Origin of the sequence: Clostridium sp. CF012, assembly GCF_018861755.1 — a bacterium.
Taxonomy (GTDB): Bacteria; Bacillota; Clostridia; order Clostridiales; family Clostridiaceae; genus Clostridium_AD.
This window is the reverse complement of sequence record NZ_JAHLEF010000023.1, coordinates 1-57,671: the sequence shown is the minus strand read 5'-3', so window position 1 is coordinate 57,671 and position 57,671 is coordinate 1. Positions and strand designations below refer to the sequence as shown.

At 32.8% G+C, this 57,671-nt stretch carries 49 protein-coding genes and 1 pseudogene (1 of these 50 running past the window's edge); 8 read left to right on the top strand and 42 right to left on the bottom strand.

The features are described from left to right. Positions 1-843 carry the 5' portion of an NTP transferase domain-containing protein gene (locus tag KPL50_RS17815; protein WP_216299897.1) on the bottom strand. The gene continues 96 nt to the left of window position 1, outside the view, so 843 of the gene's 939 nt are visible here — the first part of the coding sequence; its start codon is at positions 841-843; its stop codon lies off the left edge, out of view. 357 nt (positions 844-1,200) lie between these two features. Between KPL50_RS17815 and KPL50_RS17810 the strand changes: the two genes are divergently transcribed. After that, positions 1,201-2,430 carry a VanW family protein gene (locus KPL50_RS17810; RefSeq protein ID WP_253200689.1) on the top strand — a complete coding sequence of 410 codons (1,230 nt, stop codon included), beginning with the start codon at positions 1,201-1,203 and terminating at the stop codon, positions 2,428-2,430. A gap of 136 nt (positions 2,431-2,566) precedes the next feature. Here KPL50_RS17810 and yyaC read toward each other — a convergent pair whose 3' ends face one another. The 16 genes from yyaC to KPL50_RS17730 all read right to left on the bottom strand — a co-directional run bounded on the left by yyaC (position 2,567) and on the right by KPL50_RS17730 (position 23,271). Beyond that, a complete protein-coding gene (gene yyaC / locus KPL50_RS17805) occupies positions 2,567-3,334 on the bottom strand; it encodes a spore protease YyaC (RefSeq protein ID WP_216299896.1) in 768 nt (255 codons plus the stop codon). A gap of 293 nt (positions 3,335-3,627) precedes the next feature. After that, positions 3,628-4,695, bottom strand: coding sequence for an FAD-binding protein (locus tag KPL50_RS17800; protein WP_216299895.1), 1,068 nt, complete (start codon positions 4,693-4,695; stop codon positions 3,628-3,630). A 417-nt stretch (positions 4,696-5,112) separates the two neighbouring features. Further along, complete coding sequence (locus KPL50_RS17795; protein ID WP_375372941.1) at positions 5,113-5,733, bottom strand: transposase; 621 nt, start codon at positions 5,731-5,733, stop codon at positions 5,113-5,115. A 70-nt stretch (positions 5,734-5,803) separates the two neighbouring features. Beyond that, positions 5,804-5,998, bottom strand: coding sequence for a hypothetical protein (locus tag KPL50_RS17790; protein ID WP_216299918.1), 195 nt, complete (start codon positions 5,996-5,998; stop codon positions 5,804-5,806). Between the two features lie 211 nt (positions 5,999-6,209). Beyond that, entirely contained in the window at positions 6,210-6,551 is a 342-nt protein-coding gene (locus KPL50_RS17785) for a PqqD family protein (RefSeq protein ID WP_216299894.1), read from the bottom strand. Next, positions 6,541-8,460 carry an OPT family oligopeptide transporter gene (locus KPL50_RS17780; protein ID WP_216299893.1) on the bottom strand — a complete coding sequence of 640 codons (1,920 nt, stop codon included), beginning with the start codon at positions 8,458-8,460 and terminating at the stop codon, positions 6,541-6,543. Before KPL50_RS17780 ends, KPL50_RS17785 begins: the two co-directional genes overlap by 11 nt. A 728-nt stretch (positions 8,461-9,188) precedes the next feature. Continuing rightward, on the bottom strand, positions 9,189-10,613 hold the full coding sequence (locus KPL50_RS17775; protein WP_216299892.1) for a serine/threonine-protein kinase: 1,425 nt from the start codon (positions 10,611-10,613) through the stop codon (positions 9,189-9,191). Between the two features lie 404 nt (positions 10,614-11,017). Next, on the bottom strand, positions 11,018-12,715 hold the full coding sequence (locus KPL50_RS17770; RefSeq protein ID WP_216299891.1) for a methyl-accepting chemotaxis protein: 1,698 nt from the start codon (positions 12,713-12,715) through the stop codon (positions 11,018-11,020). A gap of 311 nt (positions 12,716-13,026) precedes the next feature. Then, positions 13,027-14,394 (bottom strand): GntP family permease, encoded by a 1,368-nt coding sequence (locus KPL50_RS17765; RefSeq protein ID WP_216299890.1) that lies wholly within the window; start codon positions 14,392-14,394, stop codon positions 13,027-13,029. Positions 14,395-14,579: 185 nt separating this feature from the next. Beyond that, the gene (ilvD, locus tag KPL50_RS17760) at positions 14,580-16,298 is read right to left on the bottom strand and encodes a dihydroxy-acid dehydratase (RefSeq protein WP_216299889.1); all 1,719 of its coding nucleotides are present in this window, start codon (positions 16,296-16,298) and stop codon (positions 14,580-14,582) included. A gap of 323 nt (positions 16,299-16,621) precedes the next feature. Beyond that, positions 16,622-17,644, bottom strand: a complete 1,023-nt coding sequence (locus KPL50_RS17755; protein ID WP_216299887.1) for a sugar kinase — start codon at positions 17,642-17,644, stop codon at positions 16,622-16,624. Positions 17,645-17,703: 59 nt separating this feature from the next. Next, a complete protein-coding gene (locus tag KPL50_RS17750; protein WP_216299886.1) occupies positions 17,704-18,348 on the bottom strand; it encodes a bifunctional 4-hydroxy-2-oxoglutarate aldolase/2-dehydro-3-deoxy-phosphogluconate aldolase in 645 nt (214 codons plus the stop codon). 228 nt (positions 18,349-18,576) lie between these two features. Next, a complete protein-coding gene (locus KPL50_RS17745; RefSeq protein ID WP_216299885.1) occupies positions 18,577-19,251 on the bottom strand; it encodes a FadR/GntR family transcriptional regulator in 675 nt (224 codons plus the stop codon). Between the two features lie 165 nt (positions 19,252-19,416). Beyond that, positions 19,417-20,745 (bottom strand): 6-phospho-alpha-glucosidase, encoded by a 1,329-nt coding sequence (locus KPL50_RS17740; protein WP_216299884.1) that lies wholly within the window; start codon positions 20,743-20,745, stop codon positions 19,417-19,419. A 16-nt stretch (positions 20,746-20,761) separates the two neighbouring features. Then, positions 20,762-22,354: a PTS transporter subunit EIIC gene (locus KPL50_RS17735; protein ID WP_216299883.1), complete on the bottom strand. Its 1,593-nt coding sequence runs from the start codon at positions 22,352-22,354 to the stop codon at positions 20,762-20,764. Positions 22,355-22,545: 191 nt separating this feature from the next. Next, a complete protein-coding gene (locus tag KPL50_RS17730; RefSeq protein ID WP_216299882.1) occupies positions 22,546-23,271 on the bottom strand; it encodes a MurR/RpiR family transcriptional regulator in 726 nt (241 codons plus the stop codon). Positions 23,272-23,820: 549 nt separating this feature from the next. Here KPL50_RS17730 and KPL50_RS27975 point away from each other — a divergent pair. Both KPL50_RS27975 and KPL50_RS17725 read left to right on the top strand, forming a co-directional pair. Further along, on the top strand, positions 23,821-23,925 hold the full coding sequence (locus tag KPL50_RS27975; protein WP_375372942.1) for a hypothetical protein: 105 nt from the start codon (positions 23,821-23,823) through the stop codon (positions 23,923-23,925). Positions 23,926-23,967: 42 nt separating this feature from the next. Then, positions 23,968-24,549, top strand: coding sequence for a MepB family protein (locus tag KPL50_RS17725; RefSeq protein WP_216299881.1), 582 nt, complete (start codon positions 23,968-23,970; stop codon positions 24,547-24,549). A 238-nt stretch (positions 24,550-24,787) separates the two neighbouring features. Here KPL50_RS17725 and KPL50_RS17720 read toward each other — a convergent pair whose 3' ends face one another. After that, positions 24,788-25,228, bottom strand: coding sequence for a PfkB family carbohydrate kinase (locus tag KPL50_RS17720; RefSeq protein WP_216299880.1), 441 nt, complete (start codon positions 25,226-25,228; stop codon positions 24,788-24,790). Between the two features lie 83 nt (positions 25,229-25,311). Further along, the gene (locus KPL50_RS17715) at positions 25,312-25,542 is read right to left on the bottom strand and encodes a M20/M25/M40 family metallo-hydrolase (protein WP_290443251.1); all 231 of its coding nucleotides are present in this window, start codon (positions 25,540-25,542) and stop codon (positions 25,312-25,314) included. Positions 25,543-25,817: 275 nt separating this feature from the next. Between KPL50_RS17715 and pepI the strand changes: the two genes are divergently transcribed. After that, positions 25,818-26,699 carry a proline iminopeptidase gene (gene pepI / locus KPL50_RS17710; RefSeq protein ID WP_216299877.1) on the top strand — a complete coding sequence of 294 codons (882 nt, stop codon included), beginning with the start codon at positions 25,818-25,820 and terminating at the stop codon, positions 26,697-26,699. A gap of 102 nt (positions 26,700-26,801) precedes the next feature. On the opposite strand, the gene KPL50_RS17705 is transcribed toward pepI, so the two are convergent. From KPL50_RS17705 to KPL50_RS17680, 6 genes are all read right to left on the bottom strand, one after another. Then, a complete protein-coding gene (locus tag KPL50_RS17705) occupies positions 26,802-28,187 on the bottom strand; it encodes a sigma-54-dependent Fis family transcriptional regulator (RefSeq protein ID WP_216299876.1) in 1,386 nt (461 codons plus the stop codon). A gap of 63 nt (positions 28,188-28,250) precedes the next feature. Further along, on the bottom strand, positions 28,251-29,537 hold the full coding sequence (locus tag KPL50_RS17700) for an MFS transporter (RefSeq protein ID WP_216299875.1): 1,287 nt from the start codon (positions 29,535-29,537) through the stop codon (positions 28,251-28,253). 86 nt (positions 29,538-29,623) lie between these two features. Next, a complete protein-coding gene (locus KPL50_RS17695; protein ID WP_216299874.1) occupies positions 29,624-30,952 on the bottom strand; it encodes an acetyl-CoA hydrolase/transferase family protein in 1,329 nt (442 codons plus the stop codon). A gap of 179 nt (positions 30,953-31,131) precedes the next feature. Next, complete coding sequence (locus KPL50_RS17690; protein ID WP_216299873.1) at positions 31,132-32,274, bottom strand: acyl-CoA dehydrogenase family protein; 1,143 nt, start codon at positions 32,272-32,274, stop codon at positions 31,132-31,134. Between the two features lie 52 nt (positions 32,275-32,326). Then, on the bottom strand, positions 32,327-32,986 hold the full coding sequence (locus tag KPL50_RS17685; protein WP_216299872.1) for a 3-oxoacid CoA-transferase subunit B: 660 nt from the start codon (positions 32,984-32,986) through the stop codon (positions 32,327-32,329). 30 nt (positions 32,987-33,016) lie between these two features. Next, the gene (locus KPL50_RS17680) at positions 33,017-33,757 is read right to left on the bottom strand and encodes a CoA transferase subunit A (protein ID WP_216299871.1); all 741 of its coding nucleotides are present in this window, start codon (positions 33,755-33,757) and stop codon (positions 33,017-33,019) included. A 944-nt stretch (positions 33,758-34,701) separates the two neighbouring features. Between KPL50_RS17680 and KPL50_RS17675 the strand changes: the two genes are divergently transcribed. Beyond that, positions 34,702-35,268 (top strand): MepB family protein, encoded by a 567-nt coding sequence (locus tag KPL50_RS17675; protein ID WP_216299870.1) that lies wholly within the window; start codon positions 34,702-34,704, stop codon positions 35,266-35,268. Positions 35,269-36,037: 769 nt separating this feature from the next. Then, positions 36,038-36,646, top strand: coding sequence for a hypothetical protein (locus KPL50_RS17670; protein WP_216299869.1), 609 nt, complete (start codon positions 36,038-36,040; stop codon positions 36,644-36,646). A gap of 265 nt (positions 36,647-36,911) precedes the next feature. On the opposite strand, the gene KPL50_RS17665 is transcribed toward KPL50_RS17670, so the two are convergent. Further along, a complete protein-coding gene (locus KPL50_RS17665; protein ID WP_216299868.1) occupies positions 36,912-38,867 on the bottom strand; it encodes an SEC-C metal-binding domain-containing protein in 1,956 nt (651 codons plus the stop codon). Positions 38,868-39,243: 376 nt separating this feature from the next. On the opposite strand from KPL50_RS17665, the gene KPL50_RS17660 reads away from it, so the two are divergent. After that, a complete protein-coding gene (locus KPL50_RS17660; protein ID WP_216299867.1) occupies positions 39,244-39,729 on the top strand; it encodes a hypothetical protein in 486 nt (161 codons plus the stop codon). A gap of 187 nt (positions 39,730-39,916) precedes the next feature. On the opposite strand, the gene KPL50_RS17655 is transcribed toward KPL50_RS17660, so the two are convergent. The 7 genes from KPL50_RS17655 to KPL50_RS17625 all read right to left on the bottom strand — a co-directional run bounded on the left by KPL50_RS17655 (position 39,917) and on the right by KPL50_RS17625 (position 48,029). Beyond that, positions 39,917-41,656: an ABC-F family ATP-binding cassette domain-containing protein gene (locus KPL50_RS17655; RefSeq protein ID WP_216299866.1), complete on the bottom strand. Its 1,740-nt coding sequence runs from the start codon at positions 41,654-41,656 to the stop codon at positions 39,917-39,919. A gap of 263 nt (positions 41,657-41,919) precedes the next feature. After that, positions 41,920-42,270 carry a hypothetical protein gene (locus tag KPL50_RS17650; protein ID WP_216299865.1) on the bottom strand — a complete coding sequence of 117 codons (351 nt, stop codon included), beginning with the start codon at positions 42,268-42,270 and terminating at the stop codon, positions 41,920-41,922. A gap of 64 nt (positions 42,271-42,334) precedes the next feature. After that, positions 42,335-43,303, bottom strand: coding sequence for an ABC transporter ATP-binding protein (locus KPL50_RS17645; RefSeq protein ID WP_216299864.1), 969 nt, complete (start codon positions 43,301-43,303; stop codon positions 42,335-42,337). Then, the gene (locus KPL50_RS17640; RefSeq protein WP_216299863.1) at positions 43,303-44,325 is read right to left on the bottom strand and encodes an ABC transporter ATP-binding protein; all 1,023 of its coding nucleotides are present in this window, start codon (positions 44,323-44,325) and stop codon (positions 43,303-43,305) included. The genes KPL50_RS17645 and KPL50_RS17640 overlap by 1 nt, the downstream gene beginning before the upstream one ends. Positions 44,326-44,338: 13 nt before the next feature. Then, entirely contained in the window at positions 44,339-45,256 is a 918-nt protein-coding gene (locus KPL50_RS17635) for an ABC transporter permease (protein ID WP_216299862.1), read from the bottom strand. A 15-nt stretch (positions 45,257-45,271) separates the two neighbouring features. Beyond that, a complete protein-coding gene (locus tag KPL50_RS17630) occupies positions 45,272-46,228 on the bottom strand; it encodes an ABC transporter permease (RefSeq protein WP_216299861.1) in 957 nt (318 codons plus the stop codon). A 70-nt stretch (positions 46,229-46,298) separates the two neighbouring features. After that, positions 46,299-48,029: a peptide ABC transporter substrate-binding protein gene (locus KPL50_RS17625; RefSeq protein ID WP_216299859.1), complete on the bottom strand. Its 1,731-nt coding sequence runs from the start codon at positions 48,027-48,029 to the stop codon at positions 46,299-46,301. A gap of 820 nt (positions 48,030-48,849) precedes the next feature. On the opposite strand from KPL50_RS17625, the gene KPL50_RS17620 reads away from it, so the two are divergent. Further along, positions 48,850-49,089: a hypothetical protein gene (locus tag KPL50_RS17620; protein ID WP_216299858.1), complete on the top strand. Its 240-nt coding sequence runs from the start codon at positions 48,850-48,852 to the stop codon at positions 49,087-49,089. Positions 49,090-49,259: 170 nt separating this feature from the next. On the opposite strand, the gene KPL50_RS17615 is transcribed toward KPL50_RS17620, so the two are convergent. The 9 genes and pseudogenes from KPL50_RS17615 to KPL50_RS17565 all read right to left on the bottom strand — a co-directional run bounded on the left by KPL50_RS17615 (position 49,260) and on the right by KPL50_RS17565 (position 57,328). Further along, on the bottom strand, positions 49,260-50,270 hold the full coding sequence (locus KPL50_RS17615) for an iron ABC transporter permease (protein ID WP_216299857.1): 1,011 nt from the start codon (positions 50,268-50,270) through the stop codon (positions 49,260-49,262). After that, positions 50,270-51,271 (bottom strand): iron ABC transporter permease, encoded by a 1,002-nt coding sequence (locus tag KPL50_RS17610; protein ID WP_216299856.1) that lies wholly within the window; start codon positions 51,269-51,271, stop codon positions 50,270-50,272. The genes KPL50_RS17615 and KPL50_RS17610 overlap by 1 nt, the downstream gene beginning before the upstream one ends. A 129-nt stretch (positions 51,272-51,400) precedes the next feature. Next, complete coding sequence (locus tag KPL50_RS17605; protein WP_216299855.1) at positions 51,401-52,330, bottom strand: iron-hydroxamate ABC transporter substrate-binding protein; 930 nt, start codon at positions 52,328-52,330, stop codon at positions 51,401-51,403. Further along, positions 52,281-53,126 carry an ABC transporter ATP-binding protein gene (locus tag KPL50_RS17600; protein ID WP_216299854.1) on the bottom strand — a complete coding sequence of 282 codons (846 nt, stop codon included), beginning with the start codon at positions 53,124-53,126 and terminating at the stop codon, positions 52,281-52,283. Before KPL50_RS17600 ends, KPL50_RS17605 begins: the two co-directional genes overlap by 50 nt. Positions 53,127-53,473: 347 nt before the next feature. Further along, entirely contained in the window at positions 53,474-54,169 is a 696-nt protein-coding gene (locus KPL50_RS17595) for a response regulator transcription factor (protein WP_216299853.1), read from the bottom strand. Beyond that, positions 54,169-54,357 (bottom strand): BlaI/MecI/CopY family transcriptional regulator, encoded by a 189-nt coding sequence (locus KPL50_RS17590; RefSeq protein ID WP_216299852.1) that lies wholly within the window; start codon positions 54,355-54,357, stop codon positions 54,169-54,171. Before KPL50_RS17590 ends, KPL50_RS17595 begins: the two co-directional genes overlap by 1 nt. Before the next feature lie 274 nt (positions 54,358-54,631). Further along, positions 54,632-55,611 (bottom strand): annotated as a pseudogene (locus KPL50_RS27135) (IS66 family transposase). Positions 55,612-55,730: 119 nt separating this feature from the next. Then, a complete protein-coding gene (locus KPL50_RS17570) occupies positions 55,731-55,919 on the bottom strand; it encodes a hypothetical protein (RefSeq protein WP_216299850.1) in 189 nt (62 codons plus the stop codon). A gap of 590 nt (positions 55,920-56,509) precedes the next feature. Next, entirely contained in the window at positions 56,510-57,328 is an 819-nt protein-coding gene (locus KPL50_RS17565) for a hypothetical protein (RefSeq protein WP_216299849.1), read from the bottom strand. Positions 57,329-57,671: the final 343 nt, after the last annotated feature.

Sequence of the window (57,671 nt, the reverse complement as noted above, 5' to 3'; positions counted from 1 at the left end):
ATAATTGTCCATAAATTCTCTACCCTTATCACTAAGCATTGCTCTCTTTTCTCTTGCTCCGCCACGCCTTCTTAAAACTATTTCACACCCAAGATTTTCTTCAAGTTCATTAATCATATCCCAAGCTTTACTTAAAGATAAAGCCATCCTTTTGCAAGCGCCATTAACAGAATGATTGTCGTCTATAAGCTCAAGAAGAAGCCTTAATCTAGAATCAAAGAAAACCTTTTCTTTCCTTATATTTATAGTTAAAGCAGGCTGTAACAAACCATCATTGTGCGATGTTAGGAGTCTTTCCAATTCATTTTCATCATAAACTGAGCATGTAACGCCTCTATCATTCACATTGAGCCAGGTTATATCAACATCCAAAGAATCAATAGCTCCCCTCAATCCATTCTCACCTTCATAGGAAAGAATATCCTGAATATGCAAACTATCAATAAGTAAAGGATGTCCCCCCTTCATATTATATGATGGAATAACAATTTCTCCCTTTGTTTCAATCATTTTTCTCACCGTCTTATAGCTAAACATAGGCACATTTACAGGTGTTAATATAACTCTTTTACACTTTCCTACAAGATAGTTAAGTCCAATCTTGTAGGAATCAATAAGGGGCGGATTCTCATAGTCCTTATTTATAATAAAAATAGCATCATCTCGTGCAAGATCTGACTTTATTTCTGGTTCCTCAAAACCCGTAATCACCACAATAGGCCATATACCGGCTTTTTTATATGTAAGCACTATCCTGTGAATCAAAGAAATTGAACCAACCTTTTTCATTGGATAAGACGCACTTTTGTTGGCAGCAGCAATTATTCCTCCAACTTCTCTCACAATATCACCTCTATTTATCTCTTCTTACATTTGTTATAAATTCCTCAGCCTTATATCCGGAGATTCTTTCACAATAAGGAGAAATATATTTTAGATATATAACACTATGCCTAGTATACTATTCTTTAATACTCCTTGGCTATATATTCTGAATTATAAAACATTTATAATTTTTTTAAGGAGGAACGACTGAATTTACTACTAACATAGTATTATGTAACTCATAAAAAGGTAATCGTAACCTTTCTGTAACCAAATCTTAATCTTATTTTAACTTCCTATGTTAAAATAATGTTAGAATATATTTATATTAAGTATTTTTATAGTACAAACATAATGAGAAGTGGGGTTATACAAATGAAAAAAATATATATTACTATTATTTCGTTGATTTCAATAATTACGCTAGGAGCGGCTGTTTTCCTTGGATATATATATATCAACACTAAAGAATGGGCAAACATAGTATATCCTAATACTAAAATTGAGGATATAGATGTTTCAGGAAAAACCTTTGATGAATCAAAGATGTTAATTACACAAAAATATGGAGATGCAATACTAAAAAAGAATATAACTATAAAAACATCGAATAAGGACTACAATTTGAACTATTCAAAATTAAATGCAGGATATAATATTGAAGATGTAGTAAAACAAGCCTTTGATTATGGGAAAAATTTAGACTTATTTGGTAAATACAAAATAATAAAAAACCCTGCAGCACATCAATATAATTTAAAATTCATTTATGATCCAGCACCAATAAAGAAATTTATTTCTACCATAAAGCAGGACGTAGAAATTGGATCAAAAAATGCAAGTATTTCACTAATAAATGATAATTTCCAAATTACTCCCGATAAAAAAGGAATAAAACTTTTAGACGACAAACTAGAACAAATTATACTGAGCAATATAAATGGAGATATTAATTCTAAGAATATAGTTGAGGCTGCACCAACGGAAAAATTTTTAGCTAATATTACTAGTAGCAAGCTTAATACTATTAATACCAAGATTTCTTCTTTTAGTACAAACTATACTTCTTCCGATTCTGATAGGTCAACCAATATTGAGCTCTCTACAAAAAGTATAAATAGTAAACTTTTAATGCCTGGAGAAACCTTTAGTTTTAACAAAACTGTTGGAAATAGTACAACTGACAGAGGCTATAAATTGGCTCCAGTAATAGTGGGTAAAAAGGTAGAATTAGCTTCTGGTGGAGGAGTGTGCCAAGTTTCAACTACGCTTTATAATGCTATATTAAGGGCTAACATATCTTCTGTGGAAAGGTACAAGCATTCCTTACATTCTAGCTATATTGGTGTAGGTATGGATGCTACAATTGCTTATGGAATTCTGGATTATAGATTTAAGAATACGCATTCTTATCCTATATATATAGAAGCTATAACACAAAATAAAAATATAACATTTAATATTTACTCAAATTCAAGTCTTAACAATAAAAAATATGAAATTATTAATGAAGTTGTAGGAAAGAATGTAAAAGTATTTAGAACTACATATGAGAATAGTGAATTACTGTCAAAAGATTTACTTTATACAGATAGCCTTATATAATAAAGGTTAATATTATTTACTTTTGTAGTCCATTTAAGAATAATTGAATTTCAAACAAATGCCATTACATAATGAGCTTTTAGTCACATTATATAATGGCATTAATATTATTAATTTTTCAGATGCAATTTAAAATTTATTTCCAGTAACTTTCTTTGACATAACCATATTTTAAAAAACTCAGATACCCCGCTATACCTTTTGTTATAGTATCCGCCATTTCCTCTACAAAAGAAACACTTGTATTCAAGTTACTTATGGTTACTGCAACATCATATTCATATAGACCAATACACCCCTTTATAACATAGTCACCTACAAGTGGTAATACTTTATTTAACCCCTTTCCGGTCATTAGAGGCTTGTTTTCTATATAAATACCACCCATTAAAAGTGGTGTTCCTACAGATGCATCTATAGCAATAATTTTTTTACCCCTATGTATTTTTTGTATTTCTTCTAACCTCACTTTTAAGTTAAGTGCATGTATAGGTGAATCTAGCGTCCCATAAATAGGTACGCCAAAGTTTTCTAAGTTATTTAACTTTGTACCAATCATAGGGCCTAAGCTGTCCCCCACTAATTTCGGTGTACCTACACAAAATATCACAAAATTGTCTAGATTTTGTTCTATAAGATAGTTCGCTACTTTTAATGCTCTATTACTTACCCCTTTAGTTAAAGAAACTTTATTATCCTTGCAACAGGCATCCTTAAAAGAACTTGTTCCATTGCTTACAAATAAATGTATGCTTTCTAGTATACATTTTGCCTCTTCACTTGCACGCAAGTTTAGTTCTCTCAATACATTTAAGTCACTTAATTCCTCTGTATTTACTTTATAATCTATTGCCTTATTTTTTAGTTTTTTCCCAATAAAATTAATCAAATATGCAATATTCAAACTGCCCAAACCCCCTCTAGGCTAAACCTTCTGTTGATTATAAAATAATGCTTTCTCATTTGAAACACCACTAGTCATATAGCAACATCCCATTAAAGTTTATTAATACCTATAAAACATTCTATTAACACAATTCAACAAACACACGTAATTATCCTTCAAAATTTGTACAAAAAAGTAAAATACTACGCGATATATTCTCGTAGCATTTTAACTATTCTTTATTTTATAAAAGAAAAAACCTCTTAACATTTGGGGACAAATGTTAAGAGCTTCTACTATTTTCGGATATGTTAAAAAAGTTCTATGCTTTGTATACCTGTTGACATAGCCATTTTTCTTAAAGTCTTATTATACATTATAGAAGATTTCATATTTTTGAGGATAATATTTCTTCTAAGCCTTCCACATGCCCTAGCATATCTTAATTGAAAGCCGTCTATTCCCTGATTTAGAGCTTGCGCTGCCTCACTAGCACTTTGAAATGCATAACTAAATCCCTCTGCTGAACTTGGACTTATCCAGCCTGCTGCTTCACCTATAAATGTAACTCTATCCCTTCCAGTGCAAATATCTTTTATACTTTGAGGGCGGAGTATAAATGCACCTTCTCTTTTAGTCCTTTTATCAAAAACAAATCCATAATTTTTTAACTTACTCTTGAGCAATTCAAATTTCTGTACTGGATCATCTTCTATAGAAAGTGCCGCACCTATAATAAGATTATCGCCCTTGGGAATTGTCCAGGAATAAAAATCTGTTATTTCCGGATCAAAAATTGCTGAAAAATATGGCAGTGTTTCTTCAACTTCAAACCATTCTTGAATAGATATATATTTTTTCAGCTTCCCTTGTAAGGGAAATTCCTGTCTACGAACAAGCGAGTTTGCTCCATCTGCACCTATTATAAGTTTTGCATTTTCACTATATTCCTTACCATTATGTAGAAAATTCATTTTATAAAAATCTTTTTCTTTAATATAATTTTTAAAATACCAGCCACATCTTAAATCAACTTGATGTGGGATAATTGAAACAAGCCACCTATCAAATTTTTCTCTATCTATGTTTAAATAAAATCGCTGGTAATATTTCTCAATCTTATTGTATAGATCAATAGTTCTTACTGCAAAAATCTGTGGATCTACCAGTACATCCTTAGGCAATCCCAATCCTGATTTCGCGAGAATTTTCTGAGCATCTGGAGCCAAAAGTCCTCCACAACATTTCACAGTAGATGTTAAATCTGCTGACTTACTCAACTGTCTTTTATCTAAGAGTAGTACTTTATAATCTTTAGCAACAAGCCTTGCAAGTGTTGCGCCTGCTGGACCTGCCCCTATAATCGCAATGTCATACATAGTCATTTACCTCTCATTATCTATATTTAATCATTGATTATAGTATATCATATCTTTTATCGTTTATCAATGTATCTATTATGTTTATCAATATATTTATTATGTTTATCAATGTATTACTATTGTTTCGGCTCAATTGTAAAACGATATGCCACTTTGTAAATTGAAATGCAACGTTTGTAATTGACAACTGAATATTTGTAAATGAAATGCAACCTTTGTATCTAAAAAGCCAGTTTTGAAACCCCAAAGCCACATTTGTAATCCAAATGCAGTTTGATTTTTTGGTTTTTTGATGTATGATAATAGAAAATAGGCATGCCAAGTAGAGGTCAACTCACTCTCGATTTTTTTGTAATCGGAGAATCCACCCCTATTTTAGGATTATATGGATGGCTGGCGGCACTGTTTATATTTTTATTTTTTGAGAAGAGTTGGTTTTAACATGATGCCGCTGGCTGCTACCAGTGTACATCCTAATTTTTGTAAAACATCTTCTCCATGGTAAAAGCTGAACGTTTCGTACGGGCTACGGTTGTTCAGTTTTTTTCTTTTATAGGAATTAATGTGATTCATCATTAGGCTGATATTTTCCTGTGTCAGATGATCGAAGCTGTTTCCCTTCGGAAGAATCCGCCTAATCAACTCATGGTTAACCTCTATGGCTCCCTTTTGATAGGGACTTCCAGCATCACAATAAAATATATTGGTATGATGTCCTGATCGTTTTTCAGTACCATACTCAATTGCCTTTGGATTCGAAAACTCGCGCCCGTTGTCTGTAATAATTACAGGGAAAAGGGTTGTAAAAACCTCTTTCCCAAGGGTTTCATAAAGTGTTTCATAAATATCCGTTACTGATTTTGAAGTATTTGCATCTCTAAGAAATGCTAACATCAAGCTGGTATCTACAAAGTGTATCGTTAAAAGGCATTTGCCACCCTTACTTCCAATCACAGTATCCATCTGTACAACAGTGGTATCCTGATTTTTAGCAAGGAATGCCTGAAAGTCATTATAGTTGCGCCCGATACGCACAATCCACTTCTGGACTGTGAAATGGCTTCGTGAGCTTTCATATGGGCATGCTCCGCATCGTATATATTTTTTAATAAAGAGCATTTCCCAAGTGTTTCACAACCATTACAGACATAGGGAACCCTAAAGCGGGCAGTACATATTTCCAAAATGAAATAAGGACAGTACATATATCCTCCATTCCGCCGCCAACTCTTTTAGGATATGTAATTTTGAATGTTAGTAAAACAAAAAGACTGACACATGCCAATCTTTTGTAAGCCAAGACGCAACCTCTTGGCAATATATTTTATTAAAGAATTATACCGCAATTGTAAATAGAACAGATTGCTTTTAGATTTACAATTGAGTTCGTTTATATGTAAAAAAAAAAATAAAAAATGCAATTTTAAATATTATTATGAATCTAGAGATTTTTTCGCAAAAAAAGACTGCTACACTAATTTCTTAGTGTGCAGTCCCTTTGTATTAGAAATTTATTTTTTTATATAGTGACAATTAACATCGATATGGTTTAAGAACAACAATAATCTTTCATAAAGTGGTTGAACTTTATCACCATACTTTTCCTCTAGACTTTCTCCAATATCTTTTACCGTCTTCTTGCCATCTATCTGCAAAAACACACAACTTCCATATTCATCTAACGAAGTTCTCTTATACTCTGGAATTCTGAATTTAAGTTTTCTAAAGAACTTTTGGAACTTATGATCTTGTTTTTCAAGTATAGTCACAATATTGACTTTATCCACTTCATATTGGAAATTGTCAGAGATTTTATATATTATATTTAAAACGTCTTCGTTATTACTCGGCATTTTTTACCTTACTTCTTACTATAGGTATTATAGTAGCTATTATTAGAGCTACTAATATTATAATTGCCATTCCATTAGAAGCAGTAAATCCACTTGGCCCAGTTCCTTTTAAGACACCTGTTACTTGAAGTACTATACCTATAAGTCCTATAATAGAACCACCGGCAACAAGTCCAGAAGATAAACTTATACCATTAGAAATTTTAACTTCCTTTTCTTTTTCAGATTTAGAAGTTTTTTCTACGAATAAACGAACCAATGCACCTATTAATATTATAGAAGTTGTAGCTATTGGTAAATAGAACCCTATAGCAACTGTCATTACAGGAAGTTTTAATAAGAATAAAACAACTCCCATCGCAGCACCAACAATGATCATAACCCAAGGTAATTCACCTGACATTATACCAGCAGTTAATGTTGACATTAAGTTAGCTTGAGGTAGTGCAAATGGAACATTATCACCAGTCATTGCAAGTTGACTTGAAAGTAATAATATAGTAGCAATAACTACTACAACACCAACTACGCCAGATATAGCAAAGTACTTATCCATTTCATTTTTGTTACCACCTACTATGAAAGTAACCTTTTGTGACTGAGCGTAACCTCCAGCCACAGATATAGCAGTAACTATAAATGTACCAAATAAAAGTAATGATTTGTTGTTTGCAGGATTTTTCCATCCCATTGCAACGAATAATAATGTTACAACAACTATAGAAGCTATTGTCATACCGGATACAGGAAGGTTTGAAGTTCCTATAGTACCAGTTAAACGACCAGAAACTATAACAAATAGTAATGATAAGAATAATGACAAAATAGACGCAACTATAGCCATTGATATATTACCACCAGATACCACGAAACCACCTATGAAACATACTACTACTCCACCGAGTAATATTAGGTTTCCAACAGATGAGCCACTGCCACTATTTGAATCCTTAGCATTCATAGTTTCTTTTATAGACGATATTATAGTAGGTATAAGTTTTATAGCACCTATTAACCCACCAGAAAGCATCATACCAGCACCGATATATTTTACATAACTACCAGCGATATGTTTAACTTGCATAGCATTTATAGCAACATTAGGATTATTCCATACAGTTACACCATCTGTTGCAAGATTTGAGAAGTAACCTATTAAAGGCATAATACCGAAATTAGATAATAAAGAACCAGCAAACATTGCTACAGAAACCTCTATCCCAACTATGAATCCTATACCTAATAATAGAGGGTTAACTTCAACTTCAACTTTCCACTTGTAGAAGGTTTCATTTACATAACTTATAACGTTATTAGCTACATTCAAAAATGAACTAGTTATAACAGTTATAATACCACCTATTCCGAACCCTATTCCCATGAACTTCATTGAATCTCCAGCACCTTCTGAAGCAACAAGTGTTTCAGATATAGCCATTGACTCAGGGTACATTAACTTACCGTGTTCTTCAACGATTAAGTAATTGTAAACAAGAGAAGCTACTCCAATACCGAATAAAACTCCACCTACACCAACAGCCAAACCTTCTAAGAAAGACACTTTAGCCCCTATTAAAAGAACTGCTGGTAAAACGAATATTATACCACTAGCAACAGATTCTCCACCGCTTGCCATACCTTGAACTAAGTTTTTGCCAAGGATACCTTTTTTCTTTGCAAATGCAGCTATAAATGCGGAACCTATTATAGAACCTGGTATACCAGCGGCAACTGTAAGCCCTGATTTCATTCCTGAATAGGCAGTTGATGCTGAAAATATTGCTGCTAAAATAATACCGATTATTAATACGGCAACGTTTCCACCAGATTTAGAACCAGTGGAAATGTAGGGAACGTAGTCTTTACCGTCTACTCCCCCGTATGCATTTTTTGATAACTTATTATCCATAAGTCATACCTCCTTTTGTATTTTATAAATATTATTATATCATGCTTTCGTCATAAAACGGCTTTTCATAATTTTGCGAATAAAGACATTTATCTATTTAGTAATTTGCAATAGTTCCAATTAATATACAATTTTTGACCTATACATTTTTTGACCTATACATTTTTAATTTTCATATTCCCTCTCAACTTCTCAACCCGTGCTCCAGACCAACTTTTATCGTCTTTTTTTTACTATTTAGTAAAAATAAATACGTTTAATCTAAAGTCATATACTTTGCATATTCATATGAAATTAAAGAGTCAACTCTATTCTCCTTCCGACATCTTTCTTAATGAGAATAGTCAGATATCTAATTTCAATTAAAAAATTAAAATTATCGATAATCTTTTTAGACACTGACGCTCACTAATAAATACCAACTAATCATTTTCATATTAAAATTTTAGGGTTATTCCTGGTGAGCTTTGTGAGAGAAGGGAGCTTGCTTATGGAGTAATATAGTTAGGTAAAGAAGGAATTCATTTCACCATCCAATTAAATTTCTATAGATTATTCTAAGTATTTAAGATGCAGAAAAGCACCACAGCTCCTAAGAGTGTGATGCTTTAATATTATTAATCTAAGCTTATAATAGTTCCGTCTTCGACCCTTAATGCTAATTTTGCCTTGCCTAATGCCACAGGCTTACATAATGTATATACAAGATTTTTAATTAAAGCGTTTATTTATTTGAATCTTACAAATTGATAACTTGAAGTAGAATCATTATATTTAAATTCATATACATATTTAAAAGTTTTTTTAGAAGAAGTCCCATCTTTAGTTATAATGTTATAAACTTGGGAAGTCGTTATACTTCCAGACTTCTTATCACCACTAATGTTGTAATCTGTAATATTAGCAGAAATAATATTTATATGTATTCCAGCTTTATATGTATTAGGTATATATGATCGCTGCGCTTTATATATCTCACTTCCAGATGCTACATAAGGAACAATTAATGAAATATTATTTGTATCAATAGCCTGCGAAGAATAAGAAGTATAGTCGTTTAAAAGGTCTTTTAGTTGCTCTTTAACATTATCTAGATCATTAGTGGTCCCCTCTTCTGGAGTGTCCATTCCAACAACTTCCTTTGGCTTAGTTGTCTCCACTGTTTTAGGTGTAGCAGTTTCAGGAGCCTTTTTAACCGATGCTTTATTAATCATGAAGGAGGTTAAAAAAATAACCAAAGCTATTATACAAGCAAACACTGCTATTATAAGTAATTTAATTAGCTTCCTAGACTTTTTAGTCCCTACCAAAACATTTCTGGTAACTTCATCAGCGGGCTTCTGGGAATTCATAAACATTGTTCTTGTATATTCTTTATCAGCTATAATAGCACTAAGACCAGAAACCATAAGCTTTATATCACGATAGCGACTTTTAGGATCTTTAGCTGAAGCCTTTTGAATAACTTTAATTAAGCTCTTAGGTGTATTCTCAGGGTAATTTTTCTCATTAATAATATCCATGGTCTGGATTATGGATTTTCCTGTAAGCATAAAAACCATAGTGGCACCAAGAGAATAAATATCTGTTTGAGCATTGGATTGAACATTCTCAAGTTGTTCTGGTGCTATGTATCCAATAGAACCTAAAATCATTGTGTCTCCCTCTTGGCCTTCCTTGTAGGAACGTGCTATTCCGAAGTCGATAAGCACTACTTTATTGTTAGGCTTTATCATTATGTTAGAAGGCTTTAAATCCCTATATACAATAGGTGGATTGAAGCTGTGAAGGTAACCTAAAATACTACACAGCTGCAATGCTATATCTGTTACCAATTCTGAAGATAATGCACCATTAGCACTTACATGCTCCTTTAAAGTCTTTCCTTCAATATAATCCTCCACAATGTATAAATTATCATTTTCATAAAAGATATCAATAATTCGTACAATTCCTTTATGATTTAAATTCTTTAGTATATTGGGTTCAGCAAGAAAGTCTATTTCGTTTTTGCACTGACTATTTACTTCCTTAACTGCCCAAAGATTCCCTAACCTGTTATTTTTGCAGAGGTATACTGTGCCCATACCACCTCGTCCTAGAATCTTTATTATTTCGTATTTACTCTCTAGTATTTGTCCTGGATTTAACATGTTCTTACCCCCAATGTGAAAAACTACTCTATAAAAATTTTATTTTCTTTCTTAAGTAAACAGATTTTCCCACTATATGTTGATAACTTACTAATTTCCCATTTAAAGAGGACGCAACACGCGTCTGCGTGGTACTTAGTAGCTCGTACTACAAGAAATTATATCATAAAAAGCTTATTGATGGATTTATTTTAGTTATATATATTGAAATTCCTGTATCTAGTTTTATTTTCTTTCCAATTATCAATATTCTTATATATCAAGTGTACTTTCAATATATAACAATTTTCGAGCCACCCCTCAATTGTAGGGAAAAGTTAATTTCTAAAATTAACCATCATTAAAAAAACGAAGAGGTGACTGGATAGTCACCTCTTCGTTTTTCATTAGCCTGTGTGGAATACTTATATTTTAAATTTTTGAATCATTATGTTAAGTTTTTCAGCTAATTCACTTTGTTTCTGTGCAGATTTTGCAACGTTCTGAATGGATACCGTTGTATCATTAACACTTGCTAAAATCTCTTCTGTACTTGCTGTAGATTCTTCTGCCGTGGCTGATACACTCTGAATGGCAAGATTTACCTGGTATATAGTTTCTGACATTTGTTTTGTAGCTAAAGCAATGTCTGTAGAGATTGCATCTACAAAATTTGCATCCTCTTCATAGCGCATACCCGTATCATTAAGAAATTCATAATCCGGTTTTACTTTATCATCTATAAATTTTAATATATCTCTTCCACTTTGAGATAAATTATCAAATGCAGACTTTATTTGAGTTACCGAGTTTTGAATATTCGTAACTGCCTCTGAGGATTGCTCAGCTAGTTTTCTTACTTCCTCAGCAACAACTGCAAATCCTCTTCCACTCTCTCCTGCCCTAGCTGCTTCAATAGCTGCATTTAGTGCAAGTAGGTTTGTTTGGGAAGCTATATTTCCAATGGAATTTGCCATTACTATAACTTGTTCAACTACTTTACCTTCTTCTATAGCCTTAATTATATTAGCCCGTTGCTTATCATAAATTTCATTACTTTCTTTAATGGCCTGCATTGCATTCTTTTTTACATTAGTAGCACGGTTTTTTATTTCTTTAACAGAATCATTTGCATCTTCAGCCTTCTTATTAAGAGCAGTAGTTGTTAAACCAATTTCTTCTGTTGATGCAGACACTTCTTCAGTAGTTGCACATAAATCCATAGCCCCTTTAGAAATTTGATCAATAGATTCGTTTACCATTCCCATTGTAACTGAGATTTTTTCAGTAGTAACAGTTAATTCATCAGATGATTGTACAAAATGATCTACTGTACCACGAATTTCTTTAACAAGATTTTGTAGGTTAGATATCATTTTATTATATCCATTTGCTATTTGCCCTACCTCATCTTTACTGTTAATTTCTAATCTTGATGTTAAATCCCCTTCATTGTTGGAAAGTTCAGTCAATTTAGTTGATATAATTAAAAGTTTCGATATTTTAACTAATAATATCATAAAGGTAAAAATTATACATATAGCCAGTACTGCTATTAAAGCCTCAGTAAGCATAAGTGCAATGTTCACATTTTTTTTCGCATTTTCAGTTTCTTTTTCTGCTCTTGTATTCATCATATCTTGAAATTGTTTTATAGGCTCCATTATTACACTTTTATTTTTATCGTAATCACTATCAAACATTAATGTTCTTGCTTTTTCGAAATCTTTAGTCTCCATTGCTTTCATTGCTTCATTTTCAGTCTTAATTAAAGCATCGGAACTATTTTTTGCTTTTTCTATTAAATCCAGTTCCGCTTGTGGTGCATTTAGTTCTTTTAAATTTGCTACCACCCTATCACGAGTTTTTGTTTCATTTACCTCTTTCCAATAATTATCAAAAAATGTTTTATCTCCGTCAATTACATATCTTCTTGCTTGGTCAGTTAAATAGTTGGAAGCATCTGCTAAATCAACACCTAATTGTTTAAATATACCTTGATTATTTACGGCATTCGCTTCTTTTGAAAAGTTTTTATTAAGAAGAAATACACTCATAACCGTACTGATGATTAACATTATAAGGATTGAACTCATTAATTTTATAAACTTAGATAAGTACATGGCCTTTCCCCCTTTGTTTTTTTGAATCTTAATTATAATTATATTATAATTAAAATTATAACTTAGTAAGATAATATTATATATATGTCAACAACTTTTAACAATTACTACTATATAAATACATAATCATATTTTTTTGTAATATTATGTAAAAACACTCCACAGTTACCCTACTCCTAGCAAAAGAACTGTGCTAAAATTAGCACAGTTCTTTAAATTTTTTATTATAATTATAAACATATATCTGGAAATCTAAAAATAAAGGGACGCAATACAGGGTATATTATTTTATACTATGCAAATCTAAATTATTACAGACCTGGTAGTATATTCTGGAACACTGATAAAATAGATACTATTAAGAGTACTGTTAATCCTGAAATAAATCCTGGAATTGTCCATGCTCTAATGGTATCACCAACAGAAATTTTAAAGAACCTACTGATTGCCCAAAATCCTGAGTCATTTGGAAGTGATAGCCCCATGCCACCTGCACAAATAGCAATTGCACATAAAATTGGTGAAACACCCGATGTTGCAATTGTTGCAGAAAGTATTGATGATGTTGTTATAAGTGCTACAGTTGTAGATCCTTGTGCACAACGAATGATTTGAGAGATCATGAAACAAAGCACTAAAATTGGAATGCTATAACCTGATAGTGTCGCTGCAATATAATCTGCAATACCTGTAGCTTGAAGAACCTTACCATAAGCTCCACCAGCACCTGTAATTAAAAGAATCAACCCAACCTGATCAGCCGCTCCAGTCATGATATCTGAAACACCTCTCTTAATGTACGGCAAGGAACTAATTGAAGCATAAATTACACCAATAAGCATTGCTACATTTTTGTCACCAAAAAACTTAAGATAAGGTGTAATTGGATGGTCCGTGCCAAGCATCATTGTACCAAAACTTGCCAGTAAAATAAGTAAAATAGGTACAAGAAGAAGAGAAAGTGCTTTTATAAAGCTTGGCTTTTTTTTGTTAGAATCTGATTTTATTTTCTTTTCATCAACTTCTAGATCGTCAAAGGAATAAGTGTGGTTATTTTTATGATCAATCTTGTCTAAATATTTAGCGTACCAAACTCCAGCAACCATTGTTGCTGCAAATGCACAGACAATAGAGTAAACAAAGAAAATACCTATGTCTATTTTCAGTGCTTCTGATACTGCAAGTGGTGCAGGAGTTGGTATAACCATAGCGTACGTAGCTGTAGTTGCTATAGAAATACTACAAGCATATGCTACCATAGAAACACCAGTCTTTTTAGAAAGAACCCTAAGCATTGGTGCAAACATAATATAAACTACGTCACCAAATACAGGAATACCTGTAATAAAGCCGGACAAAGCCACCGCATGCGGCGTTCTTTTCTCTCCGAATTTTTTTAGAATTGTGTCAGCCATTACTTCTACGCCACCGGATTCAAACATAAATGCACCAAGCATAACGCCAAGGCCTGTGACAATACCTATACCTGATAGTGTTGAACCAAATCCCGCTGAAATGGTAGACCCAATTTCAGACACTGGCATGCGAACAAACACTGCCGTAACTACAGACGTAAGCAATAATGCTACAAAAGCATTTAATTTAAATTTCATAATTGTTACTAATAGAACAACCACTGACAATAAAAATACTAGGATTAATAATGGACCTGTTAACATAAAAATTCCTCCTAAATTAAATATTAATAATTCCTTAAATTATTATAAATATAAAAAAAATCTGCTCTTTTGCATTATATTTTTGTAACCGTTTATATGTAATTGTTTAGTAAATCAACTTTAATGTGAAATAAGGGAATTTAAAAATGATTCCCTTATTTCACATTGCATATTTAAAAATAATATTACTCCATGTATCCACCTTTCATAGGGGACACTGCATATTTAGTATAAAGTCTTAGGACACCCTTTGTATGTTTTGATACTGGCTTTATCCATCTTTCTTTTCTATCTATCAAAATTTCATCAATTTCACTTAAACTTCTCTCGTCACCTTTTATTCCAATAATATTAATTGACCTTGCTGGTATATCTATCTTAATTAAGTCACCCTCTTCTACCAAAGCTATAGGGCCGCCTTCACTAGCTTCTGGGGATACATGCCCGATAGCTGGGCCTCTTGTAGCTCCTGAAAATCTACCATCTGTTATTAGCGCTATAGACTCAACTAGTTCTGGGTCTGATGCAATAGCTTCTGTAGTATAAAACATTTCAGGCATACCAGAACCTTTTGGCCCTTCATATCTGATAAATACTGCATCTCCTGGTTGAACTATTTTTGTTAGCACTGCTTTCATTGCCTCTTCTTCACAATCAAAAACTCTTGCTTTTAACACCACTTGCATTAATTTCTTAGAGATTGCTGAATGTTTTACAACCGCTCCTTCTGGTGCTAAATTTCCTTTTAATATTGCAATTGCCCCCTGTGGCGCAATAGGATTCTCTTTTTTCCTTATAATATCTTCTCTTTTTAATTCTAAAGTTTTAAGAAATCCATTACATTTTTCATAAAATCCATTTTCCTTTAAATCCTTTAAGTTCTCACCCAAAGTTTTTCCAGTAACCGTAAGTACATCTAGATTTAAATATTCTTTTATTTCTTCCATTACTGCAGGAACTCCACCAGCATACCAAAAATATGAACCAGGATAGTATCCGCTTGGTCTAATATTTAATAAATATGGGATTTTCTTATGAATTTCATCAAACAATTCAGCTTTTATTTCTATGCCAAGCTCATGTGCAATAGCAGGAATGTGAAGTAGTGTGTTACTAGAACCCGCAATAGCTGCATGTATCATTATAGCGTTTTCAAAAGCCTTCATCGTCAAAATCTGAGATGGTTTAATGTTCATTTCAACAAGCTTAAGAGCATGTTCTCCAGCAACTCTGGCAATTGATTTAAGTTCATGCAAAGTAGCAGGTACTAAAGCTGTTCCTGGAAGTGCCATTCCTAATGCTTCTGCCATTATTTGCATTGTTGATGCCGTCCCCATAAAAGAGCAGGCACCGCAGCTTGGACATGCATTATGTTTATAATAATTAAATTTTTCCTGCGTTATTTCTCCTCTTTCAAATTGGGCACTATACGTTCCAATTTGCTCAAGTGTTAGCATATCTGGACCTGCGTTCATTATTCCTCCTGGAACAAATACTGCTGGCATATCAAGTCTTGCTATAGCCATAAGATGCGCCGGCACTGATTTATCACAACTTGTAATAAATACTCCTGCATCATAAGGCGTTGCTTGTACATGTATTTCAATCATACTGGCCATAATCTCTCTTGACGCAAGAGAATAATTTATTCCGTCATGACCTTGCGCTTCTCCATCACAGATATCAGTAACAAAAAACTTAGCTGCTTTTCCGCCCATTTTTTCAACGCCTTTGCACGCCTCTTCGACTAAAGTATCTAAGTGAACACTTCCTGGATGGCTCTGCCCAAAACTACTTTCTATTATAATTTGTGGTTTTTTTAGGTCTTCGAGCTTCCATCCAGTTCCTAACCTTAAAGAGTCAATTTCCGGAGCTTTATTTCTTAATTCTTGGCTTTTTAACATTAACAATCACCTCATATTTGATTAGTTGTATGACATTTTCTTTGTTTTAATAGTAAATATGTTCATTTTTAATGAAATGCGTTACTATTGTAGGACAACTTATTACATAATAACAAATGTTTAACCGCTAGTCAATAAGTTCTTAATAAAAAGATCGTAGCAGCCTTTACTTATAAATATATATTGTTTTCTTCATGTTTAATCCTTATTGTTCTTTCTAAATGTGCCTTATCCTCTAATCGTAGTTTGATCATACCTTAAAGGTCCTGAGTAATCAGGACCAAATAAAACCATTGTCTCCCCAAAAGTTACAACATACACATTTATCTTTGCACCCTTCCTGAAGCATCACCATTCATAAGTGTTTCTACTTCTTCCTTACTCACGAGGTTAAAGTCACCTTCAACGCTGTGCTTAAGGCAAGAAGCAGCCACTGCATATTCAAGAGAATCTTGACTTGAAAGACCTGAAGTTAAACCATATATAAGTCCTGCTCCAAATGAATCTCCACCGCCAACTCTATCCACTATATGCATTTTATATTTCTTTGAACTATAAAATTCGGATCCATCGTATAACATTGCAGACCAACCATTATCAGACGCAGAAAAGCTTTCTCTAAGTGTAATTGCAACATACTTTAGGTTAAATTTCTCTGTAAGCTTTCTTGCCACATCTTTATAGCCTTCACCACTTAAAGTTCCACCAGTTATGTCTGTTCCTTCTGCACTAATACCAAAAACTTTTTCTGCATCCTCTTCATTTGCTATAACTAAATCACAATACTTTACAATTTCCCCCATTACCTTGCCAGCTTTTTCACTACTCCAAAGTTTTTTTCTAAAGTTCAAATCCACACTTACCATAACACCAGCTTCTTTTGCTGCCTTTACTGCATCCAGTGTTATTGCTGCACATTCATCTGATAGAGCAGGAGTTATCCCTGTAAAATGGAACCACTCTGCACCCTTAAAAATATCTTTCCAATTAAAATCTTCTCGTTTAGCCTGTGCAATTGCCGAATAAGCTCTATCATATATTACCTTAGAAGGTCTCTGAGATGCTCCTTTTTCACAGTAATAAATTCCAACTCTCTCGCCATCTCTTACTATCATATTAGTGTTTACGCCATATTTTCTAAGTTCATTTACTGCTGCTTGCCCGATTTCGTGTGTAGGTAATTTGGTTACAAAGTAGGCGTCCTTACCATAATTAGCAAGTGAAACAGCCACATTTGCCTCCCCTCCACCATAAACAACTCCGAACTCTTTCGATTGTGCAAATCTTTCATAGCCAACTGGCGCAAGCCTAAGCATGATTTCCCCAAACGTTATAAATTTTCCCATATTATTGCCTCCTATAAATTCAGTACATACCAATTGATATGTACTGAATTTGATTATTTCTATGCTCTTGCTTTTTTAACTTCCTCAACAAATTTCGCAGCAGTTCGTGTTACTAATTCGTAATCTCCGTTTTTTGCTCCTCTAGTTAAATCTCCACCAGTTCCTACAGCTACGGCACCCGCCTTGATCCAATCCTTAACATTATCAAGCGAAACTCCGCCTGTTGGCATAAAGTTGGCCTGCGGAAGTGGTCCTTTTAAAGAACTTATTATAGATGGACCAAAAGCATTTCCCGGGAATACTTTTACTATTTCAACACCGAGTTCTAGTGCTTCGACAGCTTCTTTTACTGTCATAATCCCTGGCATAACTGTAATTCTATATCTATTACATAACTTTACAGTTTCCGCATTCAAACTTGGACTTACTATAAACTTTGCACCAGCTAAAATGCAAGCTCTTGCGGTTTCAGGATCAAGAACAGTTCCTGCCCCAATAAGTACTTCTTCATCATCTTTATATATTTGAGATAATTCTTTTATTATATCTATAGCACCTGGTACTGTCATTGTAACTTCAAGTGCGTTAATTCCACCTCTTTTAACTGCTTCAACGATTTTTATACCTTCTTCTTTTGATGTTGCACGAATTACTGCAACGATTCCATATTCAATTACCTTTTGAACTATTTTTAATCTCTCCATAACTACACCTCTTCCTTTAAATTTTGCTCTTAGTTTTTTAACAGTATTAATCATCTAGCATATGATTAGTTGTATTACAAATCGTTTAATTTAATCGTAATCATATGTATATAAGCTAAATTGTACAATTATTGTAGGACAACTAGTTACATATTAACAAAGGTTTAGCTTTGAGTCAATACGTTCTTAATAAAAAAAGTGTAGCTGTTCTTTACTTACTAATATATATTATTCACTTTCTATTAAATCCCTTATTGTTCTTTCTATATGTCTCCTTGAATATAACCTAGCAAGTTCAGAGTCGCTATTCTTGATAGCATCTAAAATAAATTTATGTTCTCTTATTCCACCAGATGGTCCTAAATTCTTATATGAAATCTTTTGATGATAGCTTAAAATATTTCTAAATACCTCTTCTACCTTTATAATTAATAGATTTCCAGCTCCCTGAGCAATTTTCATATGAAATTCTAAATCCATTTCAGTAAATTTTTCAATATCTCCTTGGTATTCAACCATTTTCTCATAACACTGCTCAAGCTCTATTAATAACTCAGGCGCACATCTTTTAGCACATAATCCAGCTGTTTCAGCTTCCATAATCAGTCTGAACTCTAGAACACTCATATAACTGTTTGCATCAAGACTAATCATAGGTATTAGGTTGTTTAAGAAAAGATCAGCCTTTAGATCATTAATATAGGTACCCCCACCATGTTTTTTTATAACAATATTTAAGGTTGCTAATTTTTCAATAGCTTCTCTCACAGATACTCTGCTAACCTTAAACTCATCCGCCATTTGAAGTTCTGGCATTATTTTAGTACCAGCTTTCCACTCTCCACTAAATATTTTTTCTTGTATTTTATCATAAACTTTATCACTAGCCCTAGTTTTTTTCATCCTATTATCCCCTTTAAATTTAATGCTTAATTATAACATATTATGTTTAAATCCTCCATTGTACATGGTTAATGGAACAAGCCCCACCTTATGGTGAAGCTTGTCTTACTTAACTATTTTAATTAGAGCAAAATACTTTCTTTTGTAAGAACAATTCATCTTAACTTACTTTAAATTTGGCCAATATTCTTTATTAGCTTCAATCATATCATCTAAAATTTGTTTTGCTACAAAAGCAGATGGAATTGTTTTGTTCATAGTAAATGCCATAAGTGCTTTTTCATAGGATCCCTCAATTGCAGCTTCAACAACTAATTTTTCAGAAGCTTCCTGTTGTTCGATTAGTCCTTTATAGAAGGTAGGTATTTCTCCTACACGTATTGGTTCTGGTCCATCTTTAGTAATATAAGCAGGTATTTCTACCATAGCATCATCTGGTAGATTTTTAATTGCGCCCTTATTTTCAACCATAACCAAATGTCTCTTTCTTAAGTCATATGCTAAGCTCATGGCTACTTCCACAATAAATTCTCCATGCACTCCTGTAAAGAATTGTGTCAGATCAATTTCACCAGTAATATTATAGTTATCCACTGCTGCAAATATCTTCTTTTCTCTTCCTTCCATTACCTCATTTGCTCTTGTATGGTTTTTATCAGATTCTTCTACAATTTTATCTCCTAAAAAATAATACTGCATATAAGTGTTTGGAAGATACTTCGGAAACATATTCATCATATGTTTCGCATTCTCAAATGTATGAATCCACGATGCATCATTATGCCTTACTTCACTTCTTGAATCTGGAGGAATATAACCATGTTCTGCTACATATGCCTTTAATTCTTCTGTTTTGTCTTCACCATTTACTCGAATTTTTGTATACCACCCAAAATGGTTTAATCCAAAATAATCCGCTTCTATTTCATGTCTATCACAATCTAAAATATTTGCCATATTTCTCATAATTGCAACTGGCATATCACATATATTTAAAATCCTTGCATTTGGTCTTAACTTATACATAGCTTTTGCTACAATAGCTGCTGGATTAGAATAATTGACAATCCAATAATTTGGATTTGCATATTCTTCGCAATAATCAATCATTTGAGCCATAGGGTAAATAGTTCTTAAACCATATGCTAATCCACCTGGACCACAGGTTTCTTGCCCAATCACATTATATTTTAATGGAATTTTCTCATCCAATTCTCTCATTTTGTATAATCCAACACGCATTTGAGCAAAAACAAAATCAGCGTCCTTAAAAGCTTCTTCAGGATTAGTAGTAAATATAAGCTTTACGTCTATATCAAACATCTCAACAACTTTTCTTACTATTACGCCTACTTTGTTTTGACGTTCCTCATTTGTATCATATAGTCTCAACTCTGATATTTTGAATTCTTCTTTTCTTGAAAGTAAACTTTTAACAATTCCTGGGGTATAAGTGCTTCCACCGCCTACGATTACAAGCTTAAATGTTTTCATTTTAATAATTCCTCCCTTATTCTATTATTCCTAATGCTTCGTCTACAATTGTTCTGATTTTATTAATTGAAAGGCCATACACAACCTGTATATTGCTTCCTTTTTTTACAACGCCAGATGCTCCTGTAGTTTTTAAGGTTTTTTCATCAATTACACTATTATCAATAACCTCTACTCTAAGTCTTGAAAAACAATTTTCCAAGGTTACTATGTTGCTCTTTCCACCTAGTGCGTTTATAATCATCAAGGCTTTCTCTCTATCCTCAATGATATCTTTAGATTTATTACCTGCTTTTATATCTTGTTTAACTTTTGTTGCATTTTCATTTAAATCAATTACAGAATCTGTGTCATCATCTTCTCTTCCAGGGGTTTTTAAATTCATTTTTTCAATCATAAATTTGAACACTATGAAAATAACACCTATTTCAATTAACCCTATTAATACATATACAGGCCAATGAGTTTTGCCAATTCCTGCTGGAATATTTATAACAAGAAAATCTAAAATACCATTTGTTGCGCAAACCCTTACATTAAATAAATATACCAACATTTGAAAGAATCCATCAATAGCTGAGTAAACAACCCATAATATTGGAGCTGCAAAGATAAATGTGAATTCTAAAGGTTCTGTAATGCCAGCAATTACAGAAGTCAAGGTTGATGGTATTAACTGAGCTTTTAAATTATTGCGTTTTACTTTCTTAGCAGTGAAATAAAATGCTAAGGATACACCTATCACACCAAAAGTTTTAACTAAACCATACGTCAAAAATCTTGCTGAATCTGGCATCATAATAATTGTTGGATCATTAAGTAATGCTAAGAATATTGGTTTTGCTCCGATTACATTCTCCCCGTTAATAATCATCTGATCACCAACTGCAGAATATAGAAACGGTGACCAAATTAAATGGTGGAGTCCAGTTGGAACTAGGAATCTATTTAAAAATCCATAAATAAATACTCCAAATGCTCCTGCTGTACTCATAAACCCTGTAAGTGCAGTTATTCCATTTGCTATAGTTGGCCAAATATAAGTCACACCACTGCTGAATATTGCAATTATTGGAATCATCCTAATTAATACATATTTGCTATTTCCATAAGGGGCCATAACACCTTTAAATTCTTTGTTTACAAACTTATTGTGAGTTATCGCTACTAGAACACCTAAAATCATTCCTAGAAAAACTCCCATGTCTGTTACATGGAATCCTAGCTGGATTGTTTGCCCTGTACCATACAAAGTACCTGCTGTATCACCCTTAATTAATTTACCTGATAATTCTAACCACTTGCTGTTAGCACCTAAAAACAAAATATAGGACATTATAGCTACAAACGCTGCATCTGATTTTTTATTTTTTGACATACCTATGGCAATTCCAACACAAAACACAATACTTAAATTGTTCATGATTGGTGACAACATACCATTTAAGAATTTACCTATTGACCAAATTAATCCACCTTGGGTAACAAACGCTGTATTAGTAAGAACAGCCGTCAAAGCAATTAGCATACCTATTATTGGCAAGAATAAGACCGGTCCAATCATAGCTTTAGCAAATTTTTGCATACCATTTAAAATCTTGTCCTTCATTTAACTATATCCCCCTTCACTATCTTGTAAAATTTTTCTTTCGTAATTACTTAGACATAGGATAGCATGATTAATAAATATTGTTAATAGTTTTGGCCAATTCAATAACATGTTTACTAAAAAGTGAATATGTTTACATTCACAAAAGAAGACTATCCCAAAAACTAGTTTTGAGACAGCCTTTTGATAGGTTATAGATTATTCATTGCTTTATCTAATAGGTATTCCATAACAATCATCACTCTAGCATAAAAATAATTAGCAGTAATATTTCGGTCATCTAATTCTTTATCATCCAATATAGAAAAATGGAGATTGGATTGTTTAGACATATGGTCCATATGCTTTCCAGTGAACGTAATAATATCTAACTTATTTTCAACTGCATAATCTATAACTTTCGTTACGCTTTCAGTCTCTCCACTTTTAGATATTCCAATTACTAAATCACCACCTATCTGATTATTATCATATACAGCATAGGAATTTGTTTTAATACATTTAAATCCTAATACTAACATCTTTCTCCAAAAAAAATCTGCAACTGGATCAGAAAAGCCAGTAGCTGTTATAAAAATTATATCCTTTCTATGTTTGATAAGCATAGACGTAAAAGCCTCTATTTTTTCTTTATCGATATGAGATATAAAACTAGTAATATCAGAAGTATGCTCTTGATTTTTTTCATGATTTTTTATTATAAAATTCAAACGATATACCATATCAGTATAGCCCGTATATCCCAATTTTTTCGATAATTTAATTACTGTTGCTGCAGAAGTATAATTAATATTAGCAACTTCTCTTACCCCTTTATTTAATACAGACTCACTATTTCTTAATATATATTCAAGCACTTGTCTCTCTATTTCCGTCAATTTATAATTATCAGCAATTTTGTAAATATCAAATTTCATCTTATGCCTTCCTTCCTGGTTATATCGCATTCAGACTGTTTATAAATTATAATTTATTAATGCACTAAATATATCATAAGTTTCAATTATAAGAAATGAAGTAAATCAAGATATATTTCAATGTCAGATTTTCAGTATAAAATATACGATACTCTCAATAAAAATAGAGCCTTCATCATCAGTTGTCTCCTCTTCGCATGCTATTGCTACTTCATCTTCTAGTATTGTTAAAATAATTCTACTATGCTAAAATCACATTAATAATAATACTACAATTATAGAAGGAATCAAGCCTGCCATAAAGTAAGCTACCATACTAATAATAACAAGCACCCAGTCTCATGCGGAATCAAGTTATACCTTTGGAACACAAACCCATACAATGTTTTTTAGAATCAGCATTTGATTGAGACTCCTTCCTCTTATTATGTTTATCATCATATATTACTAATATTAACTTAATGTAAACTGAGACTAAAATTTAGAAAAAAAAATCTATTTACAATAAATTGATAAACTATCATAATGTAAGGATAAGAGGGGCTATCAATCATTAAAAGAATTGTAGGGCTTAGCAAGGGAGAAATCACAGTAGAAAGTAACATCCGCCAAGGTACAACATTTACCGTAAAGCTACCCAAAGTTCAACAATAGATGCCATAAAAAATAAAAAAATAAAACGGAGGATTTTCATAGATGAATAAGAAAAATCAAACTATTTCAGAATCTGACGAGAATTATTGGTATTCCTGTGATACAATTCATAAGGATCTTCTTGCAACCAAAAAGTTTGTCTATGATTGGAGCAATTTTCAATGCTCCAACCCCGCAATAGAAGTACAAAACACTGAATATGGAGCTTATGTATTTAAGTTAAATGACTTATTAATTAGATTTCGTGTTGCTAAAATTACTCCTACAAAGGTAGGCCAATTTGTAACTTTATGGGAGCGAATTGGAGATGGACCAATTCAACCATATGACATATCAGATCCAGTGGATTTATTTGTTGTTAGTACCCGCCAAGGTAATAATTTTGGTCAATTTATATTTCCAAAATCTGTTTTATGTGATAAGAGTATAGTGTCCAATAAAGGAAAAGGTGGTAAACGTGCGATACGCGTTTACCCGCCTTGGGACAAACCTACGAGTTCACAGGCTCAAAAAACTCAAGCATGGCAGCTAGAATACTTTTTAGATATACCGTTAAATACATCAATAGATTGTGTTCGCACTAGAATGCTTTATAGTCAAAATTGTATTTTACGCATTAAATAGCAGTGCGTCTAACACAATAACTGTAAATATTTTGGTAATGTTACCTTACCAAATTGTCAAATGCTTGCTTATCGCCCTTTGTATCTGCCGTATTAATGGCATACTCAACTGGTGAAAAACCCAGAAATATTACATATATTTGTAATTCCGAGCTTTTCCTATATTTTTTCTAAAAATACTTCAATCTTGTTTTTTCTAGTGAAATGATCTTGTTTCTATATACACTGCTTTACACCTTTTATTTTAACTTCAGTGTACTGGATCTCACCTCTTCTATGTATGGTATTGAGTCTTCTGCACCTTTTCTTGAAACGGAAATTGCTGAAGCAAGAGATGCAAGCTTTAGAGCTTCTTTTGCATCATATCCTTGTGCCAGGCTTCCAATAAAAAAACCAGTAAAGGTATCCCCAGTTGCAACATTTTCATTTTGTTTTATATAGTCGATATTTACATTGTTCTTTTCAAGAACTTCGATTAATAGATTACCATCAGATTTTACCACAGCTCCTGCATGATATAAATTTACCCCTGATCTTGCCAGTGCAATAGATTGATTTAACCCTTTACCACCGCAGAAAGTCTGTTGTGATTGTGACGACATAGTTTCTCCAGGGCGTACAAAGTGATCCACCGTATAAACAAAATCCAAATTTAAAGATCCAAAATTTAGTATTTTCATATACTTCTCCTTACTCCTTATAAGCACAAAGATATTATTATTATTATTATTATTATTATTATTATTTTGTAATACTTTTATGTTTACTGTTTTCTTAAAAAATCATAATAGCATTCCAAAGATTTAAAGTATTTCTCTAGAGATAATTTTTCATTTGGTTTATGTGCCTCGCTACTTTCTGATGGTCCAAACAATATAGTAGGAATATTGTACTCTTTTAAAAAAATTGAGGCATCACTGAAAAAACCTGTGCTCGTTATTTTGGGTTTAATTCCGCAAGCATTTTTTATCGATACGGATAACATCTGTACCAAAGGCTGCTCTAATTACTTCCCATGGATTTGCACAGTTCTGATTATTTTTTCTAAAAACTTCTTCATTAGTATTGTTTATTAGCAAAACATATGTACAAGAATAGGGTCCTTTTGTAGAAATTGTATGGTACAATGATACTCAGGGCGGAGTTGAAATCTTATCTGAATTTGTAGAAAAAGACGAAGAATAACTGAAGGCGGCTCTGAAGTATCGAATAAATGTACAAAAGATGTAATTATTGTTACTAATAAAAATAGACATAAGGAGATTGATTATGAAGATTACAGAAGGCTATATTCCATATCTAGAATATAAGACTTACTATCGTATAGTAGGTGAATGCACAGGAAATAAAAAACCATTGGTTTTATTACATGGTGGCCCGGGTTCTACACATAATTATTTTGAAGTACTTGATAAAGTTGCGGAAGATGGACGTGCGGTTATTATGTATGACCAATTGGGATGCGGATTGTCCGCAACACCTTCCCGTCCTGACTTATGGTGTGCAAAGACATGGATAGAAGAATTAATCCAGTTACGTAAACACTTAGGCCTAGACGAAATTCACTTATTGGGACAATCTTGGGGCGGGATGCAGGCAATTCAATATGCTTGCGAATACAAACCAGAAGGAATCAAGAGCTACATCTTATCCAGTACTTTACCATCTGCCACAATATGGGAAAAGGAACAGCGTAGAAGAGTTGCATATCTTCCGCGAGAAATGCAAGATGCCATTGCAAAAGCAGAAAAATCCGGAGATTATTCATCAAAAGAATATAAGGAAGCAGAAGCAGAATTCATGCTTCGTCACTGCGCAGGCCTATTAGGACCAGATTCACCAAAATGCTTAAGCCGTCCAAAGGTTTCTGGAACAGAAGCTTACGTAACTGCATGGGGTCAAAATGAATTCAGCCCATCTGGCAGCTTAAAAAACTTTGATTTCATGAAAGAGATTGAAGATATTAAAGAACCTAGTTTAATCATCAGCGGTTTGCTTGATCTTTGCTCACCACTTATTGCAAAAACAATGTATGACAAGATCCCGAATTCAGAATGGGAATTATTTGAATTTAGCCGACATATGCCCTTCGTAGAAGAGAATGAGAAATATATAGATGTGCTTAATAAGTGGTTGAATAAAAACGACTAATTATCACAGCGTGAGATGACTCTCACTAAAATAAAATAAGCCTACACTCCCTTAAAATAATATTTTTAAAGGAGTGTAGGCTTATTAATGTTTTACTATAACTTATTCTTCTAAGTGATATTCTTTTATTTTTCTATACAAAGTAATTCTTGGAATTTTCAACCTCTTAGCAACAAGGCTTTTGTTATATTTACATTCTTCTAGTACATTTTTTATGATTTCTTTTTCTATTGATTGCATGAATTCGTGTAATCCTTCATCCTTTCTCTCTACATTGCTTCTCAAAGAATGATTTATAATGTATTTAGGAAAATCCTGTATGGTTATATTTGTCTCTTCTGAATTCACACACATTTTGTCTATGACATTTTTAAGTTCTCTAACATTCCCAGGCCAAGTATATCCCATGAGGAGCTGCATTATATTGTTTGGAATTTTTCTATATAATCCATTTTCCTTATAAAAAGTACTGAGAAAGGTTTCTACCAAAACAGGAATGTCTTCAATTCGACTCCTTAAAGGAGGAATATCCACGGTAAGAACATTAAGTCTATAATACAAGTCCTCTCTAAAAGTGCCTTCTCCAATTAAGGCAGGAAGATCCTTATTAGATGCGCATACCACCGTTGTATCCACTGCAATTGGTCTTTTCCCTCCTACCTTTACAATTTCCTTTTCTTGCAGAACCCTTAGCAATTTAGCTTGCATATAATATGGCATATCGCCTATTTCATCTAAAAAAATAGTGCCGCCTTGTGCAATTTCAAATTTTCCTATATTTCCACCTTTTTTTGCTCCAGTAAATGCTCCATCTTCATATCCAAAAAGTTCAGCTTCTAGCAAATTTTCAGGTATAGCCGAACAATTTATACTTACAAAAAGTTTGTCCTTTCGGTTACTTTCATTGTGCAGAGAATGCGCAACAAGTTCTTTTCCCACTCCACTTTCTCCAGTAATCAGGACATTCATGTTCACCTTTGCAAATTTCTTAATTTGATTTTTGCACTCATTAATAGAAGATGAAGAACCTATTATATCACTAAGGTTATATCTTGTAGTATTGAATTTTGCGATTTCATTTTTATATAATTTTAATTGTTTATCAAGTAATTCACACTTATCCAGTACTTCTTTCATTTGTTGAATCTCTTCAAATAAAACCATGCCTAGTCCACCAATTAACTCACCATTATTATTAAGCAATGGAATTCTGTGTACAATGGCTTCTTTACCATTTGCAAACTTATGGCGCATCGCAATATCTGCCTTTTTCTCACTTAATGACTTTAGAAACTTTGAAGTATAATCCACATCCGTAATCAGTTTATTTATAATTTTCTCCACAGGAATTTGAAGAAATTCCGAAAAAGTTTTGTTTATATATATGATCCTACCTTCTTTATCTAAGAAATCTACCGCAATAGGAACCTTATCGAAAGCTTCATGGCAAAACTGTATAAATTCTTTTGTATCTATAAAACTTGACATCTTCATCACCCTTTGTACAAGTATACCCTACCTTCAAAAATAGAGCAAAATACTTTTTCAATTCTAAATATTCACTTTATTTTCTAGCTGCTTATTTTCCGTTTTCATCATTCTTCCAAGGTATATAATACATGTAATTGACAAAATTAAACCTATAATCGCTCCATACCATAAAACAGAATAACTATTTGTCATATCATAAGCATATCCGCCAAGATAGATGGCTACAGCGGCCCCTAATGAACCAAATGTTGCCATTGTACCACTTACAGTACCTAAGCTTTTTCTGCCAAATAAATCTGCGGCTAAAGCACTAAATAAGGCATAACATCCAGTATAAGAAATTCCTGAAATAATTATAAACAAATACATAGTGGCTGTTGATTTTGCATTTATAAGAACAATGGTCCCCACAACTTGAAGCACAAGGGCAATAAGTAATGCTTTTTTTCGTTCTATAAAATCGGAAATTGTTGGCCAGATCAAGGTGGATGCGATATTGAAAATCATAGTAAAAGCCAATGCATTTATTGCTTGATTCTTGCTAATCCCATTTGCAATTAAATGAGGAACTTGATGTACCGTTTGCGCCCAGCCATTACCAGCCATAAAGAAATAAGCTATAAATAAGCCCCAAGCTTTTGGCGACTTTAATAATTTATTTAAAGTCCATTCTTCACCTTCTTGATTAACAGTGGGTTTTGTACTATCTGATTCTTTATTTTCTACTTTTTCCTCTCCATCTGGATTCAATCCCATTTCTTCTGGAGTGTTACGCATGAGGAATAATGCAGGAAGAATTACAACTACCCAAGACAATATAGCCATAACTCGGAAAGTTCCCCTCCAACCTATGCTGTTTAACCAATTCTTTGCCAGCATAGTAAATATTACACTTCCAATAGGTGTAGCTAAAAGCGTTATAGCAAGTGCTCTTCCACGCTTTTTAACAAACCATCTACTTACAGATGTAGGACCCGGAACCATTCCCATACAAGTTCCTGCAACTCCAAGCAATACACCATAACACATATAAAATTGAAGAGGACTGCTTACTATTGTCAATAAAAAATACGCGCAGCCTGTCAAAACAGATCCTATAATTAATACTTTTTTCACACCTATTTTATCCATAAGCTTACCTGCAAAAGGAACCACCATTGCATAAACAAACATATTTGCAGATAATGCACCTGCCACTTGGGCTCTTGTCCATCCCAATTCTGTTAACATGGATAACTGAATGACCCCATAGGCACCCTTTGTACCATAAGTAATTCCTACTGAAAGAAATGCAACAAATACAATCCACCAACCATAAAATATTTTTCCTTTATTTCTACTTTCCATACGCCTATACCCCCATTTTTTTTAATATATAAATAATACAGTAATTGTGGTGATCCATATAAAAAAGACCACCACGAACATACTTTTTACCAAATGCAATTCTCTTTTGCTTCTTTTCTAAGCTTATTTCTAAAATCCGGATGTGCAATTGCAATTAATTGTTCTACTCTATCTTTTACAGTGGCTCCTCTTAGCCATGCCACTCCATATTCTGTAACCACATAATCCACATCATTTCTTGAAAGACTGACTATAGATCCTATTTTCAAGAATGGAACCACTTTAGAAATAACTTCTCTTTCTCCACTTTCATTGGTTATTTCCGCAGTAGAATGCATGGCAAGAATTGATTTTCCGTCCTTGGACATTTGTGCACCAATTGCAGTTTCCGCTTGTCCACCAGTTCCCGTATACTGAGTGCTTCCTATGGATTCGGAAGCACATTGCCCCGTCAAATCCACTTCTAAAGTAGTATTAATAGAAACCATTTTATAATTTTGCCCTAATACATAGGGATCATTTGTAAAAGAAGCTGCTTTAAATAATACGCTTGTATTGTTATCTAAGTATTCATAAAGTTTTTTTGATCCAAAAGCAAAAGAACCAACAGTTAATCCTTTATATAAGGTTTTCATGGAATTATCCACTGCCCCACATTCTATTAAATCCACCATACTTTCTGTGATCATTTCTGTGTGTATACCCAAATGTTTTTTATGTTTTAATTCTACTGCTACTGCATTTGGAATTTTACCTATACCAAGCTGGATAGTAGATCCATCTTCTACAAGCTGTGCAATATTCTTTCCTATCTTTTCGTCTACCTCTGTATACGGTACCAATCCAATTTCAGGAACTTCATAATCTGTCTCTACGATAGCAGTAATTTCATCAATACGAACCCTGTTATCCCCAAAAGTCCTTGGATAGTTTGGGTTCACTTCACAAATTACTATAGCGCCCGCATCTATAAATTCTCTTTCATATACTGTACTTAAAGAAAGCGAAAGATATCCATGTTTGTCCATAGGTGAACAGGTGGCAAAAAGAATTTTCCTTCTATCTTCAATTCGATACAATCTTTTTAATAAAGCAAATCGGGCATTTTGTGGTGTAAAAGATACATTTTTATTTTTTTGCCCTTTTCTTAACGATGCTGTAAAAAACCACCCATTTGTGAAAACTGCCTCTTTATATTTTGGTTCATTTATGAATTCATACTGTCCAAGTGGCAAACAATTTTGTACCTCTACTCCTTTTACCCCATTGTCTTTAATTGTATGCAAATTCTGTAATAGCACCTTTGGTTCTGATGCTGCTTGTGCCACTATAATAAAATCTTCATCTTGAATCAACTTTAATGCTTCCGAAATGGTTCTTACCTTATTTTTATATATTTCTTGAAAATTCTTCATTTTTTCCTCCTCTATTTTCATTTTATAAATTAATTCTGTTACAAAATGTAACACTGTATTTTCTTTTTATGAACTGATATACATCTCATTTTTGAAATCAACTCATTCTTAACTTTAATCAAACTATATCAATATGAGACACTCTGTAACATTTTGATACATTTAGGAAATTCTATACTCTACCTACAATTTAAAACCGTACTTCCCACAACCATTTTTAACACTTCTGTTGCACCTACCCCAATATCTAATAGCCTTCCGTCTCTTGCATATCTTTCTATATTGTTATTTTTCATATATCCATGTCCACCAAATAACTGCATGGACTTGTGACATACTTCATTTACGGTTTCTGAAACGCATAATTTTGCAACGGAGGTTTCTGTTGCATAGTTTTCTCCAGTATCTTGCTTTTCTGCAGTTGCCTTAACTAAAAGCTCTGCAGCTTTAATTTTTACATACATATCTGAAACCATAGCTTGAACCGAGTAGAGCTTACCTATGACATCTCCAAAAGCAACACGATGTTTTGCGTATTCACAAGCTTCCTCAAAAGCCGCTTGTGCAATACCAATTCCCATTGCAGCCATTCCAAGTCTCCCACCTGCAAGTCCATACATGGCAATTTTAAAGCCCTTGTTCTCTTCCCCCATTAAATTTTCTTCGGAAATAAAACAATTTTTTAATTGTAACCCTGTTGTGGCAGAACTACGGCACCCCATTTTTTCTTCCACTTCACCTATAATAAAACCCTCTGTATCTTTCTCTACCAAAAACAAGCTTATTCCTTTTACACCCTTTGTTTGCTCAGTCTTACATGCGATCACATACAGATCCGCAATACTTCCATTTGTGCAAAAATATTTTTCTCCATTCAATATCCAACCACTCTCCACCCTCACTGCCGTTGTTGTAATGGCAGAGGCATCTGACCCAGCTTGAAATTCACTAATACTATATGCTGCGATCTTCTCCCCTTGAATTAAATCATAAAGATAGTGGTTTTTTTGCTTGTCGCTACCAAATTTTAACAAAGCATCGATGGCCATCCAGTGTACAATTAGTGTAAGTGAAATACCTGCGCTACCTTTTGCCAGGGCCGTAATAACATCATATCCGATAGGCGATGTATTACCTCCTCCACCGTATTCTTTTGGGTAATGAACTCCGAAAAAACCTTCTCGCGCCATTGGAATAATTAATTCTTCCGGAAACCTATTGCTTTCATCCAATTCCTTTGCAATTGGCTTAATATACCTTTGTGAAAATGCCTCCGCTCTTTGAACTATACTTTCTTCTACTGTTTTTTTACAAGTATCCATTTCACCCTCCCCACTTTAGTATTTTCTTGTTTTTTTATCTACAACATGCAAGCTAAAGCTTCATCTCATGAAAATCCTCTGCCACAACAAAATCTGCTTCCGTAATAGCTTTTATTTCTTCTATAGTGACACCTGGCGCTGCTTCTCTTAAAACAAGGCCATTGTCCCCTACGTCAAACACTGCTTTTTCTGTAACAATTACTTTTACGCAACCTTTTCCCGTAAGCGGTAGCGTACATTTTTTTAAGATTTTAGAATTTCCTGCTTTATCAGTATGCATTAATGTGGCCACTACTTTTTTTGTTCCATAGGTTAAGTCCATTGCGCCGCCTATGCCTGGCCACCAATGCCCATTCCTTTTTACTGCCCAATTTGCTATATTTCCTTCTTGATCCACTTCTAACGCCCCTAAGATGGTTGTATCCAAATATCCAGCTCTCATTACCCCCATAGAGGTTGTTAAATTAAAAATTGAAGCTCCTGGAAGTAATGTAATTGGCTCTGATCCAGCATTTGCTATATCTGAATTTGATTGTTCTACCTCTGGTTTTGGCCCAAATCCGAAAGCTCCATTTTCAGTATGAAAGGTTAAATTCACACCTAGTGGCAAATAATTTACCGCCTGTGTAGGCATTCCAAAGCCTAAATTCACAATTTCCCCATCTTTTAATTCTTGCGCTGCACGTCTTGCAATTACTTCTCTTGCATCCATTAAAATCGACCTCCTATTCTATATGTTTTTTTATAATTTTCCCTTTGAAACCCACATTTTACGATAAATCTCATCTTGCTGCTCTAGTGAATACCCTTGAACAATTGCATCTACAAAAATTCCTGGTGTTCCTACACACTCTGGAGGTATTGTTCCAATAGGCACGATTTCATTTACCTCTGCGATGGTGTATTTGCCAGCCATAGCAATATCTTGATTTCCATTTAAGCCCGTCCCACGATACTGTAAATTTCCGAGTTCATCTGCTCTCCAAGCCTTAACTATAGAAACGGTTGCCGTTAAAGCAGATTCAACAAAACAGTCTACTCCATTTACATTAATCACTTGTTTTGGCTCTTTTAGATCTTCAAACAGTCCTTCCTGATCAAGAATCCCTACACCTACTGGGACTAATACCCCAGGTAATCCAACTGCTCCCGCACGAACTTTTTCAGCCCAGGTGCCCATTGGATAAAACTGCTTTACGATTAAATTGTCGTTTAAATATTCCTCTGTAGACTCTGGAGTTGTACCTACATGACTTGAAATCAGTTCTTTTACCATATGATTTTTATATAGCATCGCTTTTCCAAATCCACCTAGTCCTGGAGTAACGGATATAACCGTAAGTTCTTTTACACCTTTTTCTATTAATTTTTCAATACATTTTATTGGAGACCCAACATCTAAGAACCCTCCTAACATAATTGTTTCTCCATCTTCAATACATTTTAAAGCTTCCTCTATGGAGAGTATTTTTACTTTTTTCATGCCCTATACCTCCTCTAAATTAATTCAATTTATATAATAAATGATTGTTTTTCTTTTTTTATCTTCTGATGGCCATCAGTTTCCAATAAAATACTAACGCAATTTTGATGCCAACATTACAATGCAAAATTGTTCTTAGTAATTATAAGAAATATTCTAATCACAGCATTATTATATTCCAATAAAAAAAAGGGCTACTTATAGCCCTTTTTACCGGTAACATGTCCATATTCTTAAAATCTTAATTGTATTTTCTTTCTCATACACTTCATAAATTATTCTATGCTTTATACTGTTCCTTTGAGTTTTTAGATAAAATTATAAGTTACTTAGCCTAAAATTCGCAATTTAAATCCTTATTGCAACAAGGACATTTTACTTTATGCTTTCCCGTCATTCGTGGCAAACGAAGTACCTTCTTGTAATGTGGACATTTACGAAAACGATATGTTTTAATTTCTTTGATTCTGCGAATTATCAAAGAACCTGACCCTTTAACCGGTTTCCAAATCCTAATAAACTTTTCATTTTCCATACGTCTTTTGTAAATATTTCGAGATAATGTTCTGAAAATAATCCAAATCAGAACGGCCAACATCAAAATACTAATAACTACAATTATAGAAGGAATCAAGCCTGCCATAAAGTAAACTACCATACTAATAATAACAGGCACCCAGTCTCATGCGGAATCAAGTTATTAACTTAATGTAAACTGAGACTAAAATCTAGAAAAAAAATCTATTTACAATAAATTGATAAACTATCATAATGTAAGGATAAGAGGGGGCTATCAATCATTAAAAGAATTGTAGGGCTTAGCAAGGGAGAAATCACAGTAGAAAGTAACATCCGCCATGGCACAACATTTACCGTAAAGCTACCCAAAGTTCAACAAAAGATGCCATAAAAAATAAAAAAATAAAAACGGAGGATTTTCATAGATGAATAAGAAAAATCAAACTATTTCAGAATCTGACGAGAATTATTGGTATTCCTGTGATACAATTCATAATGATCTTCTTGCAACCAAAAAGTTTGTCTATGATTGGATCAAATTTCAATGCTCCAATCCCGCAATAGAAGTACAAAACACTGAATATGGAGCTTATGTATTTAAGTTGAATGCCTTATTAATTAGATTTCGTGTTGCTAAAATTACTCCTACAAAGGTAGGACAATTTGTAACTTTATGGGAGCGAATTGGAGATGGACCAATTCAACCATATGACATATCAGATCCAGTGGATTTATTTGTTGTTAGTACCCGCCAAGGTAATAAGTTTGGTCAATTTATATTTCCAAAATCTGTTTTGTGTGATAAGGGTATAGTGTCCAATAAAGGAAAAGGTGGTAAACGTGCTATACGCGTTTACCCGCCTTGGGACAAACCTACGAGTCCACAGGCTCAAAAAACTCAAGCATGGCAGCTAGAATACTTTTTAGAGATACCTTTAAATATATCAATAGATTGTGTTCGCACTCGAATGCTTTATAGTCAAAATTGTTAGTATAAAAGCAATGGAAAGCTTGATGTCTACTACAATGTACAAACAGTCGTAGTAAAATCAGTTATTTGAATATAACTATAAGCTTTAAATTACAGTCCATATATCTATAGTCTGATTTATAAATGTCTCCAGTCCAGTTTTTATACATATAAATCATGCATGGTTTACATATATCCATATAATTTCTGGTTAAAGGTTGCTTAAGACTTGTACATTTTCAATAGAAAGTATTAATTCTATTATAAATAAAAGTATTAATTGGAACAGTCGTAGTAGCTCCAAAACCTAATTTAATTAGTATATAGGTGATTTTTTAGTGAATAGTGGTCATACATTTTTGGTAGCTACTGTATTAGGTACTACAGTTTATTGTTATGAGGAGACTCCCCCTCAACTTCAATATACACAATGGGAATTTTCCACTATAACAAGTCAGGGTTATAAGCCTTACTCCGAATACTAGAAATATGTATATTTATAACTAGTGTTTCATTAAAAATTTAGAGTTTAAGTTAGCTAAGTTTCACGTTGACATCCAATCTATTTCAAAATAAAACGAGAAAAAATCTAATTTCAGCTTTTTCTCGTTTTTTAATATAGTATTAAATAGATTAATGCATTTAGTACTATGTTAAGCATTTTATTTATTCAACAATTAAATAATATCAATAACCTTTATAATTAACTTTAAATTTTAATAATAATTTGTATGAAAAATAAGAATAATATTTCCAGAAAAATATAATATTATGCAAGGAGGAACTATACTATGAATTACTTAAAAAAGTCTCTCATTTGTTTAAGCATAATTACAGTTATAGGTGCTATTTCAGCATGTAACAGTACCCATTCCTCAATAAGCAGTAATAAAAGTGAATTGCCATCTTCTTCATCTACAGTAAATGCTAATGATACTCCTTTGAAATTTGAATATGAAGATTTGAGTGGAAATCTAAAAACTTATGTAAACGAAAGATTTAAATTCACTTTACAATATCCTTCTAATTGGAATGTTAAGATTGACAAAACAGATAACCCTGGATCAACTACAGGAGCAGATATTTCTCCAACGGAAGGAATTTCCTTTTACTTTAATAATACAGAAAATGAAAGGATGATGGTTTTCGGTCAGATGGGACATATTGGTGTACTTGATGGTTTAAAAGAAAGTACTTTCTCTACGAAAAATGGATTAAAAGGTAAATTTTATAGTAGTAAAATAGACGAAGCAGTAAATATACAGTTAATCCTGGATGATGTTAATAATAAATATGGATTTTATGGCGCATATATCAACATGTCAAATGAATCATATGATAAATATGGAAAATTGTTAATAGGGGTATTGAGAAGTATAAAATTAATAGAGGATAAATAAGCTGAAACAAAGGGAGCATCCATAGATTCAATTTACACAAATCTATGGTCGTACCCTCAAAATCACCTTTTTATATAACTTTCTAAATAGTTCTTAGTTTCAACTTTTCTGTTATGGATAAAATATCTTTTAAGGGTTTAACTAAATATTTTACCTACTCATGAGATCAGCTGTAGCTTAAAATGGAACCCGTTAAAATTTCAATGATGTCTTAACCTTAGCTTATGTTACTATCTCTTCCTTTTCTGCCATTTAACCAAATTTGCTAAAATAGCTGAATAACCTTAGATCCACAACACTTTTTATATTTTTTACCACTTCCACATATACAAGAATCATTCCTTCCTATTTTAGGAGTAGAAGTATTATTATATTCTGAATTTAATTCGTTTAAAGTATATCCTTTTAATCTCCAAAGTCTAGTGTTATTTAAAAAATTATTTATTTCTACTAATAATTTTTGAAGATCATTTTCACTTGCTTCTCTAAGTGTATCTATGATATTTTCTATTACCTCTTCTTTTTCATTTTCTTGAATATCAGAATATAAATTAATTATAATCATTTCAATCTCTGTATCTTCTATTTTCCAATTATTCTTTAAATACTTTTTTAATCTCTTGCTTATTTTATTTTCAATTAAATATTCTTCCTTGGCAGCTTCAAGTAACTCATCCTTTTTTATAATACAGAAATCCCTATCACTTGAAATATTCTCTCTTGTATTAATAATATGGACAACATCTTCTAGTGGCGCCATTAAACTACTTCCTATATTTCCTTGTACTATATACTCCCCATAATAATCTGCACCACTTACAATTATTCCGTAAAGATCAGTTTTATCTAAAGAATAGTCAACATAATTAGGGAGCATTTTTATAAAATCATTCACAAATAATACGCCATAGTTATAGGTCATTCCCCAGAATAGCTTTACTAGTCCTGTATTTTTAGCTAATATTTTTCTATACTCATCATTATCTAAGGATTTTATAGCATTTATTGTTTCATTTGGCATGGTTAAATATATACCATCTTCCCCCATAGCTGCAAATACAAATCCGTATTCTAAAAAATATTCCGGATTTGATGTGAAGTTATGATCTTCAAAGGATATATATCCATTTTTATCAGCTATATTTTTTAAAAATTCAAACCTTTCACTATCAATTAGAGATAGCGCTTGCGTTATTTTCTCTTCATATACCTCTAAAAGTCTTTCTACTAATTGCCCTTTATTAAGCTTAGATACCTTCGTAATATTTAGTATAGATGCTATTTTAAATAATTCCGTTTTGGTATTACATTCTAATAATTCCCTTAAATCTTGTGTAAACTTGCCTCTTTTAACTTTATTAAATATTTTTTTTGCTTTATTTTCAATTTCTAAATCTATATCATTCATTGCACTATGTAAAATGGAATCAAAACTCCCTTCATAATTATATGTATCAAACTCATCATCCTCAATAAATGGAACTATATTCTTCTGCCTTTTTGTTTTAGATTTCTTAAACTTAAAATTATTTCCTGGCAAGTACTGTTTTTCTGTATCTCTGTCTCCTTCATATCCACAAACTCCATCTCTAGGTGAATTTGTATATTCAGGTGCATCTACCATATCAGTCTCTTCATCAACGCATTCTTCACAAAAAAACTTTTGCTTTTCATAATCAAAATACTCTGCCTTTTTATTACAATTTTCACAAAAATTTTGTACTTCTTCATTTCTAGCTAATATTTCTATTTCACTTTGTTTTTCCCCTGTTAAATACTCATCAATAACTTCAAGTTTTAATGTAGTAGTAGAACCGAAATCATAGTCATATCTAAATTTATCACCTACAGAAATTACCTGTCTCAATTTGAAATCCATTGTTTCATCATTGAAAAAAAATTCAGAATCGACCTCCACTGAAGAATCATAATTTACATCACCTATAATGAAACTACTTAAGTGTCCACAACATTCTAACCAAATATTCCTTAAAAAACTATCCAAATTCTCTAAAGTTGAATCTATATCTATAGCTATATATAAACAATACTCTTTTGATCCATACTGTGGAACTATAGACAAAACATATTGACCCTTAGTTTTTTTAGAACTCGCCTTTGCTTCTTTTATCTTTTCTTTTCTATCTTTACAACCTTTAACATGCCTTTTTACGGTTCTTTCTGATAATTCCTCATTGCAATAATAACATTTACCTTTCAAATCTTATCTTCTCCATTTCTTTTTCTTAAATTTAATAGCTATATGAATTATACCCCAATTTTTTTATATTATAATAAGTCTAAGTTCTTATTTATTCCTAGATATTATGATTATATCATAGTTTAATTCATTATCTTTAGCCTCCATCAATAATGCTTATTTTATTAGTTAAGCTTTTTCTGTTGCACTTCTTGAGCTAATATTTTTAATTCTATTACCTTCTTAAACTTTATATGAAAATGTTGAAGTTTTGATATATAAAAAATATAATAATAATTTAAAACTTCTACTGGTAATATATATATATAATAGATAATTATGTTATGATATTATTATAGTTATTAATTTTTAAATTAAAGGGAAAGGGATTTGAACTATGAAAAAGAATTTAGTTTTAATATTATGTTTAACTTTGATTTTCATTTTAGTTGGCTGTAATAGTCATAAAAAAGCAAATAAATCTATACAAGCTACTAATGAGCAAAATAGCGTTGATGAAAAAATAACTAAAGTAAAGAGTAAGGTTACATTGTATGAAGGCACTTATTGGGATGAGAGGTGTTTGGGAGATAATGACTTAGAATTAAAAAATTACTGTGAAGTTGTAATTTCTAATGTAACTAATATTTCTTTTGATTTTACTGTTTATGAAGTAGATAGGATAACAGAAAATAGAAAGGTTATTTTCCTTAAAAATACAGCAGCTTTTACAGGAGATGGAAGGAAAGCTACTTTTAATGGAAATAATAATACTCTTAATTTTACATTTCCATCTATAACAGAGATACAGATATCTGGATTCAAACCATTAGAAGGCAAGACTTATCTGAATAATAAGATACCAGGACATGAATGCTCATAAAATAAATACTGGGTATATTTATATTATAAAAAAGTCATCTAGAAATGATGTCCAGATGATTTTTTTACATTAAATTATTATAAATCTTTTGGCTTTATTAGCTAATCAGTGAAAGGATTGTAGAACGATCACATATTCTTTTTGCAGCAATCGTTCATCATAATAATTATTTTTAGCTGATTTTGTTTTAGAGTAACTTAATCAACTCTTCTAACTCCTGCGATAAGACTTTTGCAAGCGTAAAATCAGTATCTTTTAAAGCCAATGCTATTTTTGTTTCAACTAATTTTTTCTTTTGTTCAATTTCTAAATAGTCTTTGTCAAAATGACTAGCATAAATCATCTTTCTAAATTTTCGCATACTCATTTTTCTAATTGTCTTATCTTCAATGATTAAAACAAAATCCATACAGTTTACTATAGAATAGAAATCATGAGAAATCATTAGAATCGCACCTTTATAGTTTTCTATGGCTTTTTCCAGTGCCATTTGTGAGTATGTGTCTAAATGACTTGTCGGTTCATCAAGAAGCAACATGTTTGCTTGACTAGCAGAAACTTTAGCCAATTGAAGTATATTTTTTTCTCCACCAGATAAAGACCCTATCTTTTGATTAATGATTTCTTCTTCAAAACCATAGTTTGAAATATATAATCTAATCTCTTCATAAGTTTTAAAACCAGCCTCAAATAACTCTTCTAGTATGGTATTAGACTCATTTAGTGTTTTGCCTTGAAGTTGAGATAAATAAGCCACTTCAACCTGCTGATTTATCTCAATTGCACCATGATTATTTTTAAAGATTTCTTGAAGCAGCGTCGTTTTACCGGCACCATTTGGACCGATAAGGGCTACTTTATCAGTAGATTTAATCTCAAAGCTAACATTTTCTAGAAGCATATCATCAAAGCTAACACTGTAATCATTAACTTTTAAAGCAATGGTTTCGACCATTTCATTATCTACAACTAAACTGATATTCGGCTCTATAATATCTACAAATGGCGTTTTAATTCTACGTTTTTCTAATCTTTCTTGAATTTTAACTCTAGCATTTAGAGATTTTCCTTTAGAAGATTGATCATACTCAGTTGCTTCGAATCTTAGTTTTTTTATTAACTTCTCGTTTCTCTCAAGTTCCTCATTATCATCAATAGCTAGCTCTTGTAACTCAATTTTAGTTTGAAGTAATGAGAAGTTGTAATCAATATATCTTCCATCAAACTCTTGGAGTTCCATGTTTTCAAGGTGGATAATTTTGTTAAAACAATGATTCAATATATATCTGTTGTGTGTAATAACTAACATTGTTCCAATGCGCGAATTAATTAGATCTTTAAGAGCATTAAGGTTTTCAAAGTCTAAAAACACATCGGGTTCATCCATAATCATTAAGTCTGGACTATTTAACATTTCCTTAATTACTTGAATAAGCTTAAATTCCCCACCACTAAGTTCAGATATCATTAGATCTTTATACTTGATTAAGTTTGCAAGATTTAGATTTTTATTAATTTTGTTTTCGAAATCATCCCCATTAATTGCATCAAATGCGTCTAAAGCTTGTTGGTACTTTTCTAGTAAAGATTCAATATCTGAAGATGTTTCCATTTCACTGCAAATAGATGTTATTTCATTTTGTAGTTTAATAAATTTTTCTCCTATATATTCGAAAACTGTAGTTTCTTTTGTTTCGACCTGTTGTGAGAATTGACTTACATATCCAATGCTACAATTAGGGTCCATCGTGAGCTTACCATCGAACATATATTTTTCCGGGTCCATTATTATATCTATCAGTGTACTTTTTCCACTGCCATTTGTTCCTATAAAAGCACAATGCTCTCCAGCTTCTAATGTAAATGAAATGTTATTATATAGCTCCTTTTGCGGAAATGAGTAGGACAAGTTATCAACTTTTATCATATTATTACCTCTCTTTATCACTAAAAAAGAGCCTATAAAAATAAGCTCTTCAATATATTCTATTTTCAATTGCAAATTCACACTTGATTTTTATATAGCAAACACATTCTACTGAGTTTACTATTGATATCATAACACTTTTTACAACTAATTTCAATGATTTCTCTGGTAGGTACACAGCACAAAAAATGTAAATTAAAAAAGTAGAGCATAGCTTAAAATTATATAAGCCACTCTCTACTTAATACTATTTTCAGATACCACTACATATAATATCTTATATTATCAATTACAATACCAGAACTTAGAATTACTATATTGACAATCAATAGTACGTTAAAAAAAGTTAAAACCTGAAACTTTTCCTTCCATTGTTCAGCATTCTCAAGTGGCCTTCTTGCTCCTTTCTTTAAGATAAATCCTGAATAAACAAATAAGCCAAGACCTGCTACAATGAATAATGCACTACGGACAACTTCTAGTGTGCCTTTAATATTACCTGGTTTTACTAAAATAGCTCCAAGTGTTGATATTAATATTAATATTAAGGAAATTATTAATCCTAATATTATTGACTTAATTATATCCTTAATGAGAATTAAAAATTTGTCCATATGGCTATCTTCTCCTTAAATCATCATCTGCGATGCTGAAATGTCGTTAAAGTAACAAACTATTTTAATATAAATGGCAAGCTACAAAATGATTTGGAGCTGCTTCTTTAAGTAGTGGTGTTTGCTCACCACATATCTTCATAGCATATCTACATCTTTGCCTAAACCTACATCCAGGTTGAGGGTTTATTGGGCTTGGAACATCGCCTTCAAGCATTATTCTTTTTCTTGATCTTTCAAGTCTTGGATCAGCAATTGGAATTGCTGATAAAAGGGCTTTAGTATATGGGTGAAGAGCGTTTTTATAAAGTTCTTTACTTTCTGTAAGCTCGGCCACAACCCCTAGATACATAACAGCTACTCTATCAGACATATGCTTAACCATTGAAAGATCATGGGCAATAAATAAATAAGTAAGTCCCATTTCTCTCTGAAGTTTAATAAGTAGGTTTACAACCTGTGCCTGTATAGAAACATCAAGTGCTGATATAGGTTCATCACACATTATAAATTTAGGTTCAACAGCTAAGGCCCTTGCTATTCCTATTCTTTGCCTTTGACCACCTGAAAACTCATGAACAAATCTATTACTATGTTCTTTATTAAGTCCAACTTTTTGTAAAAGACTCTGAATTCTATCTGTTCTATCTTTAGCGTTGGCAGCTAGATTATGAATATCAATTCCTTCTGCTATTATATCGCCAACCGTCATTCTTGGATTTAATGATGCATATGGATCTTGAAAAATTGTTTGTACCTCTTTGCAAAAGGCTTTCTTTTCAGCACCATGTATCTTGTGAACATCTTTTCCTTTATATAGAACACTACCTTCAGTTTTATTATACATCCCTATACAAGTTCTACCGCAAGTAGTCTTTCCACAACCGGATTCACCAACAAGACCTATTGTTTCACCTTCCCTTATTACAAAACTCACATCATCAACTGCTTTTAAAACTGCATTTTTCCCCACATCAAAATATTTTTTTAAATTCTTAACTTCTAATACTACTTCTTTTTTATTTAATTGCATTATAAAGCACCTCCGCCAACTTCAAAGGGTAGATCTAACTTTGGAGCCATTTCATGATGAAGCCAACAGGAGGCCTTGTGGTCTAATTCAAACTTGTATGTGGGAGGTTCCTGTGTTAAACATATCTTCATACAGTGTATACATCTCTGTGCAAATCCACACCCCTTTGGAGGACAAACCATATCAGGTGGTGTACCTTTAATGGCAACTAGGTCTTCCTTATTTTCAAGATCTAATCTTGGTACTGCTTTAAGTAGTGCCCAAGTATACGGATGCTTAGGGCTATAGAATATTTCCTCGAAATTTCCAGACTCAACTACCTTTCCAGCGTACATAACAAATATCCTATTAGCAAGGTCAGCCACCACTCCAAGATCATGAGTAATTAGTATAACGGATGTTCCTAATTTTTGTTGAAGATTTTTGATTACATCTATAATTTGTGCTTGTATTGTAACGTCTAAGGCTGTGGTTGGCTCGTCTGCTATTAACATACTTGGATTACAAGCTAATGCTATGGCAATCATAACTCTCTGCCTCATACCACCTGAAAATTCATGTGGATATTGATTAATCCTTTTATCAGCATCTGGAATTCCAACAAGTTGTAACATTTTTAAAGCTTCGCTTAAAGCCTCACGCTTATTCATTCCTCTATGAATTATTAAATTTTCTGCAATCTGGTTGCCAACTTTCATAGTTGGATTTAGGGCTGTTAAAGCGTCTTGAAAAATCATGCTACATATCCCACCCCTAAAATTTTGCCACTGTCTCTCAGTAAACTTCAATATATTTTCACCATTATATATAATTTCACTGCCTTCTTTAACAACACCTTGGGGAGCTTGTATAAGTCCCATTATTGCCTTAGAAGTAACGGTTTTACCACATCCGGATTCTCCAACTATTGCTATACATTCACCCTTTTCTACATTAAAGGAGGCGCCTCTTACCGCTTGTACTTCACCGGCATAAGTATTATATGATACTCTTAAATTTTTAACTTCTATTAGTTTTTCCATAATATGCCTCCTACTATTGACGAAGTTTTGGATCAAGTGCATCTCTTAAACCATCACCAAACAAGTTAAATGCTAATACTGTTAAACAAATTGCAAATACTGGGACAAATAATTGATATGGATAAAACGCCATTGAATCTTGCCCGTAGGATATAAGAACACCCCAACTTGTGTTTGGAGCTTGAAGTCCCATTCCTAAAAAGCTTAGTCCCGCTTCAGCAAATATATATCCTGGTATGCTAGTTGCAATAGTTAATATCAATACCCCTATTGTGTTGGGTAGTAAATGTTTTAGTATAACTCTTGTGGGAGAAGCACCTAAGGCCTCAGCTGCAAGTACATATTCACTCTCTCTAAGTTGCATTAACTGTCCTCTTATCATTCTTGCACTACCACACCATGATGTAATAGTTAATGCTATAATTAAAGTTGGAATACTATTACCTAAAACTATCAATATTAACATTGTTAAAAGTAAGCCTGGAATAGTAGTTAATACTTCTATAAATCTCATCATAATCTCGTCTACCCAGCCACCAAAGTAAGCCATTATACCACCGTATATGGATCCGATAACTATCTGTATAGCTGTTGCAATTAACCCTATTGCTATAGACACCCTACCACCATACCAAACTCTTGAGAATAAATCTCTTCCCAGTCCATCAGTTCCAAACCAATATTCACTACAAGGTGCTATATTCTTCTTGCTTCCAACAACTATCTTAAAGTCGTTGCCATTTATGTACGGGCCTATAATAACCAATAGTGTTAATAGAATTAATACTCCTAAAGATATCATTGCGATAGGATTTTTTTTAAGTCTCCTCCAAGCATCCTCCCAATATGTTATATTGGGTCTTGTTATCAGATCAGCATTTTGCTGTTCACAATCAATTAATTCAAACTCTTCTTTTTTTAGTTTTGTCATTGATAACTCCCCCCTTTATCTTTTTCCACCTGTAAGTCTTATTCTTGGATCAATAACTGTATATAATATATCAGACATAAATACACAAAATAGATACATAGCCGCAGTTAATACAGTGTCTGCCATAATTATTGGAAGATCTAAACCTTGTACCGCTTGTATAAAATAAAGTCCAACTCCCGGTATAGAATATACTCTTTCAATAAAAAACGATCCCGTTATACACATAACAACACTCATGGGAAGAACTGTAACTATTGGTATCATTGAGTTCCTCATTATATGTTTAGCTATTAATCGCTTACTTGATAATCCTTTAGACTTTGCAGTTAGTACATAATCTTGATTAATAACATCAAGCATAGAAGTTTTTAAAAGTCTTGAATAATATGCAATATACCCAAAACAACCTGCTAAGGTAGGCAGAATTGTATATTTCCATCCACCGAACCATAAATCATTACCCTTAGGCCACCCTATTATTGGGAACCATCCAAGATTTCCTCCGAACCATTTTTGAAGTAATAACGCAAATACGAAGGAGGGTACAGAAATAAGTAAAACAGCACTGCTTATTACGGCATAATCTATCCATGTCCCTCTTTTCATAGCTGCAAGAATTCCTAGTAAAATACCAAGAGTCATTCCCAATACCATTTGTTGTATTCCAAGCCTTGCAGAGGCTGGTAGCTTAGTGTCTAGTATAGTTCCCACAGTTTGTCCAGGGAAAATTATAGATTCACCAAAGTCACCTCTTAACATACCCGTAATACACTTAACATATCTTGTTCCAACTGGCTTATCATATCCGTATTTTTTATACACGGCTGCTTTTATGTTTGGTGGTAATTTTTCTACTTTTGAAATTAGAGGGTCACCTGGCACCGCTTGCAATAAAAAGAAAGTAGCTGTTGCGATGATAAAAAGCGTAAGTAACATTTCCACAAATCTTCTAATAGTATAATGAATCATGAAACTCTCTCCTTTTTAAATAACGCACAGGGATCTTAATGACCTCCTGTGCATATTATTTTAATTACTATTATCTACCTGAAGTGTATGCCCATCTCCATTCATAAGTAGGTCCAAAATCAGGATACATGAAATCTTTAACATAGTTTTGTAGGCATCTTCTTGTATCTCCATAATAAACTGGAGCGAAAGCAATATCATCTTTAACTAGTATTTCTTCTAGTTTTTGATATTGTTTCAATCTGCTTGCAGGGTCTACGTCAGTAGTAAGATCATTAATTATTTTGTTGTAAGCTGGGTTACTAAACTTCAAAACGTTAATATCCCCTGTGCTTGCAAAGAAATCTAGGAAGTTTATTGGATCGTCGAAATCTCCAAACCATCCACTCTCTATAACATCAAATTTCGAATCTTTTTTAGCTTGAACCAGAAGTCCCCAGTTTGCAAATACTTCTACTTCTAGATTTATTCCTAAATTCTTTTTAAATTCTTGCTGCCACCATTCATTACCTTGCTTTGCAACGGCAGATGTTCCAGTAGTGATATATTTAATCTTTATCTTGCTTAAATCAGTTGTATCCTTTCCAAGCTCTTTAAGTCCTTCTTTAAATAATGCTTGAAGTTTTTCAGGCTTGTTTACATATTCAGTTGCTAGATCTTTTAATGGTTCTTTAGTTGCATCTCTGAACACATCTTTTCCAGATTTTATTGTCTTTGGAATCCATGCATAAGCTGCAGTGTATCTACCTTGAAGTGTTTTTACATAGTCTTCTCTGTCAAAGGCTAATGACATTGCAAGTCTTATCTTTTTATTTGACATTAATCCGCTTGGACCACCCTTATTATTGAAGCCTAAGTACTCAGTATTTGCTTTTTCCCCTGAGTCAAATACGAATTTACCTTCTTTTGCCATTGCTTTCCACTTTTCAACATAATCTTGTTTAGCTCCAGTAACATCTAATTGTTTACTTTCAAATAATTGAGCTTGAGTTGAGACTTCAGGTATTTGCTTCATCTCTACAGTTTTAATGTATACGTTTTCAGTATCCCAATAAGTAGGATTCTTTTCAAATGTCAAACTGTTTTCTTTTACCCAGTCCTTTATTATATAAGGTCCACAATAAACTTGTTTTGTAAAGTCTGTTTTCCAATTTTCTCCACCTTTTGCTATAACATCAAGTCTTATTGGAAAGAAACAATTCATTGCTAATTTTTTCTCGAAATATGGTGTAGGTTTAGCTAAAGTTATAACTAAGGTTTTATCATCTTTAGCCACTACCCCAAGATCTTCTGGCTTTCCAGTACCAGCGTTTAAAGCTTCAGCACCTTTTATTTCATATGCGAAGTAGGCATATGCAAAGGCATTATCCTTATTCAACAATCTTCTAAATGAATCTACGTAGTGCCCAGCAGTAACTGGAACACCATCGCTCCATTTATAATCTCTTAAGTGAAAAGTCCAAGTTAATCCATCCGTAGATATTTCCCACTTTGTAGCTCCTGCTGGTATTATAGAGTCTTTTCCATCTACTTTCTTCACTCTTGCTAATCCTTCTTGAAGCGCATTTATTGCTGTGAAAGCATCCATGTCTTGTGCCTCATTTGGATCTAGCGTAACTGGTTGAACCAAGATTAAATTTAAATGTTGATCATCATCCTTTTTAGCCTCTGTGCTAGTTTTTGTTGTGTCAGCATTTGTTGAAACTGCTGCTTTGTCTTTTTTACACCCCGTAAAACCCACTGCAATAGTTAACAGAAGTGTTGATACTAGCAGTAAGCTAAGCATCCTTTTTGTTTTCATTTTATACCCCCCTTAAAATATTGATAACCTTTATATAGACCTTACACTAGTGTAAGAGAATATATCCTAATGATTTTAGCACTTTAATTATTACCCCAATTAATTATGTAGAAGTATCATAACCATAATAATTGCATTATCGGTTATTTTTTACAGTAAATTTTACTAAAATACTCTATATTGTTTTAGTGCTTTAATTCTTACCTCCATTGATTACATAGAAACATCACAACCATAATAATTGCATTATTGATGATTACTCGAAGTAAATTTTACTAAATTATTCTATTATATTCTATAATATAGGTTAATTTACCAACTTGCAATAGTAATATATAATAAATATTGAAAACCTTCGTATAGCCCTTACGCTAGGTGTAAAGGCGTATATCCTAATGATTTTATCACTTTAATTCTTACCTCCCCATTAATTATATAGAAACATCATAACCACAATAATCGCATTATTGGTTATTAATTACAGTTAATTTTACTAAATTATTCTATTATATTCTATAATATAGATTAATTTTCCAACTTGCAATAGTAATATAAAAAATTTTTAACAACTATCCAAGTACTATATAATTTTTATTCCTGCAGAATTTTTTATAAGCTTTTTGATGAGCTAATATTACTGCTTCTCTTTTAAACAAAAGCTATGTTTGTTCCATCCATTATGATTTTTTATCCCTTTATTTTATGGCGGAACACTGCTTTAAAAGTGGCTCATATATTTAAATTGGTCATGTTTAGTTATTTAGAATGATTGTATTTGTTAGTTTAATAGCTAGCATTTTAAAATTACTAATTCAAACCCATGCTTTTTGAAGATAATATCAATGTAAGAGATTATAACGTCTTAAAAGCGGCCGCTGTTGAAGGTTTCTTTAAAGAAGAAGACCTAACTGAAATTAATGAAATGAATGTCCTTATTTATGAAGGTATGTTGTCTAGATTGTTAAGTGGGAAAAATGACTATACAGTAGAAATTGCAGTTGAAAAGACTTTAACATATATTAAAAGAACCCTTAAGGCTTATAGAATTGATATCAAGTAACCCTTAATTATTAGATTTAGCTCATATTGCACTTTCTCCCAAGCAAAAATCCCAAAAGCACAGACTTGATAACCTCTGCTTTTGGGATTCATTTTTAATAAAAGTATTTAGGTCTAAGATTAGTTGGTTAGTTTCTATATATGCTTTTCCCATTCCTGTGGTATTGTAAATTACTTTTTCATCAGCAGATATATAAAATATGGTGCTCCAATTATAGATACAACTATTCCTGCTGGTATTCCGTTAGGTTCTATCAAATGCTGACCAACAGTGTCTGCAAATAAAAGCAGCCAACCACCTATTAAAATCGCTATTGGAATGAACATTTGATTTCTATATCCAACTAAAGCTTTTGCTATATGAGGAGCCATAAGACCAATAAATGATATGCTGCCTGTGACAGAAACAGCGGAGGCTGAAAGTGCCACTGCTGATAAGAGAAGCTGAATCCTCTCTCTTTCGATGGATATCCCCACACCCACAGCCACATCTCTGCTTAGCCTTATAATATTTAATTTATTTGCCTTATACAGAGTAAAAGGAATTAGAATTAATAACCATGGAAGAATTGCCAGCACAAAAACCCAGTCAACTCCCCATACATTTCCCGATAACCACATAGAAATAAACTCAACTTTGGTCCTTTCCGCCGATGATATTATAACTATCATCAGTCCTGATAGGGCCATTGAAAAGCCAACTCCTAAAAACACTAATCTTATAGGCTGTACCCCATGACCTTTTCTGTAGGAAAGTACATATATAATTATAGCTGCGATCAGTGCTCCAATGAAGGCTACAAAAGGAATCAAATAAGAAAATTCTTTTGCATTTATTGGCACAAATAAGAAAAAGACAGTCACTGCAACTCCTGCACCGGAATTTATTCCAATGATGCCAGGGTCAGCTAATTCATTTTGGGTTATGCCCTGTAAAATTGAACCAGATAATGCTAGAGCCATACCAGCTAGTAGCGTTATTGCTATTCTGGGAAGTCTTAGTTCAAATAATACAAACTCATCTTTCATGGTGCCTCGGCCTAAAAGAGTTGGGATCAAACTATCATAAGAAAGAGAGGAAGCTCCAATTCCCATACTAAGTATTATAGTTAAAATTATAAGCAACAATAGTGACAATAAAACAATCCTTTGCTTTCTAAGCCGAGATTTATCTATAATCATCAGTTCTTTCCTCCTTTATGCACAATAAATAAGAAAAATGGCAACCCTATTACAGATATGATTGCAACCACAGGAGTCTCATAAGGTGCACTTATAGTGCGACCTAATGTATCAGCAAAAAGCATAAGTGTAGCTCCAAAGACAGCTGATATAGGAATCACAAATCTATAATCCCTTCCAACGACAAAATAGGCAATGTGAGGAACTATAAGTCCTATGAATACTAAATTTGATGCAAGAGCTACGGCAGCTCCTGCCAGAAGAATTACTACAATGAAAAGAAGAGCTTTCACTGCGGTAGTCTTTTGTCCAAGCCCTACTGCGACCTCTTCACTTAACGATAATATGGTCAATTGCCTGGAAAGAACTATGGCTGTAATTATACCAACTAAAATAAATGGAACAATTATAGCAAGCTGATCCCATGAGGTACCTATAAGTCCGCCAGATGTCCACATTGTTACATCCTTTGATACTTTAAAATAAATCTGTATCCCCTGGGCAACTGCATATAAAAATGTCGATACTGCTGAACCTGCCAAGACTATTCTAAGTGGTGAAAAACCGCCTTTTTTTGAAGCGCTTATACCAAAAACCAAAAACACTGCTACTGCTGCACCTATAAAGCAGGAAATCAAAATCACCACGTAATTGGCAGAAGGCATAAATACGATAATTATTGCAAGGGCTGCATTTGCCCCAGCTGTTAGTCCTAGAAGTCCTGGATCTGCCAATGGATTTCTGCTAATACCTTGCATTATAGCTCCTGAAACTGCTAATGCTGCACCAACAAATATTGCAGCAATCTCTCTTGGAAGCCTTATTTCTCTTATTATTAAAATCTTATCACTCTTTATGTTCGTGGTTATTGCAAGCAACACATCTTTAATTGATACTTCTGCGGCGCCAAGTATCATTGAAAGCATAAATGCAAATATGAATAATATTACTACGATTAAAAATTTAAAACTAAAACTTTTGAATCCCTTGCTTTCTTTCATCTTAAATCATGCCTTTCTCCGTATAATTAAAGAAGAGGAATTCTTCAAGCTCTGAATCCCTCGCCTATAATAAAAAGGATTTATAATCTAAATAAAAACGATAATCTGTTTTTATCTGTTTTCTTAGTCCTACTTAATTCCTGAAAAATATTTAATAAATGTATCTAATTGATAATCTAGAGAAATTGGATCATTAAAGTAAAATCCATTAGCTTCAACTTCAAGAACTCTATTGTTCTTAACTGCTGGAATATTTTTATAAGTATCTGTTTTCTGGAAAGAGTTATCTCCTGCAGAATTCTTACAGAACACCATGTAATCACCAGCATATTGTGGAAGAACTTCTGAAGATATTGCATAGTATCCTGGTTTTAAAGCATTTTCTTCAACTTTTTTAGGAATTTTTAATCCCATTTCCTTATATAGGATTTCAGTTCCTCTTCCCCAATTGTTTCCGTAAACATAAAGTTGCTTATTATCTCCCTCTATAACAGAAACAGTTGCATCAGCACCTATTTTCGCTTTGATGTCTTCTCCAGCTTTCTTTGCTTTTGCTTTAAAATTATCTACCCATTCCTTAGCTTGCTTTTCTTTATTCATAAGTTTTCCAACTTCTATATACTGAGCCAGATAATCAAGTTTACCATATGTAAATGAAACTGTTGGAGCTATCTTTGCAAGTTTATCAAGGTTTTTACTTGTTGATCCTGCAATTATAAGATCTGGTTTTAATTCAACTATTTTTTCTATGTTCTCATCTGAAACTTCTACGGCGTTAGTTAAGTACTGCTTATATCTTGGATTACCCATTGACCATTCCTCTACTCCTAGAATATTTCCGCCTAGAGCCATCACATGACCTGATAAAGTACCATATAATACTACTATACGCTGAGGATTTTCTGGAACCTCAATAGCACCGTTTTCTGATTGATATGTATTAGTTTTACTTACAACTTCTGAGGATGTTGTAGTTTCAACCTTTGAGGAATTCTGCTTACTGCACCCACTAATAATTAGAACAATTATTAGCAACATTGGAACAAGTATTTTTTTCAATTGTTTCATCTCCTTTAATTAAGCTATATGTTATACACATAGGCTTTTTAGTTCTTGGATCGATACCTATTTCAGCATCAATATTAAATACTTCCATAAGCACTTCCTTATTTATCACTTCTTCACAGCTTCCTGCTTTCACTATCTTTCCATCCTTTAGTGCCACGATATAGTCAGCAAATCTCGCCGCTTGATTTAAATCATGAAGCACCATTACAATAGTACGCTGCTGCTGTAAATTCAGTTTTTGCAAAAGCTCTAACACCTCCAGCTGATGAGCCATATCTAAATAAGTTGTAGGTTCGTCAAGAAAGATAATATCTGTTTCTTGTGCTAGAGCCATTGCAATCCAGACTCTTTGGCGCTGACCTCCTGACAACTCATCTATTGACCTATATTTATAATCCATAGTTCCTGTGACCTCTAATGCCCACTCAATAACTTCATAGTCTTTCTTGGAAAGCCTGCCAAAGCCTTTTTGGTAAGGAAAACGTCCATAAGAAACTAATTCTCCTACAGTTATACCATCAGTACCTTCTGGTGTTTGTGGTAGGATTGATATTTTTTTCGCCAAAACTTTTGTATCTTCTTTCAAAATATCTTTTCCATCTAAAACAATAGTTCCAGTTTTAGTTGAAATAATACGTGTTATAGCTTTAAGCAAGGTAGATTTTCCACAACCATTTGCTCCTATAATAGTCGTTATTTTTTTTTCAGGTATTTTTACACTTAGATCCTTTACAATCAAATGATCCCCGTAGCCAATAGATATATTTTCTGTATATAGACGCGTCAATTTATCCCTCCCACTTTTAATTCTTATTTTCAATTGAAAATGATAATCTTTATCACCTTTACATTCTACTTGCTTTCTAAATCAATGTCAACAATAATTTCCAATTGAAATTTAAATTCAAGTATAATTTTAATGTCCATCCATAGGGGTATGCATTTATTTCTATTCAATGCAAACTTTTGTGTTTTCAAGCTCAATTTTCACACTGCATTTTACCAAAAAACAACGAAAACCCCTGAATTCAAGGGTTTTCCATTGTATCAAAATTGTTGTTTATGTATGTCTAATAACTATGATTTTGATACAATTTAGCGACTTTTTTAATGGAGCTTATGATTTTAATATCGCTAAATTGTATGGGGTAATAAACATCTAGACAATCGTCTATACCCCGTCCCGCGAACGGTCAGAATTATTTGCGGACTTGCTGGGTTGTTCTCTATCTTCTCCCGCAAGCGTTTGATGTACACGGTCAATGCATTGTCATTGACAAACTCGCCCGCCGCGTCCCGCAATTCGTCAAGTAGCCTGCCCCTCGTGATAATACTTTTGTGGTTGCTAATAAACACCAGCAACAAGCGGTATTCTAATGCTGAAAGGAAAACTTCGTTGCCGTTTTTTTTCACAACACCGCTTGCCGTATCGACATAAAGCCCGCGGATTTCAAAAGCCGACCCAGAACGCCCGCTTTTTCGCAAGGCGGTTCCAATTCGCGCAATCAATTCAGGCGGACGAAAAGGCTTGGTGATATAGTCGTCCGCGCCCATGTTCAGCCCGGTAACAACACTCCCCTCATCGCCGTAAGCCGTCAGAAAGATAACGGGAATATCTTGCATTTCTTTGATTTCCGTGCAAACCATAAAGCCATTTCCGTCAGGCAAAGAAATATCAATCAACGCCAAGTCAAATTTATTCCCGGCAAGCGCGGCAATGGCTTCACCCCGCGTAGGGGCGTGGGTGACTGCAAATTTCTCCGTGCGGAGCAAAAGCATAAGGTTTTTAGCGATTGCCTTATCGTCCTCAACCAAAAATATCCGTGGCATTAGTCAGACCTCCTTTTCCTTATCCATTCTTGCAAGTCGCCTAAATCTTCGTCAGTCAATTCCTTGTCTTGATGAAGCGTCGATAGCAGACTGATAAATGAATTTTCATGGTATTGCTCAACAAAATTCCCAGTTTCAAATTGGAGATAATCTTCCTTTGAAACGAGTGAATAATACCGTCTTTCCATTGATACTCACCTCCTATAGTCTAGGTCGTGGGTATTTTTGCGTCCCACACTATAAAAGGCGATTGAAAAAAAGATTAACTTTACTATACATTTATCCCAAATTTAAATATTTAAAACAATTTTCATAAATCTAAAGTTTGTAGATGTTTTATGTTTACATATTATTGATCATTTAAACGTAAGCGTCAAAAATTCTCCGTATGTATTTTCAGGAAATTCTTTGATAAACTAAATCCAGTAGTAAGAAGCAAGTGCTTTTCTACCGGATTTTATTTTAATCTTTTTTGCCATGAAGATTCCTATTTTGAAGTTTTACGGTTTCAGGTAATTCCTTGGACCAAGGCATATATTTTAATAGCGTATTGTTATCCTTGTTTTCTAAATTACACAACACATCCATTAAATACACTAAATACTTTTCTACCACTAACCCATTTGCCTTAGCCGTTTCTACTACACTATATATTGTTGCACTTGTACACATAAGCCAGTTTTTTCTACCAACAACGAAAGGTTTTATTGCTCTTTCAGATGTATTATTATCAATTTCTAAGGATCCATTAGTTAAAAAAATTCTGAAACTCGGTAATAGCTTTCGGCTATATTCTAAGGCTGCGCCTAATGACTTTATAAATTCTTCAATAATCGGTGCTGATTTTTCAAGTCTTGTTTCATAGCGCTTTTCATAGTAATCATCTTCACCAGCATATTTCTCTCTTAAATCTTTTTCGATTTTATAAAGTTGCTCGCAAAAATTAAACCCTATAACTGCTCGTGAATTTTTTAGGGCTTCTTTATCTAGTTTTGTAACTATATCAAAGTATTTTCTCCTAATATGAGCCAAACAGTATAGCCTTTTTACATTTTCTACATAATTATAACCGGCGTAACCATCTGTTTAAATTATTCCAGAAAACCCCTTTAAAAATCCTTTCGGGCAGGAGCTTGATCTTGTCTTTTGATAGTCATACAAAATGATTGGATCTTTATATTCACCAGTTTTGTATAAACACATATATTTTTTAGCCTTGGAATCTTCTCCCTTAGAGTCGACAACTACTACGGTTGTTTCATCGGCCTGGACATAATGGCCTTTTAATAGTTCCTCCTCGTGTCGTAGACAGGTTCAAACTCTTTTGCAGCACCCATTATCCAATTGGACAACGTTTGCCTAGAAAGATTTGCACCAAGCATATCGAAATAGGCTTCCTGTCTATAAAGAGGTATCGCATATTGATATTTAAGATTTATCATATAACTTATTAATTCATTGGATGCCATGCTTTTATATAGAAAGCTGTTAGGTGCTTTTGTAGTAATTATATTTGCTTTACCCTCAACTTCTTCGCAGGATTTACAAGCGTAGCTATAGGTTATATGTTCCTATATATATATCTCTCCGCTGGTTTATATTTTAGAATTTCCTTTGATTTTGTACCTATAACAACTAATTGTCCATTGCACTTATCACAATTAGTTTTATCTTTATCTAACTTATGCTCGATAACTACTCTTTCTAAATTATCGAGCTTGTCTTTCTTTCCTACATAAGAAGAGTACATTTGCTAAAATTATAGATAGTAAGAATAGGAGGTCATCTATAATGGCACAAGAAATTTAATGATGTAACCTGGAGAGGTATTTTAGAAAAGTTTTCTTCTTATGAAGGAACTGTAACCAGTTTTTGTAAAGAAAATAATATTAGCAAGAGCCAGTTCTATTATTATAAAAATAAATTTGAACAATCAAGCAAACCAACATTTCATGCTATAGTAATAAATAATGAAGAATCCAACTTCAAAACAGTAAACAATTGTGTGAAAGGATATAACGACATAAGAATCGAGATTGGTAAAGCTATTATATATATACCGGCAAATGAAATAGCACTATTATCAAATATACTGAGAGAACTAAGTAAATCATGCTAAATATTGATAAGATTAATACTGTATATTTAGCTTGCGGCGTAACAGATTTAAGAAGAAGCATACATTAACTATCTATGCGTCAATTCTTTTACGCTTACAATCAAAGTACTTAGGAGATAACTTCATATTTCTTATTTAAATAGAAATTGTTGCACATTTTTTTTGAATTACGACATAAAAATACCGTAAAATCCATTTCTGAATAATACGGTATTCTATAATTACATATCTACTTTAATATTAAAAAATGCAATTAAAATTTCTTGTACTGCATTAATCAAATCATTAAATCTTTCTATAAGCCATTTATCAGCTTCCTTAGCTTCATTACTAGTTAAAATACTATTTGAAAATATTAATTTAGGTTCTTTATTTTGATTAAAACTTACACTGAGAACACCAATCATCAATTCTTTTCTATGCTCAATAATATTTCTTAAGGCCTCTTGCTCTCCATCTTTACCATATGGAATTTTCAAAGGGAACAAAATATCTTTATGTTTTTTAATTGCTACCCGTACCCTGGCAGCTCTGGTATTTGAAGTTTCGATTTCTTTTAAAAAATTATTCAGTTGGTAAAAATACTTAATCTTAAATTCAAAATAGTACGCTAGAAACCAAGTCAATCTATCAATAAGCATTTGAGAATGAGTAATAAAATTCTCGAATTCGTATGTTATTTTATTGTCAGTCGGATAACAAATTGCACATGTTTCTTCATCCACAAGTTTTATTTGTTCTATAGCCTTCATTTTCAAAAATTCTGTGTAATTCAGGAAGATATCTAAACTATAAAAAGTTGCCTTAATTGAACCTTGAACTCCTCCATATACCCTGTCATAGAATTCATCAATATCATTATTAGAACTTCTTGTATTTACTTCATCAAATGGGCTACCTTCACTCTTATTCACATAAGCGTTATAAATTGCACTAAATATAGTATCAATATCATGAGATAAAAAAACATCTAACTTTTGGTATATTTCGCTATCATTTTTATGTCTAGATATATCTGAAAAATGATTTGTTGTTTTCAAAACACCTCGCTCCTTCATGAAATTATTTTAAAATATTATACCATATCTTTATACAAAAGCTATTTTTCGAGCAATTTATTCTACTTTATAATACCGTATTATTCAGTTGTCAAAGATCACTTTTTCTATTTTAAATCTCAATAGTTACTTCGTAATATTCTCATATTGTTCAACAAACTTCCTACACACGCATTCTACTTCCTTTTATAAAAAAATACCTCGGCTATTACCCGAGGCCACTGAAAAACTATAAGAAACGTCATCAATTTTGAGATGACGTTTTTTTTGAGCAATTTTTTAATTCAAAAAGGATTTTTGATGTTTATGTCGAATATGTATAGTA

Coding starts and splice junctions, on each gene's coding strand:
- pepI (WP_216299877.1), top strand. CDS start 25,818: ATGAAGATTACAGAAGGCTATATTCCATATCTAGAATATAAGACTTAC.
- KPL50_RS17720 (WP_216299880.1), bottom strand. CDS start 25,228: ATGAAAATACTAAATTTTGGATCTTTAAATTTGGATTTTGTTTATACG.
- KPL50_RS17770 (WP_216299891.1), bottom strand. CDS start 12,715: ATGTACTTATCTAAGTTTATAAAATTAATGAGTTCAATCCTTATAATG.
- KPL50_RS17735 (WP_216299883.1), bottom strand. CDS start 22,354: ATGAAGGACAAGATTTTAAATGGTATGCAAAAATTTGCTAAAGCTATG.
- KPL50_RS17780 (WP_216299893.1), bottom strand. CDS start 8,460: ATGGATAATAAGTTATCAAAAAATGCATACGGGGGAGTAGACGGTAAA.
- KPL50_RS17740 (WP_216299884.1), bottom strand. CDS start 20,745: ATGAAAACATTTAAGCTTGTAATCGTAGGCGGTGGAAGCACTTATACC.
- KPL50_RS17765 (WP_216299890.1), bottom strand. CDS start 14,394: ATGTTAACAGGTCCATTATTAATCCTAGTATTTTTATTGTCAGTGGTT.
- KPL50_RS17755 (WP_216299887.1), bottom strand. CDS start 17,644: ATGGGAAAATTTATAACGTTTGGGGAAATCATGCTTAGGCTTGCGCCA.
- KPL50_RS17615 (WP_216299857.1), bottom strand. CDS start 50,270: ATGATTATAGATAAATCTCGGCTTAGAAAGCAAAGGATTGTTTTATTG.
- KPL50_RS17595 (WP_216299853.1), bottom strand. CDS start 54,169: ATGCCACGGATATTTTTGGTTGAGGACGATAAGGCAATCGCTAAAAAC.
- KPL50_RS17685 (WP_216299872.1), bottom strand. CDS start 32,986: ATGGATGCAAGAGAAGTAATTGCAAGACGTGCAGCGCAAGAATTAAAA.
- KPL50_RS17680 (WP_216299871.1), bottom strand. CDS start 33,757: ATGAAAAAAGTAAAAATACTCTCCATAGAGGAAGCTTTAAAATGTATT.
- KPL50_RS17700 (WP_216299875.1), bottom strand. CDS start 29,537: ATGGAAAGTAGAAATAAAGGAAAAATATTTTATGGTTGGTGGATTGTA.
- KPL50_RS17610 (WP_216299856.1), bottom strand. CDS start 51,271: ATGAAAGAAAGCAAGGGATTCAAAAGTTTTAGTTTTAAATTTTTAATC.
- KPL50_RS17800 (WP_216299895.1), bottom strand. CDS start 4,695: ATGTATGACATTGCGATTATAGGGGCAGGTCCAGCAGGCGCAACACTT.
- ilvD (WP_216299889.1), bottom strand. CDS start 16,298: ATGTTAAAAAGCCAAGAATTAAGAAATAAAGCTCCGGAAATTGACTCT.
- KPL50_RS17785 (WP_216299894.1), bottom strand. CDS start 6,551: ATGCCGAGTAATAACGAAGACGTTTTAAATATAATATATAAAATCTCT.
- KPL50_RS17730 (WP_216299882.1), bottom strand. CDS start 23,271: ATGAAATTTGATATTTACAAAATTGCTGATAATTATAAATTGACGGAA.
- KPL50_RS17570 (WP_216299850.1), bottom strand. CDS start 55,919: ATGTACTCTTCTTATGTAGGAAAGAAAGACAAGCTCGATAATTTAGAA.
- KPL50_RS17750 (WP_216299886.1), bottom strand. CDS start 18,348: ATGGAGAGATTAAAAATAGTTCAAAAGGTAATTGAATATGGAATCGTT.
- KPL50_RS17810 (WP_253200689.1), top strand. CDS start 1,201: ATGAAAAAAATATATATTACTATTATTTCGTTGATTTCAATAATTACG.
- KPL50_RS17655 (WP_216299866.1), bottom strand. CDS start 41,656: ATGATAAAAGTTGATAACTTGTCCTACTCATTTCCGCAAAAGGAGCTA.
- KPL50_RS17725 (WP_216299881.1), top strand. CDS start 23,968: ATGAATAAGAAAAATCAAACTATTTCAGAATCTGACGAGAATTATTGG.
- KPL50_RS17635 (WP_216299862.1), bottom strand. CDS start 45,256: ATGACAAAACTAAAAAAAGAAGAGTTTGAATTAATTGATTGTGAACAG.
- KPL50_RS17705 (WP_216299876.1), bottom strand. CDS start 28,187: ATGTCAAGTTTTATAGATACAAAAGAATTTATACAGTTTTGCCATGAA.
- KPL50_RS17590 (WP_216299852.1), bottom strand. CDS start 54,357: ATGGAAAGACGGTATTATTCACTCGTTTCAAAGGAAGATTATCTCCAA.
- KPL50_RS17625 (WP_216299859.1), bottom strand. CDS start 48,029: ATGAAAACAAAAAGGATGCTTAGCTTACTGCTAGTATCAACACTTCTG.
- KPL50_RS17640 (WP_216299863.1), bottom strand. CDS start 44,325: ATGGAAAAACTAATAGAAGTTAAAAATTTAAGAGTATCATATAATACT.
- KPL50_RS17650 (WP_216299865.1), bottom strand. CDS start 42,270: ATGGACAAATTTTTAATTCTCATTAAGGATATAATTAAGTCAATAATA.
- KPL50_RS17690 (WP_216299873.1), bottom strand. CDS start 32,274: ATGGATACTTGTAAAAAAACAGTAGAAGAAAGTATAGTTCAAAGAGCG.
- KPL50_RS17695 (WP_216299874.1), bottom strand. CDS start 30,952: ATGAAGAATTTTCAAGAAATATATAAAAATAAGGTAAGAACCATTTCG.
- KPL50_RS17745 (WP_216299885.1), bottom strand. CDS start 19,251: ATGAAAAAAACTAGGGCTAGTGATAAAGTTTATGATAAAATACAAGAA.
- KPL50_RS17670 (WP_216299869.1), top strand. CDS start 36,038: ATGAATTACTTAAAAAAGTCTCTCATTTGTTTAAGCATAATTACAGTT.
- KPL50_RS17660 (WP_216299867.1), top strand. CDS start 39,244: ATGAAAAAGAATTTAGTTTTAATATTATGTTTAACTTTGATTTTCATT.
- KPL50_RS17675 (WP_216299870.1), top strand. CDS start 34,702: ATGAATAAGAAAAATCAAACTATTTCAGAATCTGACGAGAATTATTGG.
- KPL50_RS17630 (WP_216299861.1), bottom strand. CDS start 46,228: ATGATTCATTATACTATTAGAAGATTTGTGGAAATGTTACTTACGCTT.
- KPL50_RS17620 (WP_216299858.1), top strand. CDS start 48,850: ATGCTTTTTGAAGATAATATCAATGTAAGAGATTATAACGTCTTAAAA.
- KPL50_RS17645 (WP_216299864.1), bottom strand. CDS start 43,303: ATGCAATTAAATAAAAAAGAAGTAGTATTAGAAGTTAAGAATTTAAAA.
- KPL50_RS17775 (WP_216299892.1), bottom strand. CDS start 10,613: ATGTTAAATCCAGGACAAATACTAGAGAGTAAATACGAAATAATAAAG.